Raw genomic sequence first — 57671 nt, forward strand, 5'->3', positions numbered from 1 at the left:
AGTTACGTTGACCGCTAACCGGGTTGCTTGTGAATTCATACACAATTGCTTAAGCGGCTAACCGGGTTATGTGGACCGCTAAAGGGAATGGGTTAGCGGTTAAAGGGATTCAGTTAGCGGCATACACAGTTACGTGGACCGCTAAAGGGAATGGGTTAGCGGTTAAAGGGATTCAGTTAGCGGCATACACAGTTACGTTGACCGCTAACCGGGTTGCTTGTGAATGCCTACGCAATTGCTTAAGCGGCTAACCAGGTTACGTTGACCGCTAAAGGGAATGGTTTAGCCGCTAACCCAAACCGGTTCGGCGTAAACGTAATCCCTTAAATGGCAAAAACGCAGGTCCGTTTTTTATCTCTTTTAATTAGGATTTTTCATGATTTTCCCGGACAGGAAAGCGTGGATCATTCTATGTTCGTTTTCAGCGCCAAAATATTTTTTATGAAGATTCGTATCGGTAGCGAAATTTTCAAAGAATTCAAGAGGGCCCACATAACGAATAAGCTTCCGCATACCCTCGTTAGCCATAGTATCCCTTTCTTCTTCAGTACTGTCGGGCATTAGTTTATGGCGAAGTTCTTTTATAATACGCCCCCTGGTCTTAAGTACCTCATCCAGAGAAACTTCGTAGCTCTTTCTATACTTTTCGAAAAGATAGTCTTCCAGTTCTGATTGTTCCATGGTTCACCATTTTTGTTTAAACGTATTCTAACAGGTTTTCACATACATTAGCCCCAATACTATAAACTATTCCACTAACTTCCGACATTCCATTATCATACTTTTTGCATTTTCCCAATCCTTACCGGCTATTTTATTAGTGACTCTAAGATTTTTAAAAATAATCCCATTCTCGGATATAGCAAAATTTTCGCCTTCTACCATCTTGGTATCGGGGGATTTCGTGCTTTATATTGTAATAAAATTTATTGTTGTCTTATAGCGTTATTCTCAGCAAGGCAGCGACAATTAAATATGTGCCATTATCCAGGTATGGTCGAAGCTCAATTTTTATTTTTTCCATAATCTTCCATAAATGGTTTCTTACTGTTTTTTCGGAAATCCCCAGTGTGGAAGCTATTTCTCCATTGTTTTTGCCTTCCTCCCTGGACAGCATGTAGATAGATTGTTTTTTGGGCGGTAGCCCTTTTACGATATTGTCTATTATTTTCTGATACTCCAAAGAAATCATACCAGCTTCAATAGGATTGTATTCTATACAAATGTTATTCCAGAGCTTTTCTTTGGATGTTTCCCGGCGAAATGTATCGCGCAGGTAATTCAGCGTTAAATTCCGGGCTATGGTAAAAAGATAGGAATCGAACGTTTCGGGTTTTATTTTTTCTTTTCCTTCCCATATCTTAATAAAAACTTCCTGAACAATTTCTTTAGTCGCATATTCCGATTTGGTATAGGAGAACACAAAACCAAACAGCTTTTTTCTATAGAACCGGTAAACGGTTTCGAAGGCATCACCGTTTCCGTCTTTGAGCGATTTGAGGACTTCCTCGCTTAATATTTGCTTATCCGGATGGTCCATATTATTAATCTAAAAGTTTTGGTTTTAAGTCTATTAAATTTACAAAATATTAATGTAAATGTAATGTTATTTCCCAAACTTCTCATTTTGACACTAAGTATCTCTCATTATTTTTTTAAGTGTAAAAAACACCCCCTCAGTCCGGAAATCTACCGGACACTACAGGAGGGAACCGGGGGTGTTTGATACCCGGAAACGGACAAAACCATTCCCGGATCCACAAGGCCGGTCGGGAAACCCGCCGCTAAACAAGAATTTTTGAGATAATAACAATCATCTTAATGGATTAAAAATTGTCTAAAAACACCCCTCGTCCGGCATAGAAACAGATGGGCGTGGAACTCAACTTATCACTTTTGAGGTACTGGCATACCTAACCACGAATAAGTGAGCCCACGCCCGGGTCGTGAGCACTTACACTTATCGTCTCGTGGTAAAGAAAAGTGCCAGTTTTCAAAAGTGAGACTCTAAGCGAATGCTTCTAATATTTTTCTATAAGAAGAATCGCAAAAATACGCCTTTCAATCTAAAGGCTAGAACAAATATAAATTATTTCAATGACATATTAGTCGTTGAAACGGCATTTTTTATTGGTTTCTTTTGATTGTATGATAGATGAGGAAAATATTTTACATTATACTACCTCAATTGAGATGGTACTCAAGGAACTAAGAAAAGAGAAGGGTATCTCTCAGGGTAAGGAAAAAGGATTATCTCAATCCGATGTAAATATTGATTTTGCCCAAAAGTATAAATTCAACATAAATATGGGCAGGTTCGAATCCACTCCCAACTTTGGGATGATAACATTAAAGTATCTCTGTGATTATTTCGGCATATCTATAGCAGATTTCTTCGAAAGAGTAATGAGCAAAAAGGAAGATGAAATTGTTGAGTTCCTAAAGGAGAAGGAAAGGAAGCGAAAAGAAAGAGAGAAAGCAAAAGAAAGGAAGAAATCAGAAAAAGATAAATCAAAAAATAAATGAATAGATTTATACATATAACTATTTCCAGGTCCTGCTTTCCATAGCGATATCCCCCTTATGTGTCGTAAAAATTTTAACCGCAACGTACGCAAAGAAGGCGCTACGGTAGCGAGGTGTTAGGCTATAGAATTCGATCGTATAAACTCTGCCAATCCTATTATTTAGAACTCTAGTCCTCCCCTGAGTTTGCAAAACAAAATATCCGACCGTTTCGCCTAAGAGAATTTATTATTTCCTAAAAATCATTTTGTTTTTTAACTTTTTTATATATTTATAACCGTATTATTCTAATCCTATGGATTAAATTAATACCGGTTCCCTCCTATTTGCTACCAAAAACAAAGGTTTCCTATTTGGTGTGTATTCTTGTGGTTTTACACTAAATGTATATGATGAAACATATGCTTTACGGTATTCCGCAAACAAACTTATATCCTGTATTGTATTTTTATAGAGTTTAATCACATTCACTAACTGATCAAGCTATAACATTATAATATAAAATCGTATGGCAAAATGTATTTTCTGCTTAACAACAGATAAGACTAAATTTAATACGAAAGAACATATATTACCCGAATCACTTGGTGGTGGTGATTGGGCTATTCTACCTGATGATCTTTTTTGCGATACCTGCCAAAACAAATTTGGCTCTACCATAGAGCAACAAGCACTGGCTGATTATCCTTTCATTAACATGCGGACGATCTTAGGGATTCCAACCAAAAAAAGAAAAGCTCCTTGGTTCAAGTATTGGGAAGGAGAATTATATGCTACTGGAAAACAAGGCAAAATAATTTATAATCCAAATGACTATTTCAAAAAATCCTTTGAATCTGGTCAAAAAATCATGACAATAGTTCCTGACATAACCAAAAAACCCAATATGATGTTAAGGACTCTATTGAAAATTGGACTCCAAGTGATTGCTGCCAATGATAGAAAACTTGTTTTCGAAGCTCGCTTTAATCCTACAAGAAAATTTGCTTTAACCGGAGAGAAAAAATTTCCGTGGTTTTATATTCAAAAAGAAAACCATAATCTGTTAAATCAATACATAAAGGGTATTATCTGGGAAGACGACCATTGCTTTATGGATGTGCATTATAATGATAATGGACTTGCTACTTTACATATGAGAACATATTACTTGGAATTTTTGGTTCCCTTAATTGAAAATGTTGTATTAGACTCACAACATAAATTCACTGAACCTTATGAAAAGGTTATAACAGTCTAATAGATTCAAAAACATAATGAGAAATATTATTTTTATTGGTGGAATTCATGGTGTGGGAAAAGGCACCTTATGTGAAGAATTATGTGAAAGATTTAATTTTCAACACCTTTCTTCTAGCGAAGTTTTGAAGTGGTCAGAAATAAGTGATAAGGCTAATAAAAGAGTAAAAAATTTTGACTCCACTCAAAACAGATTGATTAATGGATTACGTAAACTAATAAAAAAGGATGCAAAATATTTCCTTGACGGCCATTTTTGTCTTTTGGATTCAAAAGGAAAGCCTCAGAAAATTTCAGAGGAAACTTTTTATAAAATTGGCCCCATTGCAATAATAGTTCTTACTTGTGATATACAAACTATAATTGATAGATTAGAAAATCGGGATAACCAAAAATATAATCCTTCACTTATAGAAGATATGCAAAATATGGAAGTTGAATATGCAAAAGAGGTCTCTCAGAAGCTCAACGTACCATTTTTCAATATAGATAATGCTAATAACAAACTTTTTCTTAATTATTTAAAAACAATATGAGACTTTTAATCGATACCAATATTCTAATCCATCGCGAAGCAAGTCAAGTGCACAATGAAGACATTGGTTTACTTTTCAATTGGATAGACCGTCTACGATATGAAAAATGTGTTCATCCTTTATCAAAAGAGGAAATCAAAAATCATAAAGACGCAGAGGTAGTAAAAACTATGATGATAAAAATCGAAAATTATAATATTCTTAAAACAGAATCAACTGAAACGGACAAAATAACTCAACTAAGAAAAGTTGACATAACCAGAAATGATTTTATTGATACAAGCATTATCAAAGAAGTTTATAATGATAGAGTTGATTATTTAATTACCGAAGACAGGGGAATACATAAAAAGGCAAAATTTCTCGGAATATCAGAAAAGGTATTTAAGATTGATGACTTTTTGGAAAAATCAATAGCTGAGAATCCCGAATTTAAAGATTATCAGGTTTTAGCTGTCAAGAAGGAATATTTTGGCAATATCAATTTAGAAGATAATTTTTTTCGCTCATTCCTTGAAGATTACAAGGAATTTAGGGGCTGGTTTAATAGAAAAGCAGATAATATAGCATATGTATGTATTACGGACAATTTGGTTAGAGCATTCCTATATCTAAAAGTTGAAGAAATAAATAGTGAATTGTATAACGATATTCATCCGGCTTTCAAACCTAAAAAAAGATTAAAAATTGGTACCTTTAAAGTGACTTCAACAGGATTTAAGCTTGGAGAACGTTTCTTAAAGATTATTTTTGATAACGCATTACAATATAAAGTTGACGAAATCTATGTTACAATCTTTGCTAAAAGAGAAGAACAAATCAGACTTATTCATTTATTACAAGACTGGGGCTTTCTACATTGGGGGGAGAAAATTTCAGAAAATGGAAGTGAACAAGTTTTTGTCAGAATTTTTGAACCTAATTTTGATGTTAAAAATCCTAAAAGAACATATCCTTACATTTCACGTAAAAATAGAATCCTAATGGTTCCTATATACCCCGCTTATCATACAGAGTTATTGCCTGATTCCGTTTTAAACAATGAAATGCCAAATGATTACATCGAAAATGAACCTCATCGAAATGCTATCAAAAAGGTATATATATCAAGATCGTTTAATCGAAATTTATCCAAAGGAGATTTAATACTATTTTATAGAACTGGGGGATTCCATAAAAGTGTAATTACCACAATTGGAATTGTGGATACTATTCATAATAATATCAAAAACGAAAAACAATTTATCGAATTATGCAGAAAAAGGAGTGTTTTTAGTGGTGAAGAACTCAAAAAACATTGGAACTATAAATTTCCAAATGGTAAATGGGTTGCCCCATTCATCGTTAACTTTTTATACATTTACACTTTTCCTAAAAGACTAAATTTGGCAAGGTTAATTGCATTGGGAATAATTTCGGATATAAAGAGTGTACCGCGAGGATTCGAGCCAATTAGTCAAGAAAAGTTTGACTTAATAATTAAAGAATCAAAAACAGATGAAAGTTATTTTATCGATTAAACCTCAATTTGCTGAGAAGATTTTTGAAGGAACGAAAAAATTTGAATTTAGGAGAACTGTTTTTAAGAATCCAAAGGTAAATAAAGTAGTAGTTTATGCTTCAGCTCCCATAAGCAAAATAATAGGAGAATTTGAAATTGACACAATAATTCACCATGACATTGACTTTCTTTGGAGTAAAACATCAAATTTTTCAGGAATAAGTGTAGATTATTATATGCAGTATTTTACTGGTAAAAAAAAGGGATATGCAATTAAGGTAAAAAACCCAAAGAGATACAAAAATGAATTATGTATTAAAAAATCGTTTGGATTAGCACCTCCACAATCTTTCGCTTATTTAAAATAGGATTTACAACAAAATATCTTGACTTTCTGGTTATGTAAACAGAAAATTAAGGCAGTTTGATAATATTCTCTAAAGACAACTTACAAGTATTTTTCACATCAAAAGTATACAATAAAAAATGGACAGATCTCTAATGCTCGATCAAATAAAATATCATTATCTCTTTAAAAGGGATATTGACCTGGCAAAGCATTTGGGAATAAAGCCCCAGGTTTTGTCCAACTGGAGAAAACGAAATTCTTTTGATGCGGAACTTATTTATACAAAATGTAACGACCTGGATTCTTCCTGGCTATTAACGGGAGAAGGCCCTATGCTTAAGGACAGTACCAACGGTGCTCATCCGGTACATGAAGAAAGCAGCACGTACATACTACAGGAAAGGATCAGTGCCATGGAAGGACAGATCGAAGCACTGAAGCAGGCAAATTCAGCGCTTCGGGAAACCAACAGTACGCTACGGGAGACCAGGGAGATATTTAAAAAACGTATTGAGGAACTGGAATCCAGAAACAATATTCCCGATTCCGATTAGATTATTTATTCTTCCGCGTCTTTCCCGAAAATCCGGGAAAGGTATTATTTTTGTCAGATCAGTGCCTTCCACAAGTATATTATTATGATACAGCTACGAAGAACGGATTCTACAGACCGGGATTTTCTATATATGGTGAAATACCTCGATGAGGATCTCAGGGAAAGGGATGGCGAAGAGCACGCATTTTACGCTCAATATAATAAAACAGAGCTGATACGCTATGTAGTAGTTGCTTATTCAAATGATCAGCCCGTAGGTTGTGGAGCGCTGAAAGAATACAGTGCGGACACGGCCGAAATAAAAAGAATGTTCACTTCTGCGGAAAGCAGGGGAAAGGGTATTGCATCTTTGATCCTTAAGGAGCTCGAAAACTGGGCCTCGGAATTATCTTATGCGAAATGTATCCTGGAAACCGGCAAAAAACAACCGGAAGCTATCCGGTTATATCAAAAAAACGGTTATGTGATCATTCCCAACTACGGACAATATGCCGGGATCATAAACAGTTTGTGTTTTGAAAAGGCATTGTATTAACTGCTAATTTTTATTTGCAAATAAAAACATTGCGAACCTCCCTGTTTCATACCAAAGAAAAACCCCTTTCCATATGCAACAGAAAGAGGCTCTTATATTAATAAGGGATATTTTGCTTAGCTGTTAATCCCTCCTAAAAAATCGCTTATAAAATCCCCCACAGCACTTAGGGCTGCCTGCATATGTGCGGTAACAATGTTTACAATACCATTAAGTATTTCCAATACAGCACCCAGGTCCAAACCTCCGTTTATCTCACTGAGCTCGGTTTCGGTCAATTCCTTTACTTCATAATTTTCCAGATTCTTCATAATATCAAATCGTTTAGGTATAATTTATTTTAAAACTCCTACAGAACCAGCAAACCGGTCTGTATGAAAAAGCCGTATAAAATATACTCTTTCCTTTTAAGCTGTAGCTTACATGGGAACAGATTTCATACGGCTTTCTATCTTTAAACCTATCCGGGTTCCCGGAAACGGCTACAGGTCTACAACCCCGGTAATTACACCGAGAGTAAGTTCTACGATGCTTCCCACAACGGAAACAATCCCACCAACTACTCCGGTTACGGTACCGAGAACTCCAGTCACCAAGTCAAGAACTCCTCCAATGTCAAGACCGCCGTTAACTTCTTGTAATTCATTTGCGTTGAGTTCCTGAACTCCGTAATTTTCCAAACTTTTCATAATAAATAAGATTAAGTTAAACAAAAGATTTAAGGCTTAAAATACCGACCTGAACGGCCGGAAACACCATTTAGTTTTGCTAATTTAAGAACACTCACTGTATAAACCTTGCAGTTTAGAGATTTTATACTTAAAAAAGAAATCCAAAACTTATTTAAATGAAAGAATTTACCCTTAAAAAAATCTACTCTTCCTCTGAATTTTCGACAATATTTTTTTTTAACAGCGGATAATCGCCATAAAGGCTCACACCGGTAGTATCAAACGGAAATGTATTTTTATAAGTGGTATTTATTTTCGGCTGGTTGGCCCTGATCAAGGCGGCAGCCACTCTTTCCCTGTCTTCTTTAGGTACTGGTGTACAGCTAAAACAAAGCTGTTCTCCGGGTTTTAGCTGGTTTCTCCATATATACCGCTTTTCATGAATACGTACCTTCTCGTTGATATTATCCGCTTTTCCTATATAAATAAGATCGTTTATGGATACTTTTCCCTGATCACGATCGTGATAAAAGCTTTGTACTACATAAATACCGGAATATCTAGGCAGCCCTCTACTGTCCCCTTCTCTCCAGTAGCCCTTAAATTCCTGTTCAAATATTTTCTTTGCCATGGGGTTTGGTTATTTGGATTTTATCTCCAAACTTAAACCCATTATCGGATATTTCCTTACGGATTTCCATAATCCATAGTAAAAGCTGCCTTCAAAATAGTTTAGTTTGTATTTGTTTCATTGATATCATCCGGAGAAAACGAAACATCCTCAAGAGTACCCAAGCGGAACACTTTCCGATTCCGGATGTAACAAAAAAACACCTCATTTTTAAAGACAGCTTATACCTGCTTTTTGAATTAGCAAAACCTACAACAACCTTAGATCTTTCAGAATGGTTATAAGATGAACCGTAGTATTGGCATTAAAATCTTCTTTAAGTTCTTTCAATCGCTTTTCTATAGAACTTTTACTGCTTGGTGCTATACCTTCTTCCTTAAAACGGTTTTCTATCTGTTCCTGTGTGTAACCATTGGCCAGATAAGTAAGCAGCATCACTTCATATTCCCGGAGGGTCAGAAAATTTCTCCCTTTCAGAGCTGCCTCCACCCTGGGTGAAAGATAGGTTTTCCCTTCACATACCTTCCGGATAGCCCTTTCCAGGTCGGCCAGGCCATTTCTCCCTTTGCATGCATAACCTTGTATCTGCCCGCTGTTCCATAATGCCCTCACCATTTGCGGATGGTCTTCGATCGAATAAACAATGATCTGCAATTCGGGGAATTCACCGGCAAGAACAGAGATCAGCTCCTGTCCCGAAGTGATATGCTGCGTACGGTGATCGGGCTTAAAAGAAAGATCGCAAATCAGCAACTCAAAAGGAGTGCCGTCAAGTACGGCTTTTCTTGCTTTCAGGAGTGCATCGTCACAATACATAGCATGACATACCTCCGGTATACCCAGATTACGGAGTACAGAGGACAAGCCCTGGTTTATGCTGTCTATATCTTCGGCAACTAATATTTTCTTGAACATAGCACGTAAAAGATTAGTACGGTAACTGAATTTCGGCCTTGAAGCCCTTTCCGGTTTCAAAGGTAATGCTTCCTTTTACGAATAAAATACGGTTTTCCGTATTCCGAAGTCCATTTCCGTATTTTAACACATCGGCAGGTGCTCCCACACCATTATCTGAGTAGGTTATTTTCAGCACTTTAGAACTCTCTGAGAAGGTTATTCCTACTAATGTTGCCTTACTGTGTTTTTTCATATTGGTCATTAATTCCTGTAATACCCGGTATAAAACGATCTTCCTTTCCGTTGCTATTTTATGCCATGAAATGGTTTCGAGCCCCAGGATAACGATCTTCGTATTTCCCGGAGGGTAACTCCCCAACATAGAAGCCAGTTCTTCGGGAAAGACGGCCCCCGTGTCTATACTTATATTTTCTCTGGATATATCTCTCGTAAGCATATATATTCTTTCCAACCTGTCCAGTATTCCCTTGTTGGCTACATTTTCCTCCAGTTGCGTCATCACATGATAAATGCTGTTGGCCAGTTCATCGTGTACTCTTTTAGACAACCGGATCTCCGTATTATAAATCGCTTCCTGTTTTTCCCGGGCAACTCTTGCCTGGTCTCTTGTTTTTTTCAGAGAACTCCACAAATACCCGATTATGGCTATCCCGATCACCACGGTAAGCAATATGAGATTTTCTGTCCTCTCATTTTTCAACAGGATTTCCGCTTTCTCCTTTTCGGATTTATATTTCAACTTTTGCTGCTCTTCCCTGGTGTAATCGTATTTTATTTTGGTGAAAGCATTTTTTGCTCTTAATTTTGCCATTTCCAGACTGTCATTTAGCACCACATATTTTGAGGCATAAGATTGGGCATCTTCTTCCTCCGTAAGATAGATAAGCCTCTTTAAAGCATCTAACTGGTCTTCTATATTGTTATACGCTTTGGATACATCCAGATACTTTTTGGCATACATCAATGCCCGTGGACGGTCTGTAAGGTGATAAAATTCCGAAAGATGAGCATAACTTGCCTGCAGTCCCTCTACATCTCCCGCATCTAATCGCATCTGCAATGCGGCCTCCAGTTCAAAGGCTATATCCAGAGAAGGTTCTTTTAACCACCAGGCATGTGCCAGGTTATCCGTAATTCTCGCCTTTGTTTTGCGATGCATTCCTGCGGTATCTATAGAAGTCCATAATGCTATGGCAGACTCCAGGTTTCCCTTGTCTCTCTCCAGGAGGGCTATATTGTTCAAAATTGCAACGCTATCTGCAGCGGACGAAACAAATCTCAGGCTGTTGTCATATTCCCGGATGGCATTTTCATACAGCTTCTGTTTCCTGTAACTAATAGCAATACAATTATAAGCACTTGCTACATATTGCTTGTTCTTAATATCGTCCAGATAAATCAGGCTTTCCGTAGCACTCTCCTGGCTTCCCGAATAATCCCCCAAGCGTTCCTGCGATATCGCCATTTCCACCAACCGCATTCCTACCTGGGAACTATCCCCAATGGACTGGTAATACTTTTGGGATTCTATGGCATTTTTGAAACTCTCTTCCGGGTCGTTCAGGTATGCAAAAATTCTGCTTTTCCTGTAATAACCTTTGGCCAGATATAAGGTGTCCTTACTAAACCCGGCATATTTAATAAGCTCATCTGCATAATACCGTGAACTGTCATACTGCTTTATACTATTATGCAGGTATATTTTGCGGTATAGCCCTTTTAGTAACATGGAATCTTTGCCTCGTGTACCGTATGCCAGGGACCGGTTTATATAAAAGAGTTTTTCATCGGTCGGTATTTTACTTTCTCTTGAAAGCTCGTAAAAATATACTGAAGAATCTACCTCGGACTGCCGGGATATCCTTGAGGATTTCACAGGTATGTCACACCCGGAATTACACAATATTATGGTAATAAACGGTACTAGAAGAAAAAATCTCATGGGGTTGTTTTGGTCTAATCCCCAAATTAACAAAAAATAAAAAGCCGCAAACATTTCGCGGCCTTTATTGTCAATTTTTTTTAATCGTCTTCGGATTCAGGTGGTATTATGTGTTCATCCTCACCTCCCGAACCCTGCGTATCGTACAGGGCCTCATTATCTGCCGTATCATTATACGTACATGAAACCAGTGATAAACTGCTGATAATGAGAAATGCGGTAATAAAGAGTAATCTTTTCATAACTGAACAAAATTTTGGATTAAACAAAGAGGGTATCGTCCGGGCAAGGGGCCCGGGATTCCGGAGACGGCTCAACTACCGGTCCTGCAGTGACCGATGGAGAAAGCGCTCCTTTCGTTTCATGGGAAGTAGAATCCTTAATGCAGCGGCAAGAGACCACTTCCCCCGGACTATAGCCGGCCGCATTGTGGATTTCCGTAAAGACAGGCCCTTTTCTTTTGTTATGTTAGCTACGTCTAAAAGAGAAAAAGACCGTTACGCTTGCGAAGTAAGAACAACAGCAGCTAAAGATCCCGGACAAAGCCCTGACATCTTTTTGACAATACGGGGACAAAACCGGATACACTGAAACAACCTGAAAACAAAACCATTACACCTTAAATACATCAGACATGGAAAATTGGATTCAAAACCTTATGGAGTCCGTATTCGACAAAATAGATAAAAGGTGCGTTGAAGTATCCACTAGCGGAAAGGCCAGGTATCTCGCACTAAAAATGGAAGAAGACTACGGATTTTTGTTAAGCGAAAGGAACATCACCAGATACTACAAAGGATATATCAGCAGGGAAATAAAGAAAATCAAACCCAATAGGGCAACACTTGATGCCCTGGCCGGATATCTGGGGTATTCCGGTTTTGAAGATTTTGTGCAGCAAAACGAAAGCAGGGAAGACGAAGTATTACGTAAATTATCCGGGCGGATCAGAAAGTTACACCGCAATATTATATTCAGCCTTATCATCAATATTCTCCTGATTGGCGGACTCCTGTTTTTCATATCCAGGTATTACAAGAAAAACTGTATGATCTGGATAAATGACCACTATGAAAAAATAAGGTGCTCCGGCCTGGAACTGGAAACCGGCTTAAATGAAGATGTGCTGCAAAAGTTTAAAAAAAATACAAATAACTGATAGTACGATCTTTTTTCATGAAGGAAAGGCTATGCTGTGGTATACGGTCTACAAAGGCAAGACAGAATTCTTTACATTTCCTTGGATACACCCCATTAGTAAGGACGCATTAGTTCCCGTAACGGCAGAAATGGCGGAAAGCTATGCCACAAAAAAACAGGACTCCATAAAGAAAAAATGATGTCGGCTACGGCAACTCCTGTTCAATTGAGCCCAAAATACAGTTATAGAACTCATTCTACCTGATATTAGAATTAGTTCTACACGTCCGGAAAAGCCATAAACCCGAAAATATTCTAATTTCACCCCGCTCTTAAACCCGGAAAAGTATCGTGAGAACCTATTATTTATTAAGTTGATGAGAAGAATATTAACTCTTGCAGGAATTGTAATATCTACCTACTCCACGACTACTATTTTAGGCTATTTACTAGAGTATCACCCTATAGCCGGTAATGAAGCAGGTTATGTATGGGGAAATTTTATCTTGTTGCTCATAGGCTTCGTACTCCTGCTTTACGCTAGGGGTATAGCAAAAAAGTAAGCCGAAGCTATACAGCATACAAGCATATCAGCATTGCAAACAACCAACCGTTGATTCCTGGTATCCCGGAGCAGGTTTTTTGGGAAATTTGACCGCCCTGCAAATATCTGTTCAATAAGCAGGGAATAGCTTCGGGATATTTAGGGATTACAAATAACCCCTGTATTGTTAATATATAATTTGTTATATGGGCAAAATAATAGCTATTGCAAATCAAAAAGGAGGTGTGGGAAAAACTACCACATCTGTAAACCTTGCCGCTTCCCTGGGGGTTCTGGAAAAGAAAGTACTACTTATAGATGCCGATCCCCAGGCCAATGCCACATCCGGGCTCGGTATTTCCGTAGACGACGTGGAGACTGGCACCTACCAGTTACTGGAGCACACCGTAAAGGCCAAAGATGCCGTGATAAAAACTAAATCCCCGAATCTGGACCTCATCCCGGCACATATAGACCTCGTAGCCATAGAAATTGAACTTGTAGATAAGGAAAAAAGGGAATACATGTTCAGGAAAGCGCTGCAGGGCATGGAAGACCAGTACGATTATATCTTGATCGATTGTGCTCCGTCACTCGGATTGCTTACGCTTAATGCACTTATTGCTGCACATTCGGTTATCATACCTATTCAATGCGAATATTTTGCCCTCGAAGGACTGGGAAAACTGTTAAGTACCATTAAAAGTGTTCAGAAAATACACAATCCGCAACTGGATATAGAAGGAATGTTATTTACGATGTATGATTCCAGGTTACGCTTGTCCAATCAGGTAGTAGAGGAGGTCAGGCAGCACTTCAGCGAAATGATATTCGACACCATTGTACAACGAAATATACGTTTGAGCGAAGCTCCGAGTTACGGTGAAAGCATCATCAATTATGATGCGTCAAGCAAAGGGGCGGTAAGTTATCTCAATCTTGCCCATGAAATTATCAGTAAAAGCAATACCGAAGAAAAACAATTCTAAAGAACATCTTCTTTTCCACTCCTCTTTATTTTGCCGGCCTGTTTGCTTTTGCTACAGGCCGTATTTTTAAACGACTATTCGCGGGAGAATTCTTTTCGCCATAACAACCTCTCATTAAAACTAGAACTCCGTGGCTAAGAGAAGGGTTCTGCCAATAAAGTAAAAACAAATCGAAATTCCCGGTTCCAAGGGAAGATTAGCGGAGACCCTGACTTTCTTCAACAATTCTCCGCTTCTTTTAGAATACTGAACCCAGCAATTATCCACACGACCACGACATATGTGAATACATATAAAATTTTCTTCTCCGGAAAGCGCAAATGCCTGCATGGCTATATCCCGCAACAGGTCGTTTGCCTCAAAAAGAGAGATCACATATTTCACACCATCAGTATAATAAAACGGGAAATCGGGGTGCATATACAATTTACCCGAGCTTTTGAAAGCCTCTATATGCTTCCGGATAATGGTATTCTTATTTTCAATTGATTGACGTTGAAGTGTTACTTCCATAAATTTCAAACGAGTTTTACCCGGCAAACGGAAACGGTGTTATTCCGGAATTCTATTTCGAGGTACATTTTGTATGGTAGGCTTTTCAGGTCCCGTACAAAATATTTCCAATGGTCCACATAATAATGATTGTATTCATCTCCTAAAAGTTCCATGATCTCTTCTTTAGATTTCGACAACAAAACCCCTCCTTCCAATATACTTTTCAGATGGGATATCCGTTGGTCCCTGCTATCTTTCCACAACGAACTTTCAAAAGAACAGTGCCGGACCCGCAATGCAAGCATGACATATTTACAAAATAATGACATCTCTTAATTTTTTACTGTCTATCAAAGTCTTATGGTTCACATTTAAAAGTTGTCTCAAGCTTATGCCCTCCGTAATTTTATTTTGTTTCCGATAAAAACACCTGAAATCAGGAAGAACATTTCTATATTTGCAGTCTCAGTAACCTCGGTGAAAACAGCCCTCCCGGGAGTTTGGTAAAACGACCTGGGGCGGACTGTTCTAAACACTTGATTATGATATTAGGAAACGCTTATTAACGTTGATATAAAATTAAAAGGACTATGTCACATTCCCGTTAAAAAAGTTGTAGAACTAATACATGCCGTATGTAGAATAAATTCGTTTCATACATAGAACAAGTTCTATAGACAACCCGCAATTTTATAAGTATTTTTTTGTATAATTGTACACCCCAAAGCGTTTGTTTATAACTTACTTTATTTCAGGACCTTATTATGGTTTTATAGTCTATATAATCTATAAAACGAATGTTTTTCATGCCTGATTAACAAATTTTTAGACCTGCAGTTTTCACATAATCTTTTTAGAATTCCCCTCTGATTCTAATGCGACTTACGTTGACCATCGTTTTTAGTTTACTTCACCTTATCTCCTATTGCAATCAAATTCGCAATCTTCCGAATAAAGACTATGGTATTAACTGGTATACGGACAGTGACGGGTTACCCCAAAACAGTGTTAAACAGATATTTAAAGATCCTTATGGATTCATCTGGCTCCTCACTCAAAACGGGCTAGTCCGCTATGACGGAAGAAACTTTCGGGTATTCAACTCCAAAAACACCTCTATACATAACAACAGGATGATGTATGCCCTTGGAAAACCGGCAAAAGACAGCATATTTGTTTATAATGACTTCGGTGAAGCCCTTTTAATATCTCAAAGGAATGCCAGAACCCAGGAACAAAATATCACGGACTTACCCTATTCCCTGGTTTCAACACCGGAAATTAATAGTACCGATAGCGCATACATCCGCAAAAAAAAACATATAATCCCGGCATCCGGAAGCGACTACTATATTATTGGTCATGATACGGTTACCCATCACAACGACAAAACCTCAGAAACATCGGATATTTATTTCCCGCACAATTCTTCCGGCTATTTTTTCACTATAGGCAGTAGCTTATATTATCTCGAAAAGAACGGGAAATACACCAGGATACATGACGGAAAGACTTTTCATGCAAAAACGGAAGTCCCGACCGGAGATGAAAATATTACCGGAATCATCTATAACACGATTTCCCGGCAAACATTTGTGCATACCCGGAAAAACTTATATCTCCTGCAAATAAAGAAGTCCAAATTACACCTGGAGGAGATACTTTCGGATTTCGATTTTGGTCCTGATAACAGTATATTTTCCGCCTATTATGACTCTTACCTGAAAATCATCTATCTGGGCAGTAAAACAAAGGGGTTGGGAATTATCAAAAAGCATAATTTCAAAAGTGTAAATACATGGAATACGGACAGGGTACAATATGCCCTCACCAATTACACTTCCAATAAAATACTGACCGCTACAGGCGCCATTATCAATGTGGGTAGTATTGCCGGAAAAAAACTGGATGCTCCATGGGATAGCGATAAGCACAGTTTGATGATGGATAAGCAGGGGGACATATGGACCAAAAACCAGAACCATCTGTACCGTTTCCGCAAAGAGACCAATTATCAGGAGTTTCGACAATGGGTCCTGCCATATCCGATAGAACAACTCTATAAAGGGGTCGACGACAAAATATGGATAGCTATGCACCTTAACAATGATAAACGCAAGGCATCAGAAAGTTCATTGTACTACCTGGATTCCGCAGACCCGAAGTGCGTTCCAAAACCTTACAAAAAATTAAGTTTCAGTGTTCAATATATGTTACAGACCACGGACTCCACCCTCTGGCTAGGAAGTCTGAAGGGGCTGTATAAAATAAACCTGACAACAGGCAGACCAGATAATGTAAACGGACTGAACAACAAACAGGTGACAAGCCTGTACGCTTCAGCTCCCGACGAAATATGGATTACTACTTCCACAAAAGGTATATTCCTTTACAAAAACGGGGTGCTTACGGGTTTTCCACCGGACAGGAAAGGATATATGCTTTCTTCTCATTGTATTGTCGAAGATAACGAAGGGTACTTATGGATCTCAACCGGCAAGGGGTTGTTTCAGGCATCAAAGAAAAAGATGCTGGACTATGCTTCCGGAAAAATGAAACAGGTATATTATCATTATTACGACAAGAGTTCCGGTTTCCTTTCCAACGAATTCACGGGCGGATGCGAACCCTGCGGTATTAAACTAAAAAATGGTCATATGGCACTTCCGTCTCTCAACGGCATTGTTATATTCGATCCCAAAAAGGTTAGACCAGAACTTCCTAACGGAACCATTTATATAGACGAAGTAAGGACAGTAGAGGGCTTACTCCCGGTAGATCAGGACACTTTAATGCTTAATCGCAATTTTGGACGGGTACACATACACCTGGCTACCCCATATTATGACAATCCCTACAATCTTAACATGGAATTTAAACTGGAAGATGAAAATACCAAAAACTGGGAGTATATAGAAGACGGCCAGACCATAACCTTCTCACAATTACCTCCCGGACAACACACACTTGTTATACGAAAAATGAACAGTTTTTACTCGTATTACATCAATAAGAGAATAACGTTGGTAGTACCTCCTTACTTCTGGGAAACCGATTGGTTTTACGTATTGCTATGCCTGGCTATTCCGGTAGTTATTTTTTACAGCGTCAAACTACGTATTAAATATGTTCGTTATAAAAATGCACTGCTCAAAAAGAAAATAATAGAAAGTACGCGGCACCTGCGAAACACTATACGCACCCTCAGAATAACCAAGGACAAACTAAAACAACAAACCGCCATACAGGAAAAACTCATCGCTTCGATCAGCCATGACATCCGTAGTCCTCTTCGTTTTATGGTAGATACCGGAGAGTATCTTTATGCCAATTACGACACCGGAAATAAAAAAATGATACGCGAGGGTATACGTTCTATGTATACCGCTTCCGTAAAAATACATGAATTCATCAGCGAAATTCTCGATTACAGCAAAGCCCGGATGTACGAAGGCATAGGGAACACATCTCGCGAAAGTTATGATCTACAACATCTCATTGGAGAAAAAATATCGCTTTTTACAGAAATAGCTAATTCACAAAGGACCAGGATATACAACTACGTCCCTTATAATTTCACCACATTGGTCAACAAGCATTTGCTCTCTATAATTATCCATAACCTCCTGGACAATGCGGTTAAAAACACACACAACGGCAAAATAACCCTCTACGCTTTTATCCGCGAAAAAAAATTGCGTATTGTCATAGAAGATACCGGTAAGGGTATTACCCAAAAGCAACTACAGTACTACCAATCGCTTGTAAATCCGCGTGAAGAGCAGCACATTTCTCTGGACACTCCAAGTAAAAGCCTCGGAATTAAAATCATATTGGATCTTCTTATCATTCTAAACGGTAAGATAGACATTAAAAGTACCATAAATAAAGGAACGCGGATCACCCTGATTTTCCCTATGGAAGACCAGTAAAATCAGACTGGTGAAAAAATCCGGTTGTCTCATCAAAACCCGAAAAAACACACTTCATTCACCGTAGGTTTATTAAAAAACATGCACAAATCCAACTCATACATAAAAATGCCTTAGAAGCAAAAAAACAGTGCCTCTCCGAGGAAAGGCACTGTTACAAATTATCACACTTAAATATAAAAAGACATCAGTTCGTCCATATATCTTCTTCGTATCCCCTTATCTTATCCTTTATTCGCTCTCCTTCCAATAACTGGAACAAAGAATTTTCTACTATATAATCTTTTATAGGCCTGTCTCCATGAACATTGTCCTCTTTATAGATTGTAGCATTAAACCTCCTGGTGTTCAATATCGTATCGAATGAAAGAGGGGCTGCCGAATTCCGGTTGTTAAAAGTTTTGGCCTCATGGAGGATTTGTCTGGCACTAGGGTACCACACCCAGAACAGCTCCACAAGGTTAGACCCATCGTCGGTTTCCGAATCTATGAAGTTTACATCCGGTGCTACAGGCGCTATGGCCAGCAAGCGGTACTTCAGTTCACCCTGGCGTTTGTCAAAATACCAGACCCCTTTGATGCGATATTCCACAATATCGGCCGCACTGATATCTCTTTTATCAATATACTCCGGCGATACCTGCTCTCCTGCATTCAACTGTTCGTATCCCATATCGGTAGTATCGATCTTGGAAAGCGTAGCCTCCAGGGCTTTAAATTCCCTTTTTTCCGTAAAATAGGAATCAACATAAATATCTTCCAGCTTACCTTCTTTTATGGCATCTACCAGGACGTCATAAAGAGATTTTCTGTTTGATTCCCTTATCGGTTCTATGGGATAATAGAGCGAAAAATTCACTCTTTCGTTCAAATCAATAACTTCCCAGGTCGTTTTAGTCCACATAACGTCTCTGTCATCTACGTAACCGTAGTCCATCGGGGCATCGTTGTCCGCCTCCTTTTGCCTGTCTGTCTTCACCCCGATCTCTTCGGGTTTCTTGGCATTGAGAAGGTTAGCCTGCCCGATGGAAACATGAGACCAAATAGCACAAACCAAGGAAAGTGGGATAGTAACTCTCCAATTCATATATTTCTGTTTTTATGTTAGTTCAGATGGGTAACCGCACAGGACCGGGGGTCATATGCTACTCTTCGCGAGAGCAGCATAAAGAAACCCCGGATGTGGATTATATGATAATTAATGCTTATACTAGTTGGTAAGCTGGATAACTACCGGTGATACTTTCTTTAACTTGTACCCGGTATTTCCAGTAATATAAGCCTCTATGTCAAATACTTGAACAGCATCACCTCTCCTTGCTCTTTTCAGTGCATTTCTGGCTGCTCCGTCCAGTTTATTACCCCTTACGGAAATCGTTGGTTGTCCAGGAACCTTAAACTTGAATCCCCTGATGCCCAAGCCAAGATCAAAGTCAAAATCTTCCAACACTGCTCCTACAGTAGAAACTTCCAGGCTGGATCTCGGCATACTTACCTCACCGGATTCTCCCCGTATGGTTCCGGAAGGTCTCGGTACATCCTTAATACGGAATTCGGAAGTTGTACTGATGCGTTGCCCGTCAGGCAGCGTACCACTGGCTGTAATATTCACAGTTCTTCCCGATCCCGGGTTCATGGTATATTTACTACCGGAAACTCTTGATAATCCCGTAGCAGATGCAGACACTTTATTGTCTGGTATCCCGGGTATGGATATGGTAATGGGATTGGAAACACCACGATATACCACATTCATTTTATCCGCGGAAATAACAGCAGCGTTAGGTTTGGTTATTGTTGCAAAAGTGGAAGAAACCCGTACCTCAACAGGTTCGTCGTTCTGCATAAACACCAATTTCCCTTCCAGTTTATGATCCCCCGGGCTACCCGAGCTTACTTTAAGTTTTACTTTCCCTCCGTCCAGGCTATAATCGTTCTCAGACAATTTTTTCCCGTCCAGAAAAAGTTCTACTTCGTGTGGTTTTGTAGTTGCATCCGTCCTCCCCAGAACAATAGACCCGTCAAAAGTCTCTCCCTGGTAATAGGCAGATTTAGGTTGCTCGAGCAATGTGGTATAATTTGTCATAGATACCTCACTGCTCAACTCTTCTCCGAGCATTGCCCCGAAAACATCACTTTCCGTAGTTTTGATGTCCGACTGTATCTGGGTGATCTTGGTCAGGGAAGCTACCAAGGGGAATCCTTCGAAGTTGTAATTCAACCAATCTATTTTGACCCCGTCCCTGTTTTCCGCCTTTCCATTATCCCCGGTTGAAAATCGTTCTGCAACGGAACTTTTTATTTCATTAAAATTTTCACCGAGGGCCTCTACTACGGTCTCCCTGTAGTTGTTCATTTGGTCTACGAACTCCTGCCCTTCTTCAGTGTAATTACCTCCTCCTTTAAAGAATTTTTTATCCAGGAACTTGGGCTGGTCCATCTTTTCATAATCCCTTTTATCCTTAAGGTTTTCCGTCATTTCCGTCTTCAGCCCTTCGAGATAAGCATAATAATCGGTAGAAACTTCCTTTACACGGTTCGCTTTTTCCAGTACGGGCTGGTACCGGTCCGGTTTTTCGCTTGCCAGTCTCGACAGCCCCTCGAGTGCGGCTGCATTATCTGTAGTAGCTTTAACATTGGAAGCTTCGAGTTTCTCATTCAACAGGCCAAATGCGGACAACACCTCTTTCCCCATATTTATAGCCAGCATGGCAATAAATACAAGATACATGAGGTTTATCATCTTTTGACGTGGTGATAAATTATTTCCTGCCATGTCTAATTAGTTTTGATTTTTGGTTTTGGGGTTACTAATTAGCGTTTGATCATAGCAGATAACATTCCTCCGTAAACATTGTTCAGAGAAGATAAGTTCGAAGTAAGAGACTCCATTTGTTCTTTTAGCCTTCCTGCGTTATTAGCTACTTCATCATTAATAGCTGCCTGCCTGCTGGTACTTTCCAATTGTACTTTATACAAACTGTTAAGTGATTCCATCTGTGCCGCTGCAAGAGAAAGTTCTTCACTATATTTTTTCGTAGAAGAAATAGCGTCTACTGTAGGTGCCATATTTTTTGCGGCTCCCTCAAAGTTTCGTATGCTGTGTCCCAAACTGCTCATCAACTCCGCATCGATTTTTGCATCTTTCAACAAGGTGTCCAGTTTCCTGGAGAGCATCCCTTCGGCTTCAGCTGCATCTTCCTGGCTTTTCTTTTCCTTTTTTCTGGCTTCTCCCCCGTCGAGTTCGGGGTACACCAGGCTCCAGTCCAATTCTTCTTCTACCGGTTCAAAAGCTGAAATAGCGAATATAAGCGCTTCCGAAACAAGCCCTATGGCCAGGAGTACGGTTCCGTCCAAAAAACCGAGTTCCCAGTGGTTCAGCTTGAATAGTGCTCCCAAGATCACGATGGAGGCTCCAAGGCCATAGGCCATATTGAACAGCTTTTTACTAGATTTAGATTTTGCCATAATGGTAATAGTTGATTTGTAATATATTTAGTTAAAAGTTCAGAGATAAACTTTGGATCTAGCGACCTATTTCACTGGTTCCCATATAATCTTGTACCGTACGGAAGCCTATATAACTCCGGGCGGAATCCTGATATTCGAAATCACGTGTACTGACCTGTAGAAAATAAGCAACATCCTTCCAGGAGCCCCCGCGGATCACCTTCCTCTTATTCCGCTCGTCATAAGCATTGGGGTTCATTGTAGAGGCATAATCATAAGAATTGGGATCATAAGCAGAGTTTGTCCACTCCGAAACATTACCTGCCATATTGTACAATCCGTAATCATTGGGTTGATAGGATTTGGCCTCTACGGTATATAAAGCGTCATCGGAGGCATAGTCTCCCCTGTTCGGCTTAAAGTTGGCCAGGAAACAACCTCTTTCGTCTATTAGATATGGACCTCCCCACGGATAGGTTCCGGACTCCAGACCTCCCCGGGCAGCGTATTCCCACTCTGCCTCAATCGGAAGACGGAACTGGTTGACAAAACCTTGTCCCCTGGATTTCTGAAAATCATTCTTGTATTTGGTCCTCCAGTTGCAAAAGGCCTTTGCCTGTTTCCAGGACACTCCCACTACCGGGTATTCACTGTACGCATCATGCCAGAAATAATCATTATGCATGGGTTCGTTATAGGAATAATAAAAGTCTTTGATCCAAACGGTAGTATCCGGGTAGATCATTAACTCTTCGGTCTTCAGAAAATCCTTCCGGCTGCCTTTCTTCATTTTGGCAGCAGCCTGAATATCCATCCAGGTGTATTTATATTTTAACTGGGTAACATCTATAGTACGATATCCGTTATAAGACTCTTCCATAGAAAGGTACATAGAGTCCATAACTTCGGTGTAGTATTCGTCCGGATATTTGGATGTATCCCAAATAAGCCTGGTTTTTTTGTTCAGCATCCTTCCTTCATAACCGGTTTCTCCCATTCCTCCATAATTTTCCAGCATATACTTGTCATAAACCGTCAGCTTAGAAGTATCCGCATCATCGAAAGCATAGTCTCCCAGACCGCCATCATCCGGGGTAAGCCCTTCGTAATCGGCGAGAATAGCGAGTTTCGTACGGACTATAGAATCTTTCACCCATTCCACGAATTGTCTGTATTCGCTATTGGTAATTTCGGTTTCGTCCATGTAAAACGACCTTACCGTAACAGTTTTGGTAGGGGCATTCATTCCACCGGCCACATCCGATTCGGATTTTCCCATAATGAAAGAACCTCCGGGAACCAGAGTCATTCCATAAGGTTTCTCCGGATGCCATCGTTTTCCGCCTACTCCAACCAGTTCTCCCCTGTCTTTTTTACCACAACTATAAAGAAACAATACCAGGGTTATAACAAACAATAGTCTTTTCATTCGTTTTTTCGGTTAATTATAGTTTAAAAAATTCGAGCATACCTACTTCCTTCAATTATCCGGAACTTTTTTGCCAGATGTTTATGTTCTATATTCAAAAGGCACCCTTTACCGGAAATTACCCAAGAGCTGTTTTCTTATACGCCTTCCACCAACGTTCGGGAACGACTTCACTACAGGCGTCTAAATAATCTTTGTGGGTGCATGGTAATAACGTATGTCTTTTCAATTTATTATTCATCTCTCCAAGAATCGGCACTTCTATCCACCACCTTCCGGAGATATCACTTTTATAAAAACACAGTTCCTGATCTTCCATAGCCACTATGTATTTCTCGTAACTCTCTGTTCCAATAAACGGATAATCTTTTTTCCTGAAGTTGTATCCTTCCATAAAATACCAGAGCAGCTGTGCTGCCAGCTGAGCATTCATTCGGGTGTTTCTGTTCTCGTAAATACCAAATACAGAAACCTTATCGCTGATCCCCGCATACCTGGCTATGGCACAGATTTCACGACCGTCAAAGCCGTTCGGATAAGTGTCGGGAGCATTGCCCAGGTCGGCTGCTCTTATCGCTGTCATATCCACGCTTACCACATCGGCATCGCGAAAAACAGGTTCCGCCAGGGTAATATCTCCGGTCACGGCACCAAGCCTGTAAGCATCAAAGAACAGTTTTTCCATCAGGTCTATTTCTTCCTGAGCATTGAAATAGGTCTGGTATCCCAGATTGCAGAAATTAAAAAGATTGTTCGGTTGTTCCACGATTATCTTGCTCATGTACGAATTGGAAGAAATGAGCTCTTCAGACGAACCGAAATCAAACTTACTGTCCACTGCTACGAGGTTAACCATTTGTTCGAGTTTGTCAAAAGCGCGGTAAGTGGCGTATGTAATATCCTGACTTCCTCCTATGATAATAGGGACCGTATGATTTTTTACCAGGTGCTCCACCACGGTTTTTACGGCGAAATAGGTATCTTCTACCGTTTCTCCGGGCTCTATATTTCCCAGGTCTACAATGTTGCTTCCCCAGTTTCCGGTAAAAAGCTGATACAATTGTATTCTTATTTCATTCAGGTCCGGCCGGTCCATGGCCTGAATCGATGCGTTCCTGGTTTCGTTGACCCCGATTATTGCCAGTTGCACATCATCCAATTCCGGAACTCCGTCTTTTTCGGTATGAATGCTAATATACTTCCCTATAGTTTGCCGGGATAGCAGTTGACTATGCGCTAAAACCACCGTACTTACCGGGGACAAAAACTCAAAATCCATACAGTCTGTATCTTTCGAAGATTGGGTTTATCCAGCCAAAGCTGTTTTTTTCTTAATCATTCTTTTTTATATCACAGGCACATACCATCCCACACAGCACTCGTCATCATTCACATCAGGTGGAAAAGAAAGCCGGAATATACGAAAATGTTCCTGTAAAAAACCAACATCCGGGAATTAATAACTCCCTAAAATCAACACTACCTACTTCTTGGTTCGTGTTGTCTTTTTCTTCTTCGGGGCTTTTTTATCCAACATCCCTTTCACTTCCTCCAAGCTCAATTGACTCACATCCACATCCTTGGAAAGTTCCACTTTAGCCTTGCCTTTTATTATATTATGTCTTCCCCAGCGGGCCTTTTCTATTCTAATCCCTTCCTCGGCCCATTCCTGAACGACTTTCTCTGCCTCTTTTTTCAGCTTATCCTCTATAAGCTCCCGGATGTCGGAATCCGAAAGATCATCAAAATCATACTTTTTGTTCACATTAACAAACATACCATCCCACTTAATAAAGGGACCGAAACGGCCTTTCCCTTTGGTCACCTCTTTCCCTTTATAACTGGCAATGGGTGCGTCTGCCTTTTGCTTGGCCTTGATCAGTTCCACCGCCCGTTCCAGCGAAACATCAAAGACATCTTTTCCTTTATCCAGGGATATAAACGCATTATCGTAACGAATATAAGGGCCGTACCTTCCGACATTCACCTCTACGGTTTTTCCTTCGTGGTCTCCCAGGGTCCGTGGTAGTGCAAACAGCCCTAATGCCTCTTCCAGGCTGATACTTTCAATAGTCTGTTCCGGCAAAAGACTGGCAAACTTCGGTTTTTCTTCTTCATCCGCCACGCCTATCTGAACCATGGGACCGAAACGCCCCAACCGAACACTGACCTGCCTTCCGGTTTCCGGATCTGTTCCCAATATTCTTTCGCCGGTCTCTCTGTCCGCATTCTCTTCCACATTTATTACCTGCGGATGAAACCCTTTATAGAAATCTTTCATCATCAGGGTCCAGTCTTCCTGCCCGGAAGCAATATCATCGAAATTCTGCTCTACCCTGGCGGTAAAGTTATAGTCCAGTATATTTTCAAAATGATTAACGAGAAAATCATTAACGATCATGCCTATGTCCGTAGGTACCAGTTTTCCTTTATCCGACCCGGTAATTTCCGCAAGGGTTTTCTCCCCTATCGTTTCCTTTTTCAGGGTAAACTGAATATACTTTCGTTCAGTGCCCTCAATACTTCCTTTTTCAACATATCCCCTATTTTGAATCGTGGATATAGTAGGCGCATATGTCGATGGACGTCCTATGCCCAGCTCTTCAAGTTTTTTAACCAGGGAAGCTTCCGTATAGCGATATGGCGGTCTGGAAAATCGCTGTGTGGCCGTCATATAATTATTAAAAAGGTTTTCTCCAACGGTCAGGGCAGGCAGCAAGTCGGCCTGCTCTTCGTCTTCATCATCAGTTCCTTCTATATACACCTTCAGAAAACCATCAAATTTCAAGACTTCACCATTTGCTGTAAATTGTTCTTTATGCGTATTAGCTTCTATTTTCACCACGGTCCGTTCCAGTTGGGCATCGCTCATTTGCGACGCTATGGTACGTTTCCATATCAGGTCATATAACCGGGCCTGGTCTCTTTCCATAGACACAGAATGCCTGGAAATATCCGTAGGCCGGATAGCCTCGTGAGCTTCCTGTGCTCCCTTAGCCTTTTGTGAAAAATTACGTGGTTTGCTGTATTTCTGCCCGTATTCGCGCTGAATCTCTTCCTTTGCTGCTTCCTGTGCTTCCGGGGAAAGGTTCACACTATCCGTTCTCATATAGGTAATAAGTCCCGCTTCATAAAGCCTTTGGGCCATATTCATGGTCTTGCTTACTGAAAAATAAAGCTTTCGTGAAGCTTCCTGTTGTAATGTCGAGGTCGTAAAAGGTGGCGCCGGGGTCTTTTTTGCCGGTTTGGTTTCCAGATTTGCCACTTGAAATTCCGCACCGATATTACTCTCCAGGAATTTTCTGGCTTCTTCCTTAGTTGCAAAAGTTTTGGGCAGTTTTGCTTTGAACGATTTGCCGGCTTCCGTTTTAAATTCCGCTACAATACGGAAAGAGGCCTCCGGTGTAAAAGCGGTTATTTCCCGTTCGCGTTCTACGATAAGCCGGACGGCTACGGACTGTACCCGTCCGGCGGAAAGACCGCTTTTTATCTTTTTCCAGAGAATGGGTGACAATTCATAACCTACCAGCCGGTCCAGTACACGCCGGGCCTGCTGTGCATTTACAAGATTATAATCGATTCCCCTGGGGTTTTCAATAGCTTTTAAAATGGAATTTTTGGTTATGGCATTAAAAACGATTCTTTTTACTTTAGACTGGTCCAGTTTCAATTGTTCCGCCAGGTGCCAGGCAATAGCCTCTCCTTCCCGGTCCTCATCACTCGCCAACCATACCATATCGGCTTTTGCGGCAAGGCTTTTGAGGTTTTTAACAACTTCCTTCTTGTCTTTCGAAACAATATATTTAGGCTTGAAGTCCTTTTCCACATCCACACCGAGTTCCTTGGAAGGCAGGTCCGAGATATGTCCGTAACTAGATGCCACCTTATAGTCCTTACCGAGGAATTTCTCTATGGTTTTCGCCTTGGCAGGCGACTCTACAATCACTAAATTCTTTGCCATAAACCCATTTTTAAGATTACAAAAGTATATTAAAAAATATTTATAGGGACACCCTTCCGTTTTTTTGCCTAAAAAACAACAGGCATTTCCCTGTCAAATTGTCACTAAGTTTATAAATAATCCTATCTTTGCATCATATTATTACGAATTGATTTTTTAAACGGTTCCCGGCATTGATCTGCAAGTTAGTGCAGGTACAACATTCCGGGAAGCAAATGAACTTGCCCGTAACGGGCCCGAGTCCTTATGGAAAAAATAATTGACGAAAAGAAACAGGGAGAAAGTCTTATCCTGGATCCGCAAAAAGACACGGAACAGGCAATACGGAATGGAAAGGATGGCAGAAAACTTTATATAGAAAGCTACGGCTGCCAAATGAATTTTTCCGATAGTGAGATCGTGGCTTCTATTCTGGCCAATGAAGGTTTCAACACCACCCGGCAGATGGAAGAGGCAGATCTTGTTCTTATTAACACCTGCTCCATACGTGAAAAAGCCGAACAGACCGTACGCAAAAGACTCGAAAAATTCAACGCCGTTAAAAAGATAAATCCGGGAATGAAAGTAGGTGTACTGGGTTGCATGGCCGAGCGTCTCAAAAACAAATTCCTGGAAGAAGAAAAAATAGTGGATATGGTCGTTGGCCCCGATGCCTATAAAGACCTGCCCAACCTCGTACAGGAAATAGACGAGGGCAGGAATGCCGTAAACGTCATCCTCTCCAAAGAAGAAACCTATGGCGATGTAGCCCCGGTTCGCCTGAACAGTAACGGAATAACCGCCTTTGTATCCATCACCAGGGGATGTGACAATATGTGTACCTTCTGTGTAGTGCCTTTTACACGGGGACGCGAAAGAAGCCGGGACCCGCAGTCCATACTCGAAGAAGTAAATGAACTATGGGAGAAAGGCTACAAAGAAATAACCCTGCTTGGACAAAATGTAGACAGCTACCTCTGGTATGGAGGCGGGCTGAAAAAGGACTATGACAGTGCATCCGAAATGCAAAAAGCCACTGCTGTAAGTTTTGCAGGTCTGCTGACTATGGTAGCAGAAGCGCAACCCGGGATGCGTATCCGCTTTTCCACTTCCAACCCGCAGGACATGACACTCGCTGCAATCGAAGCTATGGCCAAGTACCCGAATATCTGTAAATATATCCACCTGCCCGTACAAAGCGGCAGCAACCGGATACTAAAAGCCATGAACCGCCTGCATACCCGTGAGGAATATTTTGAACTTATAGACAATATACGCAAAATCATTCCGGACTGTGCCATTTCACACGATATGATCACAGGATTCCCGACAGAAACCGAAGAAGATCACCAGGATACCCTTTCCCTGATGGAATATGTAAAGTACGATTTCGGTTTTATGTTTGCTTATTCAGAGAGACCCGGAACCCTTGCGGCCAGAAAAATGGAAGATGATGTCCCTGAAGAAGTGAAAAAGCGAAGGCTTACGGAGATTATTAACCTGCAACAAGAACACGGATTGTACAGGACACGGCAACATCTCGGCAAAACGGAAGAGGTACTTATCGAAGGGCCCTCCAAAAAAAGTGATGCCCACTGGATGGGACGCAATACACAAAATACCGTGGTGGTTTTCCCAAAAGAAAATTATAAAATAGGTGATTTTGTAAATGTTAAGATTACGGACTGTACTCCTGCCACCCTGATCGGGCAAGCGGTAGGTATTTCCGTCTGACACCCGGGACCGGAGAACTATCTTCCCGGAAATTACAACAATGAAGTGTAATCAATAAGCTTATCTCCTTTCACAATATTTTTCACGATAAGGGGGATCGGGACAAAACTATGGAAAACGTACAAGCCATAAAACAGCGATTCGGTATCATAGGTAATGATGTAAAGCTAAATCGTGCCATCGAGAAGGCCATACAGGTAGCCCCTACAGACATTTCCGTACTGGTTACCGGGGAAAGCGGAGTGGGAAAAGAAAGTATCCCTAAGATCGTCCATTCGCTGTCTCACCGGAAACACGGTAAATTCATTGCGGTTAACTGCGGGGCCATTCCGGAAGGAACTATAGACAGCGAACTTTTCGGACACGAAAAAGGTTCGTTTACCGGGGCCACCCAAACCAGGAGCGGATATTTCGAAGAAGCCGACGGGGGGACCATATTTCTCGATGAAGTAGGAGAACTTCCGCTTACTACCCAGGTACGCCTTCTACGGGTACTGGAAAACGGGGAGTTTATAAAGGTAGGATCTTCCAAAGTATTAAAAACCAATGTACGTATCGTAGCAGCTACCAATGTAAACATGTTTGAGGCCATAGAAAAAGAAAAATTTCGCGAAGACCTTTACTACCGTCTCAGCACCGTGGAAATTCACCTGCCGCCCCTGCGTGACAGGAAAGATGACATTCATCTCCTCTTTCGGAAATTTGCAGCCGATTTTGCCCAGAAATACAAAATGCCTGCCATCCGGCTCGAAGATGATGCCGTACGACTGTTACTTAAATACCGTTGGGCAGGAAATATACGACAACTTCGAAATGTAGCCGAACAGATATCCGTATTGGAACAGGATCGGAGCATATCGGGGGAAACTCTCACGGGATACCTGCCGGGCGCCGGAAAAAATCTCCCTGCCGTTATCAATGATAAGAAGACCCAGGCCGATTTTGGTAGTGAACGGGAGATACTCTACAAGATATTGTTTGACATGAAGGGCGATCTCAACGATCTTAAAAAACTGACACTGGAATTAATGCAATCCGGCAGTAATCAGAAAGTACAGGAAGAAAACCAGAACCTGATAAAAAAAATCTACGGCAAATCTGATGCAGAATCCGACTTTGACACCAACACCAAAAGTTCCGATTCCCGTGCCAATGATTATAGTGATATTGAAGATTACGAAGAGAGCGACGCACTGGAAGTGCTACCTGTATCACAACATTCTGCCGTACGTGGGAGAAGCGAAGACAAATATCACTTTGCCGAAGAGATCGAGGAAGAAGAAACCCTGTCTCTCCAGGACAAAGAACTGGAACTCATAAAAAAGGCACTCGACCGTAACCACGGAAAGCGGAAAGCAGCAGCAGCAGAGCTCGGTATCTCCGAAAGGACACTGTACCGAAAAATAAAACAATACGATCTTTGAGCAAAAAAGGACGAAATGATAAGTCATTTTAAATAATATCTTTGCCGGGAACGTTACATTAACGTATAGAATAACATATAATTCAATGAAAATACCAAACCCCGTTAAGGCCGGATATATTTTCGTATTCCTCGTTTTAATAACCGTACAAGGCTGCGGAGTCTATAATTTCACCGGAGGTGATGTTGGTAGTGCACAAACCTTCCAGGTTAACAGTTTTCGTAACGAAGCCCCCCTGGTGGAGCCCGGACTGGACAGGGACTTTACCCTTGCCCTGCAGGACCTGATAATGAACCAGACCAGCCTGGACCTCGTACCTTCCGGCGGTGACCTGCTCTATGAAGGAGAGATCACCGAATACCGGGTTGCGCCTATGACCGCTACAGCCCAGCAGACCGCCGCCCAGAACAGACTGACCATAGGTGTGCGGGTACGGTTTACCAATAATACAAAGGAAGATGCCGATTTCGAAAGGACATTTTCTTTCTTTTACGATTTTGGTGCCAACGAACAACTCAATGCCGTGCAAAGTGCCGCACACCAGGAAATCTTCGAAAGGATAACCCAGGATATATTTAATGCATCGCTTGCGGACTGGTAAGAAAAAAACGAATCGTTATTTGTCAAATTCTGAAAACAGCGTGTTTACAATATTTTATGACCGTTTCAACTTTCATACATCTCCTACAAAACCCGAAAGACATCCGCCTGGGAGAAACCACCTCCCTGGAACAGGTTATTGAGCAATATCCCTTTTTCCAGTCTGCCAGGGCGCTACACCTGAAAGGACTGAAAAACCTCAACAGTTTCAAATATAATGATACCTTAAAAAAAACAGCCGCTTTTACTACTGACAGAGCTGTTCTGTTCGATCTGATCACCTCTAGGGAATTCATACAAAACCGCATTGCCCAGACCATCGCCGGTAATCATCCTGACATAGCGGGCATCGAGGTGAATGCACAGGAGATTCGTCTAGAAAACCGAAACCTGATAGAGCAGACTCATATAGGCAGTGAAAAAGAAGCCGAACAGATACTGGACCCTTCCGTTTTTATGCCTTTGGAAAAAGAACTACGCTCCGAAGAAGGGCAGAAACTAAAAACAGGAGAACCCATTGAGTTCAGCAGAAATGAAAAACATTCTTTTGCCGAATGGTTAAAACTCTCTTCCGTACAGCCTATAAAAAGAGAAAGATCTGCAGGTGACACCCCCCTTGAGGGAGGGAAGGAGGGTGTCCCGAATGCTTCCGATCAAAGCAGAAAGTTCAGGCTTATCGACAAGTTTATAAAGACCAATCCGAAAATAGTGCCCAAAGCAGCCGACCGCAATAAAGAAGCACCTGTGGAAAACCTCGCGAAAAGCACGCAAATGGAAAAGGCAGAACTTATGACAGAAACCCTGGCCAAAGTATACCTGGAACAGAAGCGATATAAAAATGCCATTCAGGCCTACAAAATATTAAGTTTGAAATATCCGGAAAAAAGTGGTTTCTTTGCAGACCAGATCAGGGCTATCAAAAAATTACAGCAGAACAACTGATTGGTTTCCTGACAACTAATGACCGGACATAACAGTTCTGGCAACCGAAAAAACCAAATATATATTAATAAATTACAACATCAACAATGGGTACGTTTTCAATTTTTCTAGTGCTAATTATCATAGTGTCACTTTTATTGATCCTGGTTATTATGGTACAGAATCCGAAAGGTGGCGGACTTTCTTCAACTTTTGGTGGCGGAGGCGGTCAGATAGTGGGTGGTGTTAAAAAGACAGGAGACTTCCTGGACAAAAGCACCTGGACCCTGGCTACGATCCTCATCGCGCTTATTTTGCTTTCCAACCTGACGCTCAAAAGCGGAAACTCTTCACAGGATTCCAAATTGCTTGACGGACAAAGAACGGAAAGAGAAACCACTGCACCACAACAGACAGATACTCCGGCACCTGTAACGGACACGACCGGAACAGAACAGTAATGTGTTAAAAACATACATCAAAAAATGCCAGCTTGTCATAGGTTGGCATTTTTGTTTACAAAATTGTCAGTTTACCCTTCTTTTTAGCCGGCACAATCACGTTGGCATAATTTCTGTCTGATTCTGCATAGTTCAAAAAAATTAATCTAAATCCTATAAAAATAATAAGATGGCTAAAGTAAACATTAAACCGCTTGCAGACAGAGTTCTGATAGAACCTGTTGCCGCAGAAACAACGACTGCTTCAGGAATCATTATCCCCGATTCTGCAAAAGAAAAACCGCAAAAAGGTGTTGTTGTTGCAGTTGGTCCCGGTACCAAGGACGAACCGTTAACTGTAAAAGTCGGTGATACTGTTCTTTACGGAAAATATTCGGGTACGGAACTCAAACTTGAGGGTGCTGATTACCTGATGATGCGCGAAAGTGACATCCTTGCTATTGTCTAGCTCCCTCTACTTCATTTAACCCTATTAACTTAAAAGACATTAAATTTAAAACCAAAAACACATGGCAAAAGACATAAAATTCGATATTGAAGCCCGTGACGGATTAAAGCGCGGGGTTGATGCACTGGCAAATGCAGTAAAAGTGACTTTAGGGCCAAAAGGTAGAAATGTAATTATCAGCAAATCTTTTGGTGCCCCTACCGTTACCAAAGACGGTGTTACTGTGGCTAAAGAAATAGAGCTGGAAAACCCCCTCGAAAACATGGGTGCCCAGATGGTGAAAGAAGTTGCTTCCAAAACTAACGATCTCGCCGGAGACGGAACTACTACCGCAACTGTTCTGGCGCAGGCTATCGTAAAAGAAGGTCTGAAAAATGTTGCCGCAGGAGCAAATCCTATGGACCTTAAAAGAGGTATAGACAAGGCTGTTGAAGTATTGGTTGCTGACCTTGCCAAACAAACCAAAGAAGTAGGTGACACCTCCGAAAAGATCAAACAAGTTGCTGCTATCTCTGCCAATAATGACGAAACCATCGGTGAACTTATTGCCAAGGCATTCAACAAAGTAGGAAAAGAAGGTGTTATCACTGTAGAAGAATCCAAAGGAACAGATACTTATGTAGACGTTGTAGAAGGAATGCAGTTTGACAGAGGATATCTTTCCGCATACTTTGTGACTGACTCCGAAAAAATGGTTGCAGAACTGGAGAACCCGTATATCCTTCTTTACGACAAGAAGATCTCCAACATGAAAGATTTGCTTTCCGTACTTGAACCCGTAGCACAACAAGGAAGACCCCTGTTGATCATTGCCGAGGACGTAGACGGTGAAGCTCTTGCTACTCTGGTTGTAAACAAACTGAGAGGTTCTCTCAAAATAGCAGCGGTAAAAGCTCCCGGATTTGGTGACCGAAGAAAAGCTATGCTCGAGGATATCGCTATCCTTACAGGTGGTACCGTAATTTCCGAAGAAAGAGGATTTACCCTGGAAAATGCTACTATCGATATGCTCGGATCTGCAGAGAAAGTAGCTATCGACAAAGACAATACTACGGTAGTAAACGGTGCCGGCGAAGCAGAAGCTATCAAAGGACGTGTTAACCAGATCAAGGCACAAATAGAAACCACAACTTCCGACTATGACAGGGAAAAACTTCAGGAACGTCTTGCCAAACTGGCAGGCGGTGTAGCCGTACTTTATGTAGGTGCCGCTTCCGAAGTGGAAATGAAAGAGAAAAAAGACCGCGTAGACGATGCCCTGCACGCTACAAGAGCTGCTGTTGAAGAAGGTATTGTTGCCGGTGGTGGTGTTGCTCTTGTAAGAGCAAAAGCCGTTCTGGACAAGGTTAAGCCTGCCAACGCAGACGAAGAGACCGGGGTTCAGATTGTAGCCCGTGCTATCGAATCTCCGTTGCGTACTATCGTAGAAAACGCCGGTGGAGAAGGTTCTGTAGTAGTTTCCAAAGTACTGGAAGGCAAAGACAGCTTCGGTTATGATGCCAAGTCCGAAACTTATGTGGACATGTTCAAAGCAGGTATTATCGACCCTAAGAAGGTAACACGTATTGCCCTGGAAAATGCCGCATCCGTTGCCGGAATGATCCTGACTACGGAATGCGCACTTACTGACATTAAAGAAGATGCTCCCGCAGCTCCCCCGATGGGAGGCGGAATGCCGGGAATGATGTAATTTCTCTCTCAGAGAAAGAGAATCTGATAATTTTAAAAAGTCCGGGGTTTATTCTAAAAACTCCGGACTTTTTTGTTAATATTTTTTTAATCCGTTTTCGTTTTTCAAAAAAATTATATTATTTAGTTGTCCATCAATCCATTAAATTATGACAACTAATATACTACAAGCCGTCCGCTGGAACACGGCTCAAAAAGTACTGTTCCGGTTTATCTTTCTTTATACCTTATTCTACACCTTACCGTTTCCTGTTAATTATATTCCTTACGGGCAATATCTCTCCCATTGGATCGGTCAATTCTGGCAATGGTTATCGCTATGGACGGCTGATCATATATTCCATATTGCAGAGGAACTGCCATTAAGCGGAAGAGGCAGCGGAGATATAACTTTAGCCTACCTACGGGTATTTGTCCAGCTTGTCATTGCTGCAGCAGGAACTATTATCTGGTCTGTGTCGGATAGAAAAAGAGAACATTACAGTAAATTATTCCGTTATCATATTGTATTTCTACGATATTATACCGCCTTTCTCCTACTGACATATGGAATTATAAAAATTATTCCGACACAATTTTCCAATTTGAGTTTGTTCGACCTCATAAAAACGTATGGTGACTCCTCCCCGATGGGGCTTATGTGGAATTTTATGGAGTACTCCGACACCTATACCAGATTCTCCGGAATTGCAGAAGCCCTGGGAGGTATTTTATTGCTTTTCAGACGAACAGAACGATTGGGAGCTCTTGTAGGCTTCGGAGTTATGCTCAATGTCTTTTTAATGAATATGAGTTATGATGTCCCGGTGAAGCTTCTGTCTTTCCATCTCATGTTTATCTGTGCCATTATTCTCAGTGCTCATATCAAAGCTTTTTTGAATTTCTTCCTGTTCAACAAGACCGCACCTCCGGTACAGATATTCTCGTATTCTTCGCATAAAAAGGCCCGCATTGCCGGATACGTTTTCAAAGGAATCCTCATACTTTATTTTGTTATTCCCCGAGTCATCAATACTAACGAATACTATACAAAACGCAGGGACAAAGCATCACTTCCGGCTCTCTATGGAATTTATGACGTAAAGGATTTTATATATAACGGCGATACCATTGCGCCATTGCTAACAGATACGCTCCGGTGGAAACGAATGGTAATAGACCGCAACAGTACAGGCATTGTAAAAATGAACGACAAAATCATCCCCATTCAAAATAATACGGATACTCTAAAACACACCCTTACGCTAACATCGTGGCAAGATACAACCAGCACACATTCCTTCACCTACAAAGTCCGGGACAGCATGCTTTATGTCAATGGTACTTACGGAAAGGATCGTATGGACATTACGCTGAAAAAAAAGGACCTCAACGATTTTCTCCTTATCAATAGAGGTTTTCATTGGATCAACGAATATCCGTTCAACCGATAAATTTATCAACCCTTTCGGATAACTTCCAGAAAATCCTCCCTCGCCGGGCTGAATACATCGATGAGCATGCCGTCTTCCAAACACTCGGCCCCGTGAGGCACATCAGACGGGATAAAGAAACCATCGCCTTCTTTCAGGGTTTTCTTTTTCCCGTCTATGGTTATTTCGAATACTCCCGAAGCCACATAAGTCGCCTGGGAATGATAGTGATGATGTACATAACCCACAGCTCCTTTTTCAAATTTCACCTTCACCATCATAATACGATCGTCATATCCTACGAACTGGCGTTCGATACCTTCATCTACTTTTTCCCAGGGTGTTTCGGACGAGGTAAAGAACACTTCGCTTTTATCTTCTGATGCCTCCATAGCCATTATATTTTTATTCATATGTTTTCAAAACTAAGGAATAAACAGTGGAACGGGAGGCAACAGGCCCAAAAAAAGATTGTTTTCATCCAATTTTCGTGTTCCGCAGGCGAAGTGAATTGGCAATGACAGACACCGAACTGAAACTCATGGCCAGGGCGGCTATCATCGGGGAAAGCAACAGTCCGAAAACCGGGTACAACACCCCGGCCGCCACAGGAATACCCAGCGTATTATAGGCCAGTGCAAAAAACAGGTTCTCTTTTATATTCCGCATAACTTTGTGGCTCAGCATACGTGCTTTGGCTATACCATTCAAATCTCCTTTTACCAGGGTTATCTCCGCGCTCTCTATCGCCACATCTGTTCCCGTTCCCATAGCTATACCTATGTCTGCTTGTGCCAGGGCCGGGGCATCGTTTATCCCGTCTCCCGCCATGGCCACCTTTTTACCTTCACTCTGTAATCGCTTTACCTCGTTTTGCTTATCCTCAGGCAACATCTGGGCTTTAAACCCGTCCAGCTTCAGGGTTTCACTGACAGCCCGGGCCGTATCTTCGTTATCACCAGTAAGCATAATGACTTCCAGCCCCTCTTCCTGCAATTTTTTAATGGCATCCCTGCTGGTTTCCTTTATTTTATCTGAAATCACCACAAAGCCAAGAACCTTGTCGCCTTCGGACAGGTAGGATACGGTTTTTCCTTGTTGTTGTTCCGTTTTTACTTTTTTACGTAAATCCGCCGGTATCTCGGCCTTTACCTGTTCCATCAGTTTTTTATTGCCAAGGGCTAATAAACTCCCTTTACCCTCTGACCCCGTTTGAGCCCCTCGGCCGTGGGTTTCCACATGGTAGGCGATGACCCCTTTCCCGGTAACGGATTCAAAATCGGTTACCCGATTGGGCTCCACCCCTTTTTCTTCAGCATATCGCATGGTAGCCTGTGCCAGGGGATGTTCGCTATGGCTGTTCAGGGATATTATTTTTTGCAGCAATTCCGTTTCGTCCGAATCTCCGGCGGTAACAACCTTTTCCACGGAAGGTTTTCCTTCGGTAACCGTTCCCGTTTTATCGATAATAACCACATCTATTTTATTCATGCGTTCCAGCGCTTCCGCGTTTTTGATCAATACACCGGACTGCGCACCTTTGCCCACGCCTACCATTACGGACATCGGGGTGGCCAGCCCCAGGGCACACGGACAGGCTATAATAAGTACGGCTATGGCATTTACAAAGGCATATACATAAGCCGGCTGCGGGCCGAAAACGGCCCAGACAATACCTGTAATTAAAGCCACCAACACAACAACAGGCACAAAATATCCGGAGATTTTGTCTGCCAGCTTTTGTATGGGCGCCCTTGATCTACTGGCTGAATTTACCATTTCAATAATCTGCGAAAGCAGGGTTTCCGAACCTACTTTTTCCGCTTCCATAACAAAACTCCTGTTCCCGTTAATAGTTCCGGAGCTTACTTTATCCCCTGCTTTCTTATCTACCGGGATGGGTTCCCCGGATATCATGGATTCGTCAATAGCACTTTCTCCCTCTTTTACAACACCGTCCACAGGTATTTTCTCCCCGGGTTTCACCTTTAAAAGATCTCCTTCATTTACATCGTCCAGGCTCACTACCTTTTCTTTTCCGTCTACTATTTTAGTGGCATTATTAGGAGCCAGTTTCAACAATTCCTTTATGGCGGAATTGGTTTTTCCATGCGCCCTGGCTTCCAGTAGTTGTCCCAGCAATACCAGGGTCAGTATTACCGTGGCCGCTTCAAAGTAGACATAAACCGTTCCGCCGTGCGATTTGAACTGCTCCGGAAATATTCCCGGGAACAACAATGCCCCCACGCTGAATAACCAGGCAACACCCGCGCCGATACCAATAAGGGTAAACATATTCAGGTTCCAGCTTATAACCGATTTGTATGCCCTTTCGAAAAACATCCACGTTGCATAGAATACCACGGGAAGGGACAATCCGAACTGGACCCAGTTCCAGTACTTCCAGGGCATTAGTTTTGCCAGCGGGTTTCCCGGTAACATCTCCGACATGGCGATCAAAAATATCGGGATAGTAAAAGCGACAGCAACCTTGAACTTTTTGAGTAGTTTTTTATAGGTCTGGTCCTCCTCTTCCTCATCGGCCTCCATCGGTACCAGGTCCATGCCACATATCGGGCAGGAACCGGGCTCGTCCTTCACTACTTCAGGATGCATAGGGCAGGTATATTTCGTTTTTTTCCTCTCCAGAGACGGGGCCTCTACAAGATCCATCCCACAAACAGGACAGCTTCCCGGTTTATCATAGGTCTTATCCCCCTCGCAATGCATAGGGCAATAATAAACCCCACTGCCACTGCCGGAAGTTTTTTTATCCGTTTTCTTATGATGTGATGCATGATCATCCTTTCCCGAACTGCAACAACTACAGCTTTTATGCTCCTGTATCGCTTCCGGCATCTTTATACCATAATGCCCTCCATCCTCTTCAAAGGCCTGCTGTAACTTTTCCAGCGGAACATGATATTCCATTTCCACCTCTGCCTCCGATTTCCCCTGGTCTACATCAGCACCGGTTACACCGTCTATATGTTGTAAAATATTTTCTACATGCTTCTTGCATCCTTCGCAGGACATTCCGGTTATCGAATAAGTATGCTTCATCTCTTTGAATTTATACGACAAAGTTCTAACAAAAGTGCTTTTTATGTGTTACACAATTTTAGAAAAGGATTGTATAATTTACGGGTTTCCATATAAAAAAACAATTTTCCCCTGTTAAGAGTACTTTTCAATCTCTCGTAAAACCTTTGTTTTTCTTCATTTCTTAAAAAAAAAGAAAACTTTTTTGGTAAAAACATCATATCTGTACCACTTTATATATAAACGTCCCATCGAATATATACCACAAATATCACAGATGTATCTGCCAAAAATACGGCCCGACACATACCTCGAACAGTCTGGGTAATCCTGCTTAATGTAATATGGCACACACGGAGACTTACTCCATTCTTATTAACATTAACTAACTAAAATGATGAGAACATTATTAAAAAAACAATGCCGGTGGCTACCTCCAAGACCATTATTTTTCTGTTGCCTTACATTGCTTTGTATGAAAGGGGTACAATCTTCTCCCGAATGCTCTTCCATTGCAGCTCGTCCCCTCCTCTCGTACCATTATTTTCAGCAACAGGTAGTAGGACAAGTTACCGGGGCTGACGGAGAACCGTTATTGGGTGTTACCTTGCAGAATACTGAAACAAAAACCGGTACGATAACAGACTATAACGGGAAATTCAGCATTCAGGCTTCGGAAGGAGACATCATTGAATTCAGCATGATGGGATACCGGTCAAAATCCGTAACGGTGGAAGACCCCGAAACCACTATGGAAATCGTACTGGAAGAAGGCGTTCTGGAACTGGAAGAGACCATCGTTACTGCCCTGGCCATAAAACGGGAGGAAAGGTCTTTGGGATATGCCGTTTCGCAGGTAGACGGGGAAGAGGTCCAGAAAGTAAGGATCCCCAATGTTGTCAATGCCCTTGCTGGGAAAGTTGCCGGACTGTCGATAAGCAGCACCGCAGGAGGACCTACAGGATCTTCGCGCGTGGTCATCCGGGGAAATACGACGATTACCGGTAGTAACCAACCGCTTTATGTCATAGACGGGGTGCCTATGGACAATTCCAATTACGGCCAGGTGGCAAGTTCCCAGTATGGTGACGGTTATGATATGGGAGATGCTGTTTCTGCCATAAACCCGGACGATATAGACAAGATCAGTGTTCTTAAAGGTCCCTCCGCCGCCGCACTTTACGGAAGCCGGGCTGCCAACGGGGTTATTCTCATAACAACCAAAAAAGGAGATCAACAGAAGGAACTGGGTATCGAACTGAATAGTACTATTACGTTTGAAAAGCAACTCACCCGGTATGACGACCACCAGCATCTTTACGGCCAAGGAAGAAACCAGACCCTGCCCCAGGATGAAACACAAGCCCGTTCAACCCTGTTTTCCAATTTCGGGCCGCGACTGGACCCAAATCTGATGATGACTTATTATGATGGTGTAGAGCGTCCGTATGCTCTTGTTAAGGATAATATCAGCAATTTTTTTCAGACGGGTATTACCTATAGCAACAATATAGCCCTGAGCAGCTATTCGGACAGGGCTTCGTTCCGCCTTGCCGTTCTGGATATGAAAAACGACGACATTATTCCCGGAAGTGACTTTAAGAGAAATTCTTTCACCTTTAACGGGAGTGCCAGTCTGGGAGAAAAACTGAAAGTCTCCGGCCGCGCTTTTTACCTCAAAGAAAAAGTAAATAATCGCCCGGGGCTGGCAGATGATCCCAGCAACATAGGGAACAATTTCATAGGGCTCGCCAATAACGTAGACCAGGCGCTCTTTAAAGACTATTACAAGGACGAAGAGGGCACTTACGTCAACTGGGGCGGCGGACAATACCGGTTGAACCCTTACTGGGTGATCAATGAAATGGAAAATACCACCAAAAAGAACCGGTTTATGGGAATGATCCAGGCCAATTATACCATAAACGACTGGCTCAGCATACAAGGTCGACTGTCCACGGATATTACCTATCTCGATTTTCGGAAATTTGCCCCGAGAACCACTCCGGGATCTCTCGCAGGAAGGCTCAATATGAACGACCAGGCCTATTTTACGACAGAAGCCGACGTATTGCTCAGTTTTGAAAAACAGTTCACCCCCAATTTTAATTTCTCCGCAAAACTTGGAGGTAGTCTTTCGCGCATCAGCAATAAAAGAGATGCCTGGGAATTCCTGAATATGACAGTTACGGACGTGGTGAGCCCCAACAGCTTTGCAGATAAATCCATAGTATCTACCCATTACAGGAAAAAGAACAATTCGGCCTACCTGCTTTTAAATGCAGGCTATAAAAGGTTCCTGTACCTGGATGCCACCATAAGACAGGATGCCTCTTCTACCCTCCCCGTAGACAATAACACGTATTATTACCCTTCGCTCTCCGGCAGTTTCATTTTCACGGAAGCCTTTAATTTAAAAAATGATATACTGTCATACGGTAAAGTGAGGGCTTCAGTGGCAGAAGTCGCCAATGATACCGACCCGTATCAATTGGATCTCTATTATGAACTCAATCCACTTTCTTTTAACGGAACGTCCGTAGGAGGTGTAGCAGGGACTACCTTACCCAATCCCGATCTGAAACCTACCCGTACCCGTTCTTTCGAGACCGGATTGGAGCTCAAATTCCTTAAAAACCGGATAGGACTGGACCTCACATATTACAACCAACGTTCCCGGGATCAGATAAACCGTGTGCCCATTCCCATTTCTTCCGGGTTTACTTACCAGATGATCAATGCCGGCGTGGTGACCAACGAAGGCGTAGAGATCGTGTTGAGTACCAAGCCCGTTATGAACAAGAATTTCCAGTGGAACCTCAACATGAACATGGCCTTCAATGAGAATAAGGTAGAATCTCTTGCGGAAGGAGTACCATTCCTCTCCCTGGCCGATGCCCGGTGGATGGGGGTTTCGGTAATAGCTATGCCCAACGCCCCCTATGGCGCCATACTCGGATATGGCTATCAAAAAGATCCGCAGGGCAATATCATACTCAATTCCAATACGCTGATGCCTGTAATAAGCGAAGAACGCCAGGTCATCGGACAGGGTACTTTTAAATGGACCGGCGGACTCTACAGCGCTTTCAGCTACAAGAATATTACCCTGACCGCCAACCTGGATGTAAAACTCGGCGGGGAAATATTTGCGATGAGCAACCTTTTTGCCGATATACGCGGACTGTCCAAAAAAACCCTGGAAGGACGTGAAGAATGGATCAGCGGACAGGAAAGCGGTATGACCGAAGAAGAAATGGGAACAGCCGGTCTTGGCTATATTCCGAAAGGTGTGGTCCAAACCGGGACAGACGGTGATGGTAACCCGGTTTACGAACAGAACACCAGGGCTGTGAACCCTTCTCAATACTGGTCGGGTATTTATTCCGACGGTAACGGCATCGCCATACCTTACATCTATGATGCCAGCTATGTAAAAATGAGAGAACTGACACTTTCGTACAGCCTACCATCCACCCTGGTTTCCAAATGGGGCCTGAGCAACCTGAGCATAGCGCTGGTAAGCAGGAATCCGTTTATCATCTACAAATCCGTTCCCAATATCGATCCCGACTCCAATTACAACAACAGTAACGGACAAGGGCTCGAATACGGATCGCTCCCGTCCCGCCGAAGCATGGGCTTTAATTTTAAAATCAAGTTTTAACTAAATAATGAAGGTGATGAGGTTAATTACAACTAAAAACTACTGCACAAGAGCGCTGGTTACTGCATTATTTGCGATTGTACTGGGTGCCTGCAACGACTTCGGAGATACCAATATAGACCCCATACGTTCCAGCAACCTGGACCCCGAAAAGCAACTCAACCTGGTGCAACTCAGTTATTCCGGTGGTCTGGGGGTCAATGAAAGGACCAGTGTGATGCTGACCATGCCTCTCGTACAGCATGTGGGAGGAATATGGGCCAACCGTTACGGACAATTCTATATCTATAACAAACCATATATGGCATACCCGTGGGAGAATACTTTTAACGCTCACCTGCTCAATATAGTAGATGCCGTAGAAAGGACCAATGCCCAGGACGGTCAGTCCAACCTTAACGCCATATGCCGTATTATGAAAGTATACCTGTTTGCCCGCTTTACCGATCTGTATGGCGACATTCCCTACAGCGAGGCGGGCAAGGGATACAACGAAGGTATCGTTCGGCCCGTATATGATAGACAGGAAGACATTTACAATGACTTTTTCAAGGAATTAAGTGAAGCTTCCGCCCAGCTTGACCCTTCTGCAGATAATATCGAAAACGACTTCTTTTACGACGGTAATATCGAGGCCTGGCGAAAATTTGCCAATTCCCTGCACCTACGGCTTGCCATGCGGCTGGTAAAAGTAGATCCGCAGCGCGCCAAAGAAGAAGCCAAAAAAGCCTACGATGCAGGAGTATTGGAAAACAACTCGGAAACATGCATGATGCAGCACGAAGACATTCAAAACGATTATCAGGATATCCGGGGTAACGGACTCTCTGCCGCCCTGAACCAAAGTGAGGAGCTTTCCAGGATATCTAATACACTGATCGACATTATGCGGGAATCCAATGATCCAAGGCTACCGGAAATAGCGAGATATTACAAGACTTATGCCTTTCGCCCTTTCGACAGAACAGATATTACCCAGCAGGTTAGTGAAGTGATAGGGTTTACCGGGGTAAACAGCAACGAATACTTGTGGGATAACTGGCAGGCCGAATTCGAGATTACGCTCCCTTCGGGCGAGACGTATATGGTAACCAACAATGAGCAGAAAGCCCAGATCGCCAATTTCCTCATAGCAAACAACGCTCCTTACCTGCATCTCACCTACGCCGAGGTAGAATTTCTACTCGCCGATGCCACATTGCGGTTCGGGCAGGAGTTTGGTGAAAGTGCCCAGGGACATTACGAAAATGGTGTCCGGGCAGCATTGCAACAGTTGAGCTTCTTTCCCGGAGGCCCCACGTTTACGGATACACAAATCGACGATTTTATTCAGAGTGTCCCTTTAATACCGGGAAGAGAACTGGAAGTCGTGAACACCCAACTCTGGATCGCCCTTTTACTCAACGGCCCGGAAGCTTTTGCCAACTGGAGAAGGACAGGTTACCCCGTATTGCCATCTTCCGTAACCGGTGAGTCCACCACCACGACCACGCCGCGCAGATTTGAATATCCGCTTACCGAACAGGAACAAAATGCCATTCATTACCAGGAAGCCGTAGACCGCCTCGGGGGAGAAGATACCTGGAATGCCAGGGTATGGTGGGATGTTGAACAGTAATATTAAAAACGTAAACAATGAAAAAAATATGGATTTATATCATCCCGGTCATGCTCGTGCTTTCCGCTTCGGGATGCAGCACATCGGATGATGACGGCTATAGCAGTGACTTCTTTCCGAGGATCTTTGACCCTACAAGCGTTTTTTCCATACCATCCTATGTTATCAATGTAGGCGAGGAAGTTACTTTCGAAGATCTTGCATTCTCGCCCGGCGGAAAAGTGGATATCAGCTGGAAGATAAACGGAGAGGTCATGTCCAAAGAAGAAGACTATACCTTTATTGCTGAAGAAGGAGGCGAATACGAGCTGGTACTCGAAGTGAGGAACGGGGACGATATGGCCACGCGCAATACTTTTATCCTGGTCAGTCCGGAAGAATACGAGTTCAAACCGTATACTTCCGTGGTGATGTCTTACCTGTCCGAAGGAGGCAGTTCGGAGAATATCGACTGGAACACTATAACCCATGTGGCTTTTAAATGCGGAAGGGTACTCCCTGGTGGAGGCCTGGATGTAATAGCTGGTGAAACAGGTCAGACCGCTAATGCCCTCGTAGCACGATCGCACCTCAACGGAGTACCCGTACTGCTGGGTATCAGCGGAAGGCTTTCGGGCATAGACGGATGGGCGCTTTATGAAAGTAACGACTTCGGCAATGTGATCCGGGACCCGCAAACCAGGGACTTATTGATACAAAATATCGTAAACTATGTAAGTGAGAAGAAAATGGACGGCGTAGAGATTATGATGACCGACCTGAACTCTACTCTTGCTTCAAATAATGCTGCTGCCGTAGGTCCTTTTGTAAACGCCCTCAAGGAAGCGCTTCCCGAAGAGGCCCTGGTTACCGTAACGGTTGCCACCAACTGGGTACATTGGGAATACACGGACCTGTCGGATGCCGACTGGCTTAATGTCAGGGCTTTTGAAAACGGAACCCACGTAGGGCCCGGCGCCCCGCTGGGACAGTCTTCCCCATACGAATATATGGTGCAGGGGGCTGAAATATGGGCAAATACACACGGTATTCCCACAAACAAAATAGTGTTGGGAATCCCGGCCTTCGGTGTCCGGTATGACGAAATTGACGAGAACGGCAATAATGCCAGCTGGGGATCGTATGCCTATATGACCTACAACGATATTCTCATCCAGGACCCGGAAGCTTATGCTAACGAATTCTCAGACATCGCCTATGGCGTGTATTACAACGGTGTCCCGCTGGTAGAACAAAAAGCGCAGTACATTAAAGAAAACCAATTTCTCGGAGCTTATATATGGGCGGGCGATTACGATACTACAGGTACAAACTCGCTTACCGCAACCTTGTACAATACATTGAATTAAAGCCCTTAAAAGCCAATTCAGGGACAGCTATAGCAGTCTTTTTCAATGTAAGGAATACAACAGTGAAAAATATGAACTAACCAAAAATTTAAAAAAATGATACGTAAAAAAAGCATTTGGTTTTTAACCAATTTATGGGCATTCGCTCCGTTTTTATGGAGCTGCAATTCAGATCAACAACTTGTTGAAAATCCCGACCCCGAGTCACATCATCTGGTCAGTATGGTACAAGATAACGATAAGGTGGTTATCGGGTATATTCCCACGTATGTCAATATGCAAAATACAATAGACAATACGGACCTGGATATCGTTACACACATCAATATCGCTTTCGTTAACCCGGATGTATCCGGAGCGGTTTTATCCAACGGAGAACCAACATGCAGTAATGCTTCGGCATCAGACATTACGTATGTCGTAAACAAGGCACACCAGGAAAACGTGAAAGTTCTCGCCTCTTTGGGAGGAGGTTCGGAGCCCGTATGTGCGGGAGACTGGGAAACACTTCTGCAACCTTCCAACCGGGCAACATTGGTCAGTAACCTATCGGCATTTGTTCAGTATTTTAACCTGGACGGTATTGATGTGGATATTGAAGGCGCCAGGTTACAGGCTTTGGTCAATGCCGGATATTATACTCCTTTTATAGAAGATCTCAGAGATGCCCTGAATCCCCTGGGGAAATTAGTCACATGTGCCACGGCAACGTACACCGGGGGAAGGATACCTGTTTCTTCCATACCCCATTTTGATTATGTCAATGTCATGTCTTATGATAACGGCTGGGGAACTACAGGACATCATTCCACTTATGCAGATGCCGTAAGCCATATACAAACATGGCTCGCCCTCGGTTGTCCGGCAGAAAAACTGGTTTTGGGTGTTCCTTTTTACGGTTACACAAACACTGTAGGCACCGGGGGCACTTCCTATAAAGATATAGTAAGCCAGTACCCCGCTGCTGCATATGTAGATGAATATGTGGGATATAAATATAACGGGATCACCACTATCGAGGCCAAAACCGAATATGCCATGCAAAACATTGCCGGGGTTATGATCTGGGAGCTTTCGCAGGATACTTTTGACAGCCTGAGTCTCTTACAGGGTATCGGCAGAAAGCTGTCCGGACAACCGGAAAGTGTGACTTTAGGTTATTTTACGGAAAGAACGGTAACCGATGTCGTATCCTCGCAGAATTTAAATACCAGTTCCATGACCGCCAATATCAGCTATCCGGATGCGGGGACCGACGGTGGTAGCGTGGTGATCGAAGCCAAAGCCACCGGGAACGGGTCTGCAACCAATTATTCTACTTATTTCAATTACCCGGGAGATCCCAATCAGGATTTAAGTCCGTATAATACTTTTCATATATCCCTCAAGTCCGCCAGTCCTCAGGAGACCATCATACGCCTGGAAGATGCCGCGGGCCAGATGGCAGCTTTCGATCCTACGGATTACGGTTTTGCCTATGACGGCAACTGGCATGCCATTACCATCCCTTTCATGGATGTTTCCACTCAAAACCCAAATTTTGACCTTACCGATGTAAACAATGTAGTCGTAGTAAAAAGCATTCCCGGTATGGCCGGCAATGTAAATCCCGCTACCTATATTTTTTATGTAGATGACGTTTATTTTTCCCTCAGTAATTAACTACCGAACCAAACTATTTATTATGAAAAAACTAGTGATCCTGTCCCTTGTTATTTTCACCCTTATCGTTTCCTGCAATCCCGGATTATTGGGTTCCAATGGAGAAAATGTGATACACACCCCGGTTTTCGGAGCACATGGCAACCTCCAGGTTATCGGCACCCAACTGTGTGATGATGCCGGAGCCCCTGTTCAGCTCAGGGGTATGAGCACCCACGGCCTGCAATATCGCGGTAATTGTTATAACGAAGAGTCCCTGGACCTGCTTGTTGATGATTGGGGTGTTGATATTCTCCGGTTATCGATGTATGTACAGGAAGGCGGGTATGAAACAGATCCGGTTTTCTTCACCCAGTTTGTAGACAGCCTGGTCGAAGAGTGTTACGACAGGGGTATCTATGCCCTGATTGACTGGCACATGCTACACCCCGGCGACCCGAATGCGAATACCGACCTGGCTAAAGTATTTTTCGAGCATGTTTCGGAAGAGCACGCGGACAAGGGAAATGTACTCTACGAGATCTGTAATGAACCTAATAATGATAATCATGTGGTGACCTGGCCCATGATAAAGAACTATGCCGAAGAAATTATTCCTATCATACGGGATAACGATCCGAATTCGGTAATCATTGTGGGGACACCCGAATTCGCTTCCCGACCGGACTGGGTTATAGGCAATGAACTCAGTTATAACAACGTCATGTACACCATGCACTTTTATGCCGCCGACCCCGGGCAGATCGACCGTATGGGATATGTATCCAGCGCTCTCGGCTCCGGTATCCCGGTATTTGTCACCGAATTCGGTACGCAGGACGGCTGGGGCGACGGAGAGAACAATTTTGACATGTCCCAGAAGTGGCTTAATTTCCTTGCAGACAACAAGATATCCTGGTGTAACTGGAACTATTCCGACAGCCCTCTAAGCGGTGCCGTCTGGAAAAACGGCACCTGTCCCGACGGCCCGTGGACACATGACAACCTGAAAGTCTCCGGGGTGTTCATGAAAGCCCATTTCAAAGACGAAGCCATATGGGATTACGACCTGGGATCGGGTACGGGTTCCGGTACGAGTTATCCGCCCTCCGGGGTTACCAAAACGTCTGCTTCCTCTGAAGAAGATCCGGGGTTCCTGTCCTATCCCCCTACGGGAACAGCCCAGGTAAGTACCGCTGCTTCGGCAGGCGTCGGTTTTACCTTATCCGGATCAACACTTAACCTTGGGGCGGGCAACAATGCTACACCCAACAAGTTTTCCCTCTACAAGATCGCAGAAGGTTCCGCTGCCACAAGCCTGTATTTTACCGTAGATTTCAACAGCAGTACACAGGGTACCGCCGTTTTTGCCCTGGGAAATTCCTCGGCCGATATCTTTACCGGTACCGAAGCCTATACCAACTTCGAACAGGAAGGATTATTCGGCGCCATAAGGTTTTTCGTAGGCAATTGCTGTACCAATGCCGAATACCGCTATGAAACCGGGGGAAGTTACTTTCACCGTGCTGCCGATACGGACCACTTTTCCAGGACTACCGCTATGGATGTGGAAATACACTGTAACAATACAGCTTCCACCAAAACATACCAACGGGGAACCGCTAGTTATGATATAGCACCCAACTCCTATCATGTGGTGGTGAACGATCAATTCGTTACTCACTCCGGTTCCCCTGACCTCGTAAGCACGGGAGAGCTGGACAACGAAGGCAGGATAGATGCCGTATTGTTCACCGGATCGGACAGCGCGGGCAATACCCTGAATTACACCCTGAGTGATATCCGTGTGGAGCGTATCGCACAACATGACTGATCCGTGATAATGACCATATCCCTTCCGAACGAAATAACATAAACAAATGTCAAGAAAGGCCCGTGCCGATGGGGTACGGGTCTTAAAATGCCATAAACAATGCAAAACAACAAAAGAAACAGGCTATTATCCATCGATGCTTTTCGCGCGCTGATCATGTTATTGATGATCTTTGTAAACACCCTTTGGACACTAAAAGATATTCCGGGATGGATCGGTCACCGGGCCGCAGAGGAAGACGGTTTAGGTCTTGCCGACACTATTTTCCCCGCCTTTTTGTTCATTGTGGGATTGTCCGTTCCTTATGCCATACAAAACAGGACCAAAAAAGGACATACACAGGCAGAAACAGGCTGGCACATCATCATCCGAACCCTGGCACTGGTGGTCATGGGACTTTTTCTCGTAAACCTGGAACACTATTCGGCAACATCACTGCTTCCAAAAGGGGTATGGCTGTTTTGCATAACCACAGGCTTTTTCCTGGTATGGCTCGATTATCCCAGGGAGAAAAAACGATGGCCTTCTATACTTAAAGCCGCAGGAATTATTATCCTGTTACTTATGGCCATACTTTATAAAGGAGAGGACGATAGCGGTAATATTACAGGGATGCAGAACTACTGGTGGGGAATTCTCGGAAAAATAGGCTGGAGTTATTTTGTGGTGAGCATCATATTCCTCTTTTCCAAGGGCCGGTTGTGGATACAAGCGATCACCCTCGCCGGGTTGATCCTGTTTAACATCGCTTCGCATTCCGGTGTGCTCTCTCCTATAGATGGTATTCGCCCCTACCTGTGGTTTTTAGGCAACGGATCCTCTACTGCTCTCACGGCTTGTGGTGTTGTAGTGTCACTGATATATCAACGATATCGGGAAAATAACCGGGAGTTCTTATGGATCATCTCGGGGATGGCCATAGTTTTCATAGCCCTGGGGCTACTGGCCCGTAAAGAATGGATCATATCCAAAATCCTGGCCACGCCTTCTTTTGTACTGGTGTGTTCGGGCATCAGCATGGCCGGATATGCCCTGATGGTATGGATCACCGATATTAAAGGATGGTCGGGATGGTACCGTTGGATAAGCCCTGCCGGAACCAGCACACTTACCTGTTACCTCCTCCCGTACCTCCACAATGCCCTGCTGACATTATTCTTCTGGCAATTACCCGAAATATTGCGCACCGGAATGGTGGGGATATGCAAATCGCTTTTGTATGCTTTTCTCATCATAACAATCACCGGGCTTCTGGAAAAGAAAAGGATCAGGCTAAAAATATAAAATTGCGAAAAACTTTGTGGTTTTCCGGATCACAGGCTTTATTTTACCACAGAGATTTCACAAAGCAGGTACAAAGTTACACGGAGAATTCTGTGGAAATTAACTCTAACTTTTTATAAACAGGACGGAACAACACCGAATTTTGTCGCAAGACAGTTCATTGACAAAGAACATCAACAGGTCGTGTATAATTCTATGGAAAGGCAGTATAGTCGTTCCTGGTTCACATCGCCATTCGGTTCCGTTCTGTTTTTCCTTTGATTCCGGGAACAACCTTCCAGCTCTTCTACCTCACCAATAAAAAAATAACGGGTATTTAATATATCTCAAAAGAAGATCGACTTATGTATTTCTGTGGCTCTTTGTATTATATGTGTTATTATACAAAAAATGCACAAAGGTTCACAAAGAATTGCATGGAGAGGCCCACAAAATATTCGAACAAATAAACCTTAGTTCATTTCTGTGCAGAGTCCTTCGATATCCCGATAATGGGGATCATGACAGGTGTTGGGGAATAAGACCCGTTAATGGGATTCAAATCAATACGTAAGATGTTTGCGCAGATAACAGATGGCATTGTGCAGGGTATTGTAAATGGTACGTTCGCTGAGGGATGTCATCCGTGCAATTTCGCGGTAGGAATGTCCTTCGAAAAAACGAAGGCGGATAACCTCTTTCTGCCGCCGGGTGAGCTTATGCAATACGTGAAGTAACTGTTTTTTCCTATAATCCTCTACCTGCGATGCAATGAGGAAATCTTCATAAGAAACTTCCTTATGCCCGTCCGGCGCCCATATTTCAAACGGCCTCCCCACAGCGTCTTTGGAGGCATAATTGTTATAGGTCCTGTAACTCACTTTCCGGAATACGGTGAGCACATACTGTTTTTTGTTATAGACATTCCGGGGCACCTCCCATACTTCGTATAATTCAAGGAACAGGTTGTGAATGCTTTCCCTCGCAATATCCGGGTTCTTAAACCAGAACAGTCCGAGTCTGTACAGATCGTTGTAAAAGAGATAAAAACAGGAGTAAAGTGTTTCATTATCACCCGTAAAAAACAGGTCCCAGTCTTTCTTTAATACGGGTCTTTCGGTTTTGGTTTCCATAGGAATCGGTTTTTTAGTGGACTCGGGCATTCGGCCGTCATCGTGGTGTTTTTTTTGCGGATATTCTTTTAGTCAGTCTTTTAATCCTTTCCGGGATCCTGGCTTACAGGAACTCCAGTTCTCCAAAGCATTCCTTGCGGTGAAAATCAGGTTTTTCGGTATTGACTTTATTCCAGGTTAAATAATGGGGGCGCGGGCCTGCACTGCTGCATTTGTAAAAATTACCCCGGGCTCTCAGGGACGAAAATGAACGGATATGGTTATGGCAAAAGACCGTTATAGGGATTACAAAGGATATTTCCCATATAAAATGCTTTTCTTCATTGACAACCTTCGATGTAATACTTGAAAAGGAGGTTACGGATTCCACCAATCGGGACGGAAGCAGGTTTCGATCGTGCCTGTCCTTTCCATATCCTATTTTCCCCCAGCCTATACAGTTAAATTCCAGGTTGTAATAGCTATCGTCATCGCCAAAAGAAATAAAAAACTCTACACAGCTATCTTTATGGATATTCCCATTGGTCACAGAAGATGCTACCACGTGGTTCTCTTCAACATAGTAACTCAGGAAAAGGGCATCTCCGTTATGGGCCACCTTACAACCGGCCTTTACAACATCCGGATATTGTTCCCAGGGCCTGTTATCGATCAAAAAGGAACACGCATCCTCAAAGCTATTGTTCATATGCCCGTTGAGCGCCGCCTGTGGTATTTCGATATAGGGTATTTTCAATTTCCGGGATTTCATAAAGTTGTTTTCAATAAAGCGCCGCTCTCCCTGTCCAGGAACAAGGTGGCATGTTCGTGTTTTCTCAATATGGTAGACGGATATTCTTCTATTACCGGTTGTTCCAGGGTATCCCTTACCGCCCCGGTTTTGGTTTTTCCCGGCACCATGCAAAATATCGCGGAACTCCTCATCAGGGCGGGTATGGTAAGCGTCAGTGCATTTACGGGGACTTTATTCATATCCGAAAAACACCCGTCATTGACCTGTTGCCTGCGGCAGGCTTCGTCCAGAGTAACCACTTTTACCAGGGCCTTATCTTCAAAATCGGCTACGGGCGGATCGTTAAAGGCCAGGTGACCGTTCTCGCCGATACCCATACAGGTTATGTGTGTAGGATAGCGCTTCAGGAGATCCGCATACCTGTGGCATTCGGCTTCCGGATCTTCCGCATTGCCACGGATATAATGTACCGAAGCAAAAGAAAGGCGATCGAACAGGCGTTCGCGCAGAAAATTCCCGAAACCCTGCGGGGCATCTGATGGCAGCCCGATATATTCGTCCATATGAAAGGCATTGACCCTGTTCCACGGTATGTCTTCCATATGGCGCAGGGCAGCGAGGAATTCGTTCTGCGAGGGAGCAGCGGCAAAAATCATATTCACCTCTTTCTGCTCCGAAAGCATTTTTCTGAGGACTGCGGCTACGGCAATTGCGGCAGCCTTGCCCAGATCCCCACGGTTTTCGTAGATCCTCACACTTAATTTTTCAGCCTGTAATTTTGTATTCATAATATTTTGTGATGTACTATTGATGTATCGGTTTCACGGCGAAAGACAACATTCCCCTTTACGATAGTGGTGTTGATGTTTATATACTCGTCAAAGATGACTATATCGGCATCCTTTCCCTTTACCAGTGTTCCCTTCCGGTCTTGTATCTTCAGTATGGTTGCCGGTGTTTCGCTCATCATCCGAATGGCATCGTGCAGGGGTACATCGGCCAGTTCCGTCATATTGCGTACCAGTCGGTCTGCCGTGGCCACACTTCCGGCAAAAGCCGATCTGTCAGGCAATTTGGCCACACCGTCTTCCACAAGCACCGGAAGTCCGCCCGCCAGGCTTCCCAATATGCTTGGCCCTTCCGGCATACCCGCAGCCCGCATGGCGTCAGTGATCAATGCGGTTCGATCGGGCCCCTTGATCTTATAGACCAGTTTTAACAGCGGAGCGGGCAGGTGGATGCCGTCGGCTATGATCTCTACGGTCATATTGTCCAGGAGATAGGCGCTCTCCACAACACCCGCATACCTGTAGGCATTCCGCCGGGATACCCCGGACATACAGGAATAGAAATGTGTGGCGTGAACATATCCTTCTTCATAAGCCCTGAGTACCTCTTCATAAATCGCATCGGTATGTGCTACGGAGGGTAAAATCCCCCGTTTGGAGAGATAACGCCCCATTTCCAGCGCCCCGGGCAATTCCGGTGCGATACTCCACCTTTTGACGAAAGGAAACCGCTCTGCAATCTCCCTGTATTCTTCCGGTTGGGGATCACGGATAAACCGGGGATCCTGTGCGCCTTTCTGTTTCATGGAAAAATAAGGTCCTTCGATATGCATTCCTGCAAATTGTGCTCCTTCATTGTTAAGCCTGTCCGTCGGTTCGTAAAGTTCCAGGGTGGCCATAAGATCTTGTCTGGCGCTGCTCAATGTCGTGGGCATCAGGGTTGTAGTACCGTAAGAAGCATGCGCTTTGGCTATACCCAGAAAGGCTTGCGGGGTATTGTCCATAAAATCATGCCCGCCGCCGCCATGTACGTGCATATCTATAAAACCTGGAGCTATATAGCGTCCACCAGCATCGATTTCGGCTGCCCCTTTCACCTCCACGTTCGCACTGCCTACTTCCAGTATTTTTCCATTTTTGATAAGGATACATCCTTCTTTTATGGTGCGGTGAGGAGTTAGTATTGTTCCGTTGTATATTTTCAGATATTCCATTAGTTTTTATTTCAGGATGAACGGGCATAAACCCACGTTTTCAGACGATAACCGTAAAAGGCGTAAAAAATAAGGTAGAGGTAACAGGGGATTAAAACCCAGTAGGCTTCCCGAAGGCCATAATGATCGGCCCAGTAACCATAAAACAGCGGCATAATGGCATTACCGCACAGTCCCATGATAAGCAATGAGGCCCCGGTTTTGATAAAACGACCCAGGTTGTCCATAGCCAGGGGCCATACCCCTGCCCAGATCATGGAGTTGGCAAACCCGAGCAGCACTACAAACCATACCGATATATCCACCTCAACCCCCAGCAAACGCACCTGATAATGCACCGACAGGATGGCTACACTGAGCAAAGCACCAAGTATCGTACATATCTTCAGGGCGCGAAGCTGGGAGATAAATCTCGGGATCAGGGAAATCCCCAGCAGGTACCCTATTATGGTTGCACTAAGGGTATAGGAAGGAAATATCCTGGCTTCCAGAAAGGACAGTCTGCCGTCCGAAGCGTAATTGATAATACTGTCTACCGCGATGACCTGCGAACCTACATGAAAAAATATGGCTACGGCCCCCAGCACGAGGTGGGGAAAATCGAGGATACTGTTTTTACCCGTATTCGATGCCGCAGTTTCTTCATCCTCCGATTCGGTATCGATCTCCGGTAAGGGAGAGAACCTGACCATGATCCCGAGCAACAATAAGACCATAGACAATACGGCATAAGGTATGACCACCCGTCTGGCCAGTTCGTCCAGCAATAATTCTTTTTCCGGCCCCTGCATGGTCCCTACGGTTTGAAAAAGCACATCATCCGTAGGCCGTAGTATAACGGCGGCAAAAAGCAAGGGAGCAAGTATTCCTGCCAGCTTGTTACACACCCCCATAATGCTGAAACGCTGCGCCGCGCGTTCCTTTGCTCCAAGGATAGTAATATACGGGTTGGCTGCCGTTTGCAACACTGCCAGTCCCATCCCCATGGTGAACAGTCCGGTGAGAAAAACCGCGTATGTACGGGTCATCCCCGCAGGAACAAAGATCAATGTCCCCACGGCCATAACCCAGAAACCGATCATCATCCCTTTTTTGAACCCGGTCCTTTTCAACAGGTATCCCGAAGGAATGGCCATGACCAGGTAAGCGATATAGAAAGCAAAGGCAACAAGGTAGGATTGGAAATTGTTCAGTTCACAGGCCACTTTAAAATAGGGGATCAATATGGCATTGATCCAGGTTACAAACCCAAAGACAAAGAACAGCAGCGCTATAATAGCAATCGACAGTGTCATCTGCCCTGTTCCCGTAGTACCCGCTTGTAATATATGTGTCTTTTCTCTTGGCATTTTGTCAATTTATTGCAGTTTCCCGATAAGTGTTTGCCTTCTTTTATTTCTCAGTCGGTTTTCCTTTTCCAGTTCGGAGACGTAGAATACCTGACGGTTGAGTCGTATAAATTTCCCGTCTGTTTTACGCCACGGAATATCGTTAAGGGTGCCAAGGAGTTTCGGTATCTTACTGCTATCAAAAGATTCCCTGTTCATTTCTTCCTCCACGGCTATGCAGCTCAGGTAATGCACCCTGATATCGGCCATAAGAAGATGGTGTTGATAATTTTTCCGGTTTTTTTCCGGTTTTAGTTCCTGGAGCATATTTCTTACCCGGACAGCACTGTCCCTGAGTTGAGACACATCCATACCGGGGTGGCTTACCACTCCCTGGTTCACTTCATAAGGAGCAGTGGTCAGGGCTTTCCGGAATTTCTGTGCTTCCGACGGGTCAAACCCATAAGTATCAACACAATATTTAGTCATAAAATCGTCTGGCACTAAGGGTGTATCGGACTTCAACGCTTCAAAATAAGCTTCTATCAGCAGGTCAAAACCGGTAATGGGATAAACACGTCTTACGGCGTGCAGGTCAATGATATCGGTAGCCGATTCGAAAACGGGAGCATAGATTCCGGAGGTGGACCAGGAGGTCATCACAATCCCCTTGTACCCGAGGGACCGGGCCTGCGGAATAAAGGTGCGTATATTTTCCAGGTGCTTGTTCCAGTCGGTCAGGAAATAATTATCGGGGCCGCTTCTCAGGGCAGGTGCGCCCCATATTTCAAAGCCGCTTTCTTCCAGGTTCCTGTGATCTCCGAAGCGGTCGAGTTCCCAGCCATAATTCCAGTCCATCAGGATGGTTTCTTCCGGAAGCAATTCCAGGGCTTCGGGGTATTTCAGGGCTATATCCGCCCATATAACGGGGCGTTTGCCCAGGTTTATGACCGCCTCACACAGCATTTTCAGGTAATCCCCGTACAGACGCCCCATGCCCATGGCCTCCGCTTTTTTCCGCGATGCCTCCGAATGACCGAGCAGATAGGTTTCATCGCCCCCTATGTGGATATATTCCGAGGTATGCGTACTGATAATATCTTTGTACAGATCGGTAAAAAGTTTCTTGCACAATGCTTCCTTAGTGGGATTGACCTGTGAATAATCCTTCCGGTCTTCCCGAAGTTCCTTGTATCTCGGGTGGCGTAGAATATATTCCACGTGTCCGAAACTTTGTTGTAAGGGAATTACGTCCAAACCGATAGAATCACAGTAGGAAATAAAGGATATTACCTCTTCCCTGCTATATGCATACGGGCCGGATATGACCCGGTGTTTTTCATAAGGATAGGTAGCTTCCCATTCCATAAGGAGGGTGTTTATCCCGTTTTTGCTGAGCTTCAGGGCAAAATCCTTCAGGGCAGGCATTCTCATGACCTGTATCCTGAGATCGAGATGGAAACCCCTTATCTCAAAATCCTGAGGGGAGACTGCAAATACCTGTTTCCCATTACTTAGCAGAAGTAATAACAGCAAAGGTAAAATGGTACTTATATTCCTGATCTTAATCATACTATTGATGTTTTACCGGCACTGTTTAAGATGGCATACTACTGACAACCTGCTCCTGTCCCAGAAATGCAAACTGTACTTCTCTTTCACCGGGTACACCCTGCGATTATTTGTAATCCGCAGGAGGACATTCGCAGTTCTACAATGCTCATTATCTAAATGAATAAAAACCATAAAAATTACTGTAATATTAAATTATTATTATACGGTAACGTGCCCGAAGATAATAATTTTATTAAAATAAACAATATTATTGATAATAAATCAATATAAATTATTTTTTGAGATATGAGTATCAGGGGAGATTTATGGAAAATAAGAGCCGTAAAACCTCAGTAAACATCAAGGTTTTCTTTTCAGAGTGATCACTAAAAAAATAATGGAATAAAAATGAGGAAAGAAACCGGGTCCTGTTTATGACCGAAGCGACGAATACTTAAAAATGACGGTAAAAGCCTTTTCTAAAATAAGATATTT

The 57671-nt window shown here is 43.0% G+C and carries 50 protein-coding genes; 26 read left to right on the forward strand and 24 right to left on the reverse strand.

Going from position 1 to position 57671, the window contains the following annotated elements; all coding sequences use genetic code 11:
• Positions 1-360: 360 nt before the first annotated feature.
• Both ACVBDY_RS20060 and ACVBDY_RS20065 read right to left on the reverse strand, forming a co-directional pair.
• Positions 361-681 carry a hypothetical protein gene (locus ACVBDY_RS20060; RefSeq protein ID WP_447177254.1) on the reverse strand — a complete coding sequence of 107 codons (321 nt, stop codon included), beginning with the start codon at positions 679-681 and terminating at the stop codon, positions 361-363.
• A gap of 256 nt (positions 682-937) precedes the next feature.
• A complete protein-coding gene (locus tag ACVBDY_RS20065; RefSeq protein ID WP_447177255.1) occupies positions 938-1540 on the reverse strand; it encodes an RNA polymerase sigma factor in 603 nt (200 codons plus the stop codon).
• A gap of 608 nt (positions 1541-2148) precedes the next feature.
• Here ACVBDY_RS20065 and ACVBDY_RS20070 point away from each other — a divergent pair.
• The 7 genes from ACVBDY_RS20070 to ACVBDY_RS20100 all read left to right on the forward strand — a co-directional run bounded on the left by ACVBDY_RS20070 (position 2149) and on the right by ACVBDY_RS20100 (position 7242).
• Positions 2149-2526, forward strand: coding sequence for a hypothetical protein (locus ACVBDY_RS20070; RefSeq protein WP_447177256.1), 378 nt, complete (start codon positions 2149-2151; stop codon positions 2524-2526).
• Positions 2527-3034: 508 nt separating this feature from the next.
• On the forward strand, positions 3035-3766 hold the full coding sequence (locus ACVBDY_RS20075; protein ID WP_447177257.1) for an HNH endonuclease: 732 nt from the start codon (positions 3035-3037) through the stop codon (positions 3764-3766).
• A 16-nt stretch (positions 3767-3782) separates the two neighbouring features.
• Positions 3783-4301, forward strand: coding sequence for an ATP-binding protein (locus ACVBDY_RS20080; RefSeq protein WP_447177258.1), 519 nt, complete (start codon positions 3783-3785; stop codon positions 4299-4301).
• Positions 4298-5821 (forward strand): hypothetical protein, encoded by a 1524-nt coding sequence (locus tag ACVBDY_RS20085; protein WP_447177259.1) that lies wholly within the window; start codon positions 4298-4300, stop codon positions 5819-5821. The genes ACVBDY_RS20080 and ACVBDY_RS20085 overlap by 4 nt, the downstream gene beginning before the upstream one ends.
• Positions 5799-6170: an ASCH domain-containing protein gene (locus ACVBDY_RS20090; RefSeq protein ID WP_447177260.1), complete on the forward strand. Its 372-nt coding sequence runs from the start codon at positions 5799-5801 to the stop codon at positions 6168-6170. Before ACVBDY_RS20085 ends, ACVBDY_RS20090 begins: the two co-directional genes overlap by 23 nt.
• Positions 6171-6288: 118 nt before the next feature.
• Positions 6289-6705, forward strand: coding sequence for a helix-turn-helix domain-containing protein (locus ACVBDY_RS20095; RefSeq protein ID WP_447177261.1), 417 nt, complete (start codon positions 6289-6291; stop codon positions 6703-6705).
• An 84-nt stretch (positions 6706-6789) separates the two neighbouring features.
• A complete protein-coding gene (locus tag ACVBDY_RS20100; protein WP_447177262.1) occupies positions 6790-7242 on the forward strand; it encodes a GNAT family N-acetyltransferase in 453 nt (150 codons plus the stop codon).
• 116 nt (positions 7243-7358) lie between these two features.
• On the opposite strand, the gene ACVBDY_RS20105 is transcribed toward ACVBDY_RS20100, so the two are convergent.
• From ACVBDY_RS20105 to ACVBDY_RS20130, 6 genes are all read right to left on the reverse strand, one after another.
• Entirely contained in the window at positions 7359-7553 is a 195-nt protein-coding gene (locus ACVBDY_RS20105; protein ID WP_447177263.1) for a bacteriocin, read from the reverse strand.
• Between the two features lie 171 nt (positions 7554-7724).
• Positions 7725-7931 (reverse strand): hypothetical protein, encoded by a 207-nt coding sequence (locus tag ACVBDY_RS20110; RefSeq protein WP_447177264.1) that lies wholly within the window; start codon positions 7929-7931, stop codon positions 7725-7727.
• Between the two features lie 184 nt (positions 7932-8115).
• On the reverse strand, positions 8116-8544 hold the full coding sequence (locus ACVBDY_RS20115) for a GIY-YIG nuclease family protein (protein WP_447177265.1): 429 nt from the start codon (positions 8542-8544) through the stop codon (positions 8116-8118).
• Between the two features lie 249 nt (positions 8545-8793).
• The gene (locus ACVBDY_RS20120) at positions 8794-9459 is read right to left on the reverse strand and encodes a DNA-binding response regulator (RefSeq protein WP_447177266.1); all 666 of its coding nucleotides are present in this window, start codon (positions 9457-9459) and stop codon (positions 8794-8796) included.
• Between the two features lie 13 nt (positions 9460-9472).
• Positions 9473-11404 (reverse strand): tetratricopeptide repeat-containing sensor histidine kinase, encoded by a 1932-nt coding sequence (locus ACVBDY_RS20125; protein WP_447177267.1) that lies wholly within the window; start codon positions 11402-11404, stop codon positions 9473-9475.
• Between the two features lie 80 nt (positions 11405-11484).
• The gene (locus tag ACVBDY_RS20130) at positions 11485-11646 is read right to left on the reverse strand and encodes a hypothetical protein (protein ID WP_447177268.1); all 162 of its coding nucleotides are present in this window, start codon (positions 11644-11646) and stop codon (positions 11485-11487) included.
• Between the two features lie 121 nt (positions 11647-11767).
• Between ACVBDY_RS20130 and ACVBDY_RS20135 the strand changes: the two genes are divergently transcribed.
• The 4 genes from ACVBDY_RS20135 to ACVBDY_RS20150 all read left to right on the forward strand — a co-directional run bounded on the left by ACVBDY_RS20135 (position 11768) and on the right by ACVBDY_RS20150 (position 14077).
• Positions 11768-11995, forward strand: coding sequence for a hypothetical protein (locus tag ACVBDY_RS20135; RefSeq protein ID WP_447177269.1), 228 nt, complete (start codon positions 11768-11770; stop codon positions 11993-11995).
• Positions 11996-12038: 43 nt separating this feature from the next.
• A complete protein-coding gene (locus ACVBDY_RS20140) occupies positions 12039-12563 on the forward strand; it encodes a hypothetical protein (RefSeq protein ID WP_447177270.1) in 525 nt (174 codons plus the stop codon).
• A 358-nt stretch (positions 12564-12921) separates the two neighbouring features.
• Entirely contained in the window at positions 12922-13107 is a 186-nt protein-coding gene (locus ACVBDY_RS20145) for a hypothetical protein (protein ID WP_447177271.1), read from the forward strand.
• Between the two features lie 187 nt (positions 13108-13294).
• On the forward strand, positions 13295-14077 hold the full coding sequence (locus ACVBDY_RS20150; RefSeq protein WP_447177272.1) for a ParA family protein: 783 nt from the start codon (positions 13295-13297) through the stop codon (positions 14075-14077).
• 120 nt (positions 14078-14197) lie between these two features.
• On the opposite strand, the gene ACVBDY_RS20155 is transcribed toward ACVBDY_RS20150, so the two are convergent.
• On the reverse strand, positions 14198-14590 hold the full coding sequence (locus ACVBDY_RS20155; protein WP_447177273.1) for a DUF6876 family protein: 393 nt from the start codon (positions 14588-14590) through the stop codon (positions 14198-14200).
• A 5-nt stretch (positions 14591-14595) separates the two neighbouring features.
• On the reverse strand, positions 14596-14901 hold the full coding sequence (locus ACVBDY_RS20160; RefSeq protein WP_447177274.1) for a hypothetical protein: 306 nt from the start codon (positions 14899-14901) through the stop codon (positions 14596-14598).
• A gap of 546 nt (positions 14902-15447) precedes the next feature.
• On the opposite strand from ACVBDY_RS20160, the gene ACVBDY_RS20165 reads away from it, so the two are divergent.
• Positions 15448-18504 carry a ligand-binding sensor domain-containing protein gene (locus tag ACVBDY_RS20165; RefSeq protein ID WP_447177275.1) on the forward strand — a complete coding sequence of 1019 codons (3057 nt, stop codon included), beginning with the start codon at positions 15448-15450 and terminating at the stop codon, positions 18502-18504.
• A gap of 187 nt (positions 18505-18691) precedes the next feature.
• Here the strand turns inward: ACVBDY_RS20165 and porN are convergent, their stop codons facing one another.
• The 6 genes from porN to topA form a co-directional block, all read right to left on the reverse strand.
• A complete protein-coding gene (gene porN / locus ACVBDY_RS20170) occupies positions 18692-19591 on the reverse strand; it encodes a type IX secretion system ring subunit PorN/GldN (RefSeq protein WP_447177276.1) in 900 nt (299 codons plus the stop codon).
• A 123-nt stretch (positions 19592-19714) separates the two neighbouring features.
• Positions 19715-21280: a type IX secretion system motor protein PorM/GldM gene (porM, locus tag ACVBDY_RS20175; RefSeq protein WP_447177277.1), complete on the reverse strand. Its 1566-nt coding sequence runs from the start codon at positions 21278-21280 to the stop codon at positions 19715-19717.
• A 38-nt stretch (positions 21281-21318) separates the two neighbouring features.
• Entirely contained in the window at positions 21319-21972 is a 654-nt protein-coding gene (gene porL, locus ACVBDY_RS20180) for a type IX secretion system motor protein PorL/GldL (protein WP_447177278.1), read from the reverse strand.
• Positions 21973-22030: 58 nt separating this feature from the next.
• The gene (gene porK / locus ACVBDY_RS20185; RefSeq protein WP_447177279.1) at positions 22031-23383 is read right to left on the reverse strand and encodes a T9SS ring complex lipoprotein PorK/GldK; all 1353 of its coding nucleotides are present in this window, start codon (positions 23381-23383) and stop codon (positions 22031-22033) included.
• Between the two features lie 118 nt (positions 23384-23501).
• Positions 23502-24662 (reverse strand): formimidoylglutamase, encoded by a 1161-nt coding sequence (locus ACVBDY_RS20190; RefSeq protein ID WP_447177280.1) that lies wholly within the window; start codon positions 24660-24662, stop codon positions 23502-23504.
• Between the two features lie 204 nt (positions 24663-24866).
• Positions 24867-27344, reverse strand: coding sequence for a type I DNA topoisomerase (gene topA / locus ACVBDY_RS20195; protein WP_447177281.1), 2478 nt, complete (start codon positions 27342-27344; stop codon positions 24867-24869).
• 246 nt (positions 27345-27590) lie between these two features.
• On the opposite strand from topA, the gene miaB reads away from it, so the two are divergent.
• From miaB to ACVBDY_RS20235, 8 genes are all read left to right on the forward strand, one after another.
• On the forward strand, positions 27591-29057 hold the full coding sequence (miaB, locus tag ACVBDY_RS20200) for a tRNA (N6-isopentenyl adenosine(37)-C2)-methylthiotransferase MiaB (protein WP_447177282.1): 1467 nt from the start codon (positions 27591-27593) through the stop codon (positions 29055-29057).
• A 110-nt stretch (positions 29058-29167) separates the two neighbouring features.
• Positions 29168-30481, forward strand: a complete 1314-nt coding sequence (locus ACVBDY_RS20205; protein WP_447177283.1) for a sigma-54 interaction domain-containing protein — start codon at positions 29168-29170, stop codon at positions 30479-30481.
• Positions 30482-30566: 85 nt separating this feature from the next.
• Positions 30567-31082 (forward strand): LptE family protein, encoded by a 516-nt coding sequence (locus ACVBDY_RS20210; RefSeq protein WP_447177284.1) that lies wholly within the window; start codon positions 30567-30569, stop codon positions 31080-31082.
• Between the two features lie 56 nt (positions 31083-31138).
• On the forward strand, positions 31139-32023 hold the full coding sequence (locus ACVBDY_RS20215) for a DUF8458 domain-containing protein (protein ID WP_447177285.1): 885 nt from the start codon (positions 31139-31141) through the stop codon (positions 32021-32023).
• Between the two features lie 86 nt (positions 32024-32109).
• Positions 32110-32463: a preprotein translocase subunit SecG gene (secG, locus tag ACVBDY_RS20220; RefSeq protein WP_447177286.1), complete on the forward strand. Its 354-nt coding sequence runs from the start codon at positions 32110-32112 to the stop codon at positions 32461-32463.
• A 169-nt stretch (positions 32464-32632) separates the two neighbouring features.
• Positions 32633-32911: a co-chaperone GroES gene (locus tag ACVBDY_RS20225; protein WP_447177287.1), complete on the forward strand. Its 279-nt coding sequence runs from the start codon at positions 32633-32635 to the stop codon at positions 32909-32911.
• Positions 32912-32972: 61 nt separating this feature from the next.
• A complete protein-coding gene (gene groL / locus ACVBDY_RS20230; protein ID WP_447177288.1) occupies positions 32973-34601 on the forward strand; it encodes a chaperonin GroEL in 1629 nt (542 codons plus the stop codon).
• A 148-nt stretch (positions 34602-34749) separates the two neighbouring features.
• Complete coding sequence (locus tag ACVBDY_RS20235; protein ID WP_447177289.1) at positions 34750-36033, forward strand: hypothetical protein; 1284 nt, start codon at positions 34750-34752, stop codon at positions 36031-36033.
• Between the two features lie 5 nt (positions 36034-36038).
• On the opposite strand, the gene ACVBDY_RS20240 is transcribed toward ACVBDY_RS20235, so the two are convergent.
• Complete coding sequence (locus tag ACVBDY_RS20240; protein WP_447177290.1) at positions 36039-36425, reverse strand: cupin domain-containing protein; 387 nt, start codon at positions 36423-36425, stop codon at positions 36039-36041.
• Between the two features lie 64 nt (positions 36426-36489).
• Positions 36490-39075 (reverse strand): heavy metal translocating P-type ATPase, encoded by a 2586-nt coding sequence (locus ACVBDY_RS20245; RefSeq protein WP_447177291.1) that lies wholly within the window; start codon positions 39073-39075, stop codon positions 36490-36492.
• A gap of 454 nt (positions 39076-39529) precedes the next feature.
• Between ACVBDY_RS20245 and ACVBDY_RS20250 the strand changes: the two genes are divergently transcribed.
• From ACVBDY_RS20250 to ACVBDY_RS20275, 6 genes are all read left to right on the forward strand, one after another.
• On the forward strand, positions 39530-42721 hold the full coding sequence (locus ACVBDY_RS20250) for a SusC/RagA family TonB-linked outer membrane protein (RefSeq protein WP_447177292.1): 3192 nt from the start codon (positions 39530-39532) through the stop codon (positions 42719-42721).
• A gap of 16 nt (positions 42722-42737) precedes the next feature.
• Positions 42738-44339 (forward strand): SusD/RagB family nutrient-binding outer membrane lipoprotein, encoded by a 1602-nt coding sequence (locus tag ACVBDY_RS20255; RefSeq protein WP_447177293.1) that lies wholly within the window; start codon positions 42738-42740, stop codon positions 44337-44339.
• A 17-nt stretch (positions 44340-44356) separates the two neighbouring features.
• Entirely contained in the window at positions 44357-45688 is a 1332-nt protein-coding gene (locus ACVBDY_RS20260) for a glycosyl hydrolase family 18 protein (RefSeq protein WP_447177294.1), read from the forward strand.
• A gap of 96 nt (positions 45689-45784) precedes the next feature.
• Positions 45785-47350 (forward strand): glycosyl hydrolase family 18 protein, encoded by a 1566-nt coding sequence (locus ACVBDY_RS20265; protein ID WP_447177295.1) that lies wholly within the window; start codon positions 45785-45787, stop codon positions 47348-47350.
• 22 nt (positions 47351-47372) lie between these two features.
• On the forward strand, positions 47373-49163 hold the full coding sequence (locus tag ACVBDY_RS20270; RefSeq protein WP_447177296.1) for a glycoside hydrolase family 5 protein: 1791 nt from the start codon (positions 47373-47375) through the stop codon (positions 49161-49163).
• 99 nt (positions 49164-49262) lie between these two features.
• A complete protein-coding gene (locus tag ACVBDY_RS20275; protein ID WP_447177297.1) occupies positions 49263-50447 on the forward strand; it encodes a heparan-alpha-glucosaminide N-acetyltransferase domain-containing protein in 1185 nt (394 codons plus the stop codon).
• A 542-nt stretch (positions 50448-50989) separates the two neighbouring features.
• On the opposite strand, the gene ACVBDY_RS20280 is transcribed toward ACVBDY_RS20275, so the two are convergent.
• From ACVBDY_RS20280 to ACVBDY_RS20305, 6 genes are all read right to left on the reverse strand, one after another.
• Positions 50990-51559, reverse strand: a complete 570-nt coding sequence (locus ACVBDY_RS20280; RefSeq protein ID WP_447177298.1) for an RNA polymerase sigma factor — start codon at positions 51557-51559, stop codon at positions 50990-50992.
• Positions 51560-51662: 103 nt separating this feature from the next.
• Positions 51663-52310 (reverse strand): carbohydrate-binding family 9-like protein, encoded by a 648-nt coding sequence (locus ACVBDY_RS20285; RefSeq protein WP_447177299.1) that lies wholly within the window; start codon positions 52308-52310, stop codon positions 51663-51665.
• Positions 52307-53080: a glucosamine-6-phosphate deaminase gene (locus ACVBDY_RS20290; protein ID WP_447177300.1), complete on the reverse strand. Its 774-nt coding sequence runs from the start codon at positions 53078-53080 to the stop codon at positions 52307-52309. Before ACVBDY_RS20290 ends, ACVBDY_RS20285 begins: the two co-directional genes overlap by 4 nt.
• Positions 53077-54294, reverse strand: coding sequence for an N-acetylglucosamine-6-phosphate deacetylase (gene nagA, locus ACVBDY_RS20295; protein WP_447177301.1), 1218 nt, complete (start codon positions 54292-54294; stop codon positions 53077-53079). Before nagA ends, ACVBDY_RS20290 begins: the two co-directional genes overlap by 4 nt.
• Before the next feature lie 11 nt (positions 54295-54305).
• Complete coding sequence (locus ACVBDY_RS20300) at positions 54306-55643, reverse strand: sugar MFS transporter (RefSeq protein ID WP_447177302.1); 1338 nt, start codon at positions 55641-55643, stop codon at positions 54306-54308.
• 9 nt (positions 55644-55652) lie between these two features.
• A complete protein-coding gene (locus ACVBDY_RS20305) occupies positions 55653-57194 on the reverse strand; it encodes a beta-N-acetylhexosaminidase (protein WP_447177303.1) in 1542 nt (513 codons plus the stop codon).
• Positions 57195-57671: the final 477 nt, after the last annotated feature.

Source organism: Sinomicrobium halophytocola, from assembly GCF_052983395.1.

What these genes read in the sequence shown, in the direction of transcription:
- ACVBDY_RS20130 (WP_447177268.1), bottom strand. Translation starts at nt 11,646, where the DNA reads ATGAAAAGATTACTCTTTATTACCGCATTTCTCATTATCAGCAGTTTA.
- ACVBDY_RS20165 (WP_447177275.1), top strand. Translation starts at nt 15,448, where the DNA reads ATGCGACTTACGTTGACCATCGTTTTTAGTTTACTTCACCTTATCTCC.
- ACVBDY_RS20105 (WP_447177263.1), bottom strand. Translation starts at nt 7,553, where the DNA reads ATGAAGAATCTGGAAAATTATGAAGTAAAGGAATTGACCGAAACCGAG.
- miaB (WP_447177282.1), top strand. Translation starts at nt 27,591, where the DNA reads ATGGAAAAAATAATTGACGAAAAGAAACAGGGAGAAAGTCTTATCCTG.
- porK (WP_447177279.1), bottom strand. Translation starts at nt 23,383, where the DNA reads ATGAAAAGACTATTGTTTGTTATAACCCTGGTATTGTTTCTTTATAGT.
- ACVBDY_RS20240 (WP_447177290.1), bottom strand. Translation starts at nt 36,425, where the DNA reads ATGAATAAAAATATAATGGCTATGGAGGCATCAGAAGATAAAAGCGAA.
- ACVBDY_RS20100 (WP_447177262.1), top strand. Translation starts at nt 6,790, where the DNA reads ATGATACAGCTACGAAGAACGGATTCTACAGACCGGGATTTTCTATAT.
- ACVBDY_RS20215 (WP_447177285.1), top strand. Translation starts at nt 31,139, where the DNA reads ATGACCGTTTCAACTTTCATACATCTCCTACAAAACCCGAAAGACATC.
- ACVBDY_RS20080 (WP_447177258.1), top strand. Translation starts at nt 3,783, where the DNA reads ATGAGAAATATTATTTTTATTGGTGGAATTCATGGTGTGGGAAAAGGC.
- ACVBDY_RS20150 (WP_447177272.1), top strand. Translation starts at nt 13,295, where the DNA reads ATGGGCAAAATAATAGCTATTGCAAATCAAAAAGGAGGTGTGGGAAAA.
- ACVBDY_RS20065 (WP_447177255.1), bottom strand. Translation starts at nt 1,540, where the DNA reads ATGGACCATCCGGATAAGCAAATATTAAGCGAGGAAGTCCTCAAATCG.
- ACVBDY_RS20225 (WP_447177287.1), top strand. Translation starts at nt 32,633, where the DNA reads ATGGCTAAAGTAAACATTAAACCGCTTGCAGACAGAGTTCTGATAGAA.
- ACVBDY_RS20095 (WP_447177261.1), top strand. Translation starts at nt 6,289, where the DNA reads ATGGACAGATCTCTAATGCTCGATCAAATAAAATATCATTATCTCTTT.
- ACVBDY_RS20145 (WP_447177271.1), top strand. Translation starts at nt 12,922, where the DNA reads ATGAGAAGAATATTAACTCTTGCAGGAATTGTAATATCTACCTACTCC.
- ACVBDY_RS20260 (WP_447177294.1), top strand. Translation starts at nt 44,357, where the DNA reads ATGAAAAAAATATGGATTTATATCATCCCGGTCATGCTCGTGCTTTCC.
- ACVBDY_RS20090 (WP_447177260.1), top strand. Translation starts at nt 5,799, where the DNA reads ATGAAAGTTATTTTATCGATTAAACCTCAATTTGCTGAGAAGATTTTT.
- porL (WP_447177278.1), bottom strand. Translation starts at nt 21,972, where the DNA reads ATGGCAAAATCTAAATCTAGTAAAAAGCTGTTCAATATGGCCTATGGC.
- ACVBDY_RS20205 (WP_447177283.1), top strand. Translation starts at nt 29,168, where the DNA reads ATGGAAAACGTACAAGCCATAAAACAGCGATTCGGTATCATAGGTAAT.
- porM (WP_447177277.1), bottom strand. Translation starts at nt 21,280, where the DNA reads ATGGCAGGAAATAATTTATCACCACGTCAAAAGATGATAAACCTCATG.
- ACVBDY_RS20110 (WP_447177264.1), bottom strand. Translation starts at nt 7,931, where the DNA reads ATGAAAAGTTTGGAAAATTACGGAGTTCAGGAACTCAACGCAAATGAA.
- ACVBDY_RS20210 (WP_447177284.1), top strand. Translation starts at nt 30,567, where the DNA reads ATGAAAATACCAAACCCCGTTAAGGCCGGATATATTTTCGTATTCCTC.
- ACVBDY_RS20070 (WP_447177256.1), top strand. Translation starts at nt 2,149, where the DNA reads ATGATAGATGAGGAAAATATTTTACATTATACTACCTCAATTGAGATG.
- ACVBDY_RS20255 (WP_447177293.1), top strand. Translation starts at nt 42,738, where the DNA reads ATGAGGTTAATTACAACTAAAAACTACTGCACAAGAGCGCTGGTTACT.
- ACVBDY_RS20250 (WP_447177292.1), top strand. Translation starts at nt 39,530, where the DNA reads ATGAAAGGGGTACAATCTTCTCCCGAATGCTCTTCCATTGCAGCTCGT.
- porN (WP_447177276.1), bottom strand. Translation starts at nt 19,591, where the DNA reads ATGAATTGGAGAGTTACTATCCCACTTTCCTTGGTTTGTGCTATTTGG.
- ACVBDY_RS20305 (WP_447177303.1), bottom strand. Translation starts at nt 57,194, where the DNA reads ATGATTAAGATCAGGAATATAAGTACCATTTTACCTTTGCTGTTATTA.
- secG (WP_447177286.1), top strand. Translation starts at nt 32,110, where the DNA reads ATGGGTACGTTTTCAATTTTTCTAGTGCTAATTATCATAGTGTCACTT.
- topA (WP_447177281.1), bottom strand. Translation starts at nt 27,344, where the DNA reads ATGGCAAAGAATTTAGTGATTGTAGAGTCGCCTGCCAAGGCGAAAACC.
- ACVBDY_RS20125 (WP_447177267.1), bottom strand. Translation starts at nt 11,404, where the DNA reads ATGAGATTTTTTCTTCTAGTACCGTTTATTACCATAATATTGTGTAAT.
- ACVBDY_RS20275 (WP_447177297.1), top strand. Translation starts at nt 49,263, where the DNA reads ATGCAAAACAACAAAAGAAACAGGCTATTATCCATCGATGCTTTTCGC.
- ACVBDY_RS20060 (WP_447177254.1), bottom strand. Translation starts at nt 681, where the DNA reads ATGGAACAATCAGAACTGGAAGACTATCTTTTCGAAAAGTATAGAAAG.
- ACVBDY_RS20280 (WP_447177298.1), bottom strand. Translation starts at nt 51,559, where the DNA reads ATGGAAACCAAAACCGAAAGACCCGTATTAAAGAAAGACTGGGACCTG.
- groL (WP_447177288.1), top strand. Translation starts at nt 32,973, where the DNA reads ATGGCAAAAGACATAAAATTCGATATTGAAGCCCGTGACGGATTAAAG.
- ACVBDY_RS20160 (WP_447177274.1), bottom strand. Translation starts at nt 14,901, where the DNA reads ATGTCATTATTTTGTAAATATGTCATGCTTGCATTGCGGGTCCGGCAC.
- ACVBDY_RS20135 (WP_447177269.1), top strand. Translation starts at nt 11,768, where the DNA reads ATGGGAAGTAGAATCCTTAATGCAGCGGCAAGAGACCACTTCCCCCGG.
- ACVBDY_RS20290 (WP_447177300.1), bottom strand. Translation starts at nt 53,080, where the DNA reads ATGAATACAAAATTACAGGCTGAAAAATTAAGTGTGAGGATCTACGAA.
- ACVBDY_RS20120 (WP_447177266.1), bottom strand. Translation starts at nt 9,459, where the DNA reads ATGTTCAAGAAAATATTAGTTGCCGAAGATATAGACAGCATAAACCAG.
- ACVBDY_RS20140 (WP_447177270.1), top strand. Translation starts at nt 12,039, where the DNA reads ATGGAAAATTGGATTCAAAACCTTATGGAGTCCGTATTCGACAAAATA.
- nagA (WP_447177301.1), bottom strand. Translation starts at nt 54,294, where the DNA reads ATGGAATATCTGAAAATATACAACGGAACAATACTAACTCCTCACCGC.
- ACVBDY_RS20245 (WP_447177291.1), bottom strand. Translation starts at nt 39,075, where the DNA reads ATGAAGCATACTTATTCGATAACCGGAATGTCCTGCGAAGGATGCAAG.
- ACVBDY_RS20115 (WP_447177265.1), bottom strand. Translation starts at nt 8,544, where the DNA reads ATGGCAAAGAAAATATTTGAACAGGAATTTAAGGGCTACTGGAGAGAA.
- ACVBDY_RS20075 (WP_447177257.1), top strand. Translation starts at nt 3,035, where the DNA reads ATGGCAAAATGTATTTTCTGCTTAACAACAGATAAGACTAAATTTAAT.
- ACVBDY_RS20265 (WP_447177295.1), top strand. Translation starts at nt 45,785, where the DNA reads ATGATACGTAAAAAAAGCATTTGGTTTTTAACCAATTTATGGGCATTC.
- ACVBDY_RS20190 (WP_447177280.1), bottom strand. Translation starts at nt 24,662, where the DNA reads ATGGATTTTGAGTTTTTGTCCCCGGTAAGTACGGTGGTTTTAGCGCAT.
- ACVBDY_RS20235 (WP_447177289.1), top strand. Translation starts at nt 34,750, where the DNA reads ATGACAACTAATATACTACAAGCCGTCCGCTGGAACACGGCTCAAAAA.
- ACVBDY_RS20155 (WP_447177273.1), bottom strand. Translation starts at nt 14,590, where the DNA reads ATGGAAGTAACACTTCAACGTCAATCAATTGAAAATAAGAATACCATT.
- ACVBDY_RS20270 (WP_447177296.1), top strand. Translation starts at nt 47,373, where the DNA reads ATGAAAAAACTAGTGATCCTGTCCCTTGTTATTTTCACCCTTATCGTT.
- ACVBDY_RS20300 (WP_447177302.1), bottom strand. Translation starts at nt 55,643, where the DNA reads ATGCCAAGAGAAAAGACACATATATTACAAGCGGGTACTACGGGAACA.
- ACVBDY_RS20285 (WP_447177299.1), bottom strand. Translation starts at nt 52,310, where the DNA reads ATGAAATCCCGGAAATTGAAAATACCCTATATCGAAATACCACAGGCG.
- ACVBDY_RS20085 (WP_447177259.1), top strand. Translation starts at nt 4,298, where the DNA reads ATGAGACTTTTAATCGATACCAATATTCTAATCCATCGCGAAGCAAGT.